The organism is Sphaerisporangium sp. NPDC004334 (assembly GCF_053602655.1).
This window is the reverse complement of record NZ_JBSGDZ010000001.1, coordinates 223,176-280,846: the sequence shown is the minus strand read 5'-3', so window position 1 is coordinate 280,846 and position 57,671 is coordinate 223,176. Positions and strand designations below refer to the sequence as shown.

Annotated in this window: 51 protein-coding genes and 1 pseudogene (2 of these 52 cut by a window edge); 33 read left to right on the top strand and 19 right to left on the bottom strand. The window is 67.1% G+C overall.

What is annotated here, in order from left to right; genetic code table 11:
• A protein-coding gene (locus ACWEN6_RS01195) for a family 43 glycosylhydrolase (RefSeq protein WP_452568366.1) crosses the window boundary here: on the bottom strand, positions 1–1,196 show its 5' portion. Its footprint begins 223 nt before the window's first position; the window shows 1,196 of its 1,419 coding nt (coding positions 1–1,196); the start codon lies at positions 1,194–1,196; the stop codon falls past the left edge of the window.
• A 943-nt stretch (positions 1,197–2,139) separates the two neighbouring features.
• Between ACWEN6_RS01195 and ACWEN6_RS01190 the strand changes: the two genes are divergently transcribed.
• Positions 2,140–2,415 (top strand): MmyB family transcriptional regulator, encoded by a 276-nt coding sequence (locus tag ACWEN6_RS01190; protein ID WP_452568365.1) that lies wholly within the window; start codon positions 2,140–2,142, stop codon positions 2,413–2,415.
• Between the two features lie 169 nt (positions 2,416–2,584).
• Here ACWEN6_RS01190 and ACWEN6_RS01185 read toward each other — a convergent pair whose 3' ends face one another.
• The 4 genes from ACWEN6_RS01185 to ACWEN6_RS01170 are packed head-to-tail and all read right to left on the bottom strand — an operon-like array spanning position 2,585 to position 5,428.
• Positions 2,585–2,806 (bottom strand): hypothetical protein, encoded by a 222-nt coding sequence (locus ACWEN6_RS01185; RefSeq protein ID WP_452568364.1) that lies wholly within the window; start codon positions 2,804–2,806, stop codon positions 2,585–2,587.
• 3 nt (positions 2,807–2,809) lie between these two features.
• A complete protein-coding gene (locus tag ACWEN6_RS01180; protein WP_452568363.1) occupies positions 2,810–4,300 on the bottom strand; it encodes a hypothetical protein in 1,491 nt (496 codons plus the stop codon).
• Between the two features lie 36 nt (positions 4,301–4,336).
• On the bottom strand, positions 4,337–5,086 hold the full coding sequence (locus ACWEN6_RS01175; RefSeq protein WP_452568362.1) for a hypothetical protein: 750 nt from the start codon (positions 5,084–5,086) through the stop codon (positions 4,337–4,339).
• 18 nt (positions 5,087–5,104) lie between these two features.
• The gene (locus ACWEN6_RS01170) at positions 5,105–5,428 is read right to left on the bottom strand and encodes a hypothetical protein (protein WP_452568361.1); all 324 of its coding nucleotides are present in this window, start codon (positions 5,426–5,428) and stop codon (positions 5,105–5,107) included.
• Positions 5,429–5,688: 260 nt separating this feature from the next.
• On the opposite strand from ACWEN6_RS01170, the gene ACWEN6_RS01165 reads away from it, so the two are divergent.
• The 5 genes from ACWEN6_RS01165 to ACWEN6_RS01145 all read left to right on the top strand — a co-directional run bounded on the left by ACWEN6_RS01165 (position 5,689) and on the right by ACWEN6_RS01145 (position 8,898).
• A complete protein-coding gene (locus tag ACWEN6_RS01165; protein ID WP_452568360.1) occupies positions 5,689–6,120 on the top strand; it encodes a helix-turn-helix domain-containing protein in 432 nt (143 codons plus the stop codon).
• 213 nt (positions 6,121–6,333) lie between these two features.
• Positions 6,334–6,804, top strand: coding sequence for a hypothetical protein (locus tag ACWEN6_RS01160; protein WP_452568359.1), 471 nt, complete (start codon positions 6,334–6,336; stop codon positions 6,802–6,804).
• A gap of 58 nt (positions 6,805–6,862) precedes the next feature.
• Positions 6,863–7,360, top strand: coding sequence for a DUF6545 domain-containing protein (locus tag ACWEN6_RS01155; protein WP_452568358.1), 498 nt, complete (start codon positions 6,863–6,865; stop codon positions 7,358–7,360).
• 606 nt (positions 7,361–7,966) lie between these two features.
• Positions 7,967–8,362, top strand: coding sequence for a C40 family peptidase (locus ACWEN6_RS01150; protein ID WP_452568357.1), 396 nt, complete (start codon positions 7,967–7,969; stop codon positions 8,360–8,362).
• 26 nt (positions 8,363–8,388) lie between these two features.
• Positions 8,389–8,898: a helix-turn-helix domain-containing protein gene (locus ACWEN6_RS01145; protein WP_452568356.1), complete on the top strand. Its 510-nt coding sequence runs from the start codon at positions 8,389–8,391 to the stop codon at positions 8,896–8,898.
• A gap of 380 nt (positions 8,899–9,278) precedes the next feature.
• Here the strand turns inward: ACWEN6_RS01145 and ACWEN6_RS01140 are convergent, their stop codons facing one another.
• A complete protein-coding gene (locus tag ACWEN6_RS01140; protein WP_452568355.1) occupies positions 9,279–10,646 on the bottom strand; it encodes a glycosyl hydrolase in 1,368 nt (455 codons plus the stop codon).
• Between the two features lie 337 nt (positions 10,647–10,983).
• Positions 10,984–13,194, bottom strand: a complete 2,211-nt coding sequence (locus ACWEN6_RS01135) for an alpha-galactosidase (RefSeq protein ID WP_452568354.1) — start codon at positions 13,192–13,194, stop codon at positions 10,984–10,986.
• Positions 13,195–13,360: 166 nt separating this feature from the next.
• Between ACWEN6_RS01135 and ACWEN6_RS01130 the strand changes: the two genes are divergently transcribed.
• From ACWEN6_RS01130 to ACWEN6_RS01100, 7 genes and pseudogenes are all read left to right on the top strand, one after another.
• Positions 13,361–14,485 carry an ROK family transcriptional regulator gene (locus ACWEN6_RS01130; RefSeq protein WP_452568353.1) on the top strand — a complete coding sequence of 375 codons (1,125 nt, stop codon included), beginning with the start codon at positions 13,361–13,363 and terminating at the stop codon, positions 14,483–14,485.
• A 48-nt stretch (positions 14,486–14,533) separates the two neighbouring features.
• Positions 14,534–15,454 carry a carbohydrate ABC transporter permease gene (locus ACWEN6_RS01125; protein ID WP_452568352.1) on the top strand — a complete coding sequence of 307 codons (921 nt, stop codon included), beginning with the start codon at positions 14,534–14,536 and terminating at the stop codon, positions 15,452–15,454.
• 11 nt (positions 15,455–15,465) lie between these two features.
• Entirely contained in the window at positions 15,466–16,413 is a 948-nt protein-coding gene (locus tag ACWEN6_RS01120) for a carbohydrate ABC transporter permease (RefSeq protein WP_452568351.1), read from the top strand.
• 32 nt (positions 16,414–16,445) lie between these two features.
• A complete protein-coding gene (locus ACWEN6_RS01115) occupies positions 16,446–17,783 on the top strand; it encodes an ABC transporter substrate-binding protein (protein WP_452568350.1) in 1,338 nt (445 codons plus the stop codon).
• 151 nt (positions 17,784–17,934) lie between these two features.
• The gene (locus tag ACWEN6_RS01110; protein ID WP_452568349.1) at positions 17,935–18,765 is read left to right on the top strand and encodes a substrate-binding domain-containing protein; all 831 of its coding nucleotides are present in this window, start codon (positions 17,935–17,937) and stop codon (positions 18,763–18,765) included.
• A 133-nt stretch (positions 18,766–18,898) separates the two neighbouring features.
• Positions 18,899–19,078, top strand: a pseudogene (locus ACWEN6_RS01105) (LacI family DNA-binding transcriptional regulator); the annotation flags it as partial.
• 36 nt (positions 19,079–19,114) lie between these two features.
• The gene (locus ACWEN6_RS01100; RefSeq protein WP_452568519.1) at positions 19,115–19,957 is read left to right on the top strand and encodes a substrate-binding domain-containing protein; all 843 of its coding nucleotides are present in this window, start codon (positions 19,115–19,117) and stop codon (positions 19,955–19,957) included.
• A 118-nt stretch (positions 19,958–20,075) separates the two neighbouring features.
• Here the strand turns inward: ACWEN6_RS01100 and ACWEN6_RS01095 are convergent, their stop codons facing one another.
• Together ACWEN6_RS01095 and ACWEN6_RS01090 are read right to left on the bottom strand one after the other, a co-directional pair.
• Positions 20,076–22,130 (bottom strand): alpha-galactosidase, encoded by a 2,055-nt coding sequence (locus ACWEN6_RS01095; protein WP_452568348.1) that lies wholly within the window; start codon positions 22,128–22,130, stop codon positions 20,076–20,078.
• 31 nt (positions 22,131–22,161) lie between these two features.
• Positions 22,162–24,609 (bottom strand): glycoside hydrolase family 2 protein, encoded by a 2,448-nt coding sequence (locus ACWEN6_RS01090; RefSeq protein ID WP_452568347.1) that lies wholly within the window; start codon positions 24,607–24,609, stop codon positions 22,162–22,164.
• Positions 24,610–25,156: 547 nt separating this feature from the next.
• Here ACWEN6_RS01090 and ACWEN6_RS01085 point away from each other — a divergent pair.
• From ACWEN6_RS01085 to ACWEN6_RS01060, 6 genes are all read left to right on the top strand, one after another.
• Positions 25,157–26,716: an ABC transporter substrate-binding protein gene (locus ACWEN6_RS01085; protein WP_452568346.1), complete on the top strand. Its 1,560-nt coding sequence runs from the start codon at positions 25,157–25,159 to the stop codon at positions 26,714–26,716.
• A 4-nt stretch (positions 26,717–26,720) separates the two neighbouring features.
• Entirely contained in the window at positions 26,721–27,716 is a 996-nt protein-coding gene (locus ACWEN6_RS01080) for an ABC transporter permease (protein WP_452568345.1), read from the top strand.
• Positions 27,713–29,476 (top strand): dipeptide/oligopeptide/nickel ABC transporter permease/ATP-binding protein, encoded by a 1,764-nt coding sequence (locus ACWEN6_RS01075; protein ID WP_452568344.1) that lies wholly within the window; start codon positions 27,713–27,715, stop codon positions 29,474–29,476. The genes ACWEN6_RS01080 and ACWEN6_RS01075 overlap by 4 nt, the downstream gene beginning before the upstream one ends.
• Positions 29,473–30,330 carry an ABC transporter ATP-binding protein gene (locus ACWEN6_RS01070; protein WP_452568343.1) on the top strand — a complete coding sequence of 286 codons (858 nt, stop codon included), beginning with the start codon at positions 29,473–29,475 and terminating at the stop codon, positions 30,328–30,330. Before ACWEN6_RS01075 ends, ACWEN6_RS01070 begins: the two co-directional genes overlap by 4 nt.
• 39 nt (positions 30,331–30,369) lie before the next feature.
• A complete protein-coding gene (locus ACWEN6_RS01065; protein WP_452568342.1) occupies positions 30,370–31,875 on the top strand; it encodes a cellulase family glycosylhydrolase in 1,506 nt (501 codons plus the stop codon).
• Positions 31,876–32,082: 207 nt separating this feature from the next.
• A complete protein-coding gene (locus ACWEN6_RS01060) occupies positions 32,083–34,110 on the top strand; it encodes a beta-galactosidase (RefSeq protein ID WP_452568341.1) in 2,028 nt (675 codons plus the stop codon).
• Positions 34,111–34,178: 68 nt separating this feature from the next.
• On the opposite strand, the gene ACWEN6_RS01055 is transcribed toward ACWEN6_RS01060, so the two are convergent.
• From ACWEN6_RS01055 to ACWEN6_RS01025, 7 genes are all read right to left on the bottom strand, one after another.
• Positions 34,179–35,396, bottom strand: a complete 1,218-nt coding sequence (locus ACWEN6_RS01055) for an ROK family protein (protein ID WP_452568340.1) — start codon at positions 35,394–35,396, stop codon at positions 34,179–34,181.
• Positions 35,397–35,494: 98 nt separating this feature from the next.
• Positions 35,495–35,650 (bottom strand): hypothetical protein, encoded by a 156-nt coding sequence (locus ACWEN6_RS01050; RefSeq protein ID WP_452568339.1) that lies wholly within the window; start codon positions 35,648–35,650, stop codon positions 35,495–35,497.
• A 77-nt stretch (positions 35,651–35,727) separates the two neighbouring features.
• Positions 35,728–35,880 carry an SAM-dependent methyltransferase gene (locus ACWEN6_RS01045; protein ID WP_452568338.1) on the bottom strand — a complete coding sequence of 51 codons (153 nt, stop codon included), beginning with the start codon at positions 35,878–35,880 and terminating at the stop codon, positions 35,728–35,730.
• Positions 35,881–36,141: 261 nt separating this feature from the next.
• A complete protein-coding gene (locus tag ACWEN6_RS01040) occupies positions 36,142–37,497 on the bottom strand; it encodes a poly(ethylene terephthalate) hydrolase family protein (protein ID WP_452568337.1) in 1,356 nt (451 codons plus the stop codon).
• Between the two features lie 141 nt (positions 37,498–37,638).
• Positions 37,639–39,081, bottom strand: a complete 1,443-nt coding sequence (locus ACWEN6_RS01035; RefSeq protein ID WP_452568336.1) for a glycosyl hydrolase — start codon at positions 39,079–39,081, stop codon at positions 37,639–37,641.
• 475 nt (positions 39,082–39,556) lie between these two features.
• Positions 39,557–41,020 carry a ricin-type beta-trefoil lectin domain protein gene (locus ACWEN6_RS01030; protein WP_452568335.1) on the bottom strand — a complete coding sequence of 488 codons (1,464 nt, stop codon included), beginning with the start codon at positions 41,018–41,020 and terminating at the stop codon, positions 39,557–39,559.
• A gap of 695 nt (positions 41,021–41,715) precedes the next feature.
• Positions 41,716–42,804, bottom strand: coding sequence for a ricin-type beta-trefoil lectin domain protein (locus ACWEN6_RS01025; RefSeq protein WP_452568334.1), 1,089 nt, complete (start codon positions 42,802–42,804; stop codon positions 41,716–41,718).
• 727 nt (positions 42,805–43,531) lie between these two features.
• Between ACWEN6_RS01025 and ACWEN6_RS01020 the strand changes: the two genes are divergently transcribed.
• From ACWEN6_RS01020 to ACWEN6_RS01010, 3 genes are all read left to right on the top strand, one after another.
• Positions 43,532–43,849, top strand: coding sequence for a cellulose binding domain-containing protein (locus ACWEN6_RS01020; protein WP_452568333.1), 318 nt, complete (start codon positions 43,532–43,534; stop codon positions 43,847–43,849).
• 1,236 nt (positions 43,850–45,085) lie between these two features.
• Complete coding sequence (locus tag ACWEN6_RS01015; protein WP_452568332.1) at positions 45,086–45,535, top strand: hypothetical protein; 450 nt, start codon at positions 45,086–45,088, stop codon at positions 45,533–45,535.
• A 267-nt stretch (positions 45,536–45,802) separates the two neighbouring features.
• Positions 45,803–47,938, top strand: coding sequence for a tyrosine-type recombinase/integrase (locus ACWEN6_RS01010; protein ID WP_452568331.1), 2,136 nt, complete (start codon positions 45,803–45,805; stop codon positions 47,936–47,938).
• Between the two features lie 826 nt (positions 47,939–48,764).
• Here ACWEN6_RS01010 and ACWEN6_RS01005 read toward each other — a convergent pair.
• Positions 48,765–49,355: a hypothetical protein gene (locus ACWEN6_RS01005; RefSeq protein WP_452568330.1), complete on the bottom strand. Its 591-nt coding sequence runs from the start codon at positions 49,353–49,355 to the stop codon at positions 48,765–48,767.
• Positions 49,356–49,547: 192 nt separating this feature from the next.
• Here ACWEN6_RS01005 and ACWEN6_RS01000 point away from each other — a divergent pair, with 192 nt between their 5' ends.
• Entirely contained in the window at positions 49,548–49,805 is a 258-nt protein-coding gene (locus ACWEN6_RS01000) for a hypothetical protein (protein ID WP_452568329.1), read from the top strand.
• Positions 49,806–50,532: 727 nt separating this feature from the next.
• Here the strand turns inward: ACWEN6_RS01000 and ACWEN6_RS00995 are convergent.
• Entirely contained in the window at positions 50,533–51,066 is a 534-nt protein-coding gene (locus ACWEN6_RS00995) for a flavoprotein (RefSeq protein ID WP_452568328.1), read from the bottom strand.
• A complete protein-coding gene (locus tag ACWEN6_RS00990; protein ID WP_452568327.1) occupies positions 51,063–52,526 on the bottom strand; it encodes a helix-turn-helix domain-containing protein in 1,464 nt (487 codons plus the stop codon). The genes ACWEN6_RS00995 and ACWEN6_RS00990 overlap by 4 nt, the downstream gene beginning before the upstream one ends.
• A gap of 341 nt (positions 52,527–52,867) precedes the next feature.
• Here ACWEN6_RS00990 and ACWEN6_RS00985 point away from each other — a divergent pair, with 341 nt between their 5' ends.
• From ACWEN6_RS00985 to ACWEN6_RS00940, 10 genes are all read left to right on the top strand, one after another.
• Positions 52,868–53,227, top strand: a complete 360-nt coding sequence (locus ACWEN6_RS00985) for a hypothetical protein (protein ID WP_452568326.1) — start codon at positions 52,868–52,870, stop codon at positions 53,225–53,227.
• On the top strand, positions 53,224–53,496 hold the full coding sequence (locus tag ACWEN6_RS00980) for a hypothetical protein (protein WP_452568325.1): 273 nt from the start codon (positions 53,224–53,226) through the stop codon (positions 53,494–53,496). Before ACWEN6_RS00985 ends, ACWEN6_RS00980 begins: the two co-directional genes overlap by 4 nt.
• 175 nt (positions 53,497–53,671) lie before the next feature.
• Entirely contained in the window at positions 53,672–54,403 is a 732-nt protein-coding gene (locus ACWEN6_RS00975; RefSeq protein WP_452568324.1) for a GntR family transcriptional regulator, read from the top strand.
• 120 nt (positions 54,404–54,523) lie between these two features.
• On the top strand, positions 54,524–54,943 hold the full coding sequence (locus ACWEN6_RS00970) for a plasmid replication, integration and excision activator (RefSeq protein WP_452568323.1): 420 nt from the start codon (positions 54,524–54,526) through the stop codon (positions 54,941–54,943).
• Positions 54,940–55,224 (top strand): hypothetical protein, encoded by a 285-nt coding sequence (locus tag ACWEN6_RS00965; RefSeq protein ID WP_452568322.1) that lies wholly within the window; start codon positions 54,940–54,942, stop codon positions 55,222–55,224. Before ACWEN6_RS00970 ends, ACWEN6_RS00965 begins: the two co-directional genes overlap by 4 nt.
• On the top strand, positions 55,221–55,379 hold the full coding sequence (locus tag ACWEN6_RS00960; protein WP_452568321.1) for a hypothetical protein: 159 nt from the start codon (positions 55,221–55,223) through the stop codon (positions 55,377–55,379). Before ACWEN6_RS00965 ends, ACWEN6_RS00960 begins: the two co-directional genes overlap by 4 nt.
• A complete protein-coding gene (locus ACWEN6_RS00955; RefSeq protein WP_452568320.1) occupies positions 55,376–55,540 on the top strand; it encodes a hypothetical protein in 165 nt (54 codons plus the stop codon). Before ACWEN6_RS00960 ends, ACWEN6_RS00955 begins: the two co-directional genes overlap by 4 nt.
• Positions 55,541–55,631: 91 nt before the next feature.
• Positions 55,632–57,053, top strand: a complete 1,422-nt coding sequence (locus ACWEN6_RS00950; RefSeq protein WP_452568319.1) for an FtsK/SpoIIIE domain-containing protein — start codon at positions 55,632–55,634, stop codon at positions 57,051–57,053.
• Positions 57,050–57,211, top strand: coding sequence for a hypothetical protein (locus tag ACWEN6_RS00945; protein ID WP_452568318.1), 162 nt, complete (start codon positions 57,050–57,052; stop codon positions 57,209–57,211). The genes ACWEN6_RS00950 and ACWEN6_RS00945 overlap by 4 nt, the downstream gene beginning before the upstream one ends.
• Positions 57,208–57,671: the 5' end (the start) of a replication initiator gene (locus ACWEN6_RS00940; RefSeq protein ID WP_452568317.1), read on the top strand. Its footprint extends 1,201 nt past the window's final position; only the first 464 of its 1,665 coding nucleotides appear in the window; it begins with the start codon at positions 57,208–57,210; its stop codon lies beyond the right edge, outside the window. Before ACWEN6_RS00945 ends, ACWEN6_RS00940 begins: the two co-directional genes overlap by 4 nt.

Below are 57,671 nucleotides of genomic sequence, written 5' to 3'. Positions count from 1 at the left end.
ACCGAGGTGGAGCGGCCGACCATGATGCGGTAGGTGCTGGCAGCGCCGCGGCAGCAGAGGTCGAAGGACACCATCTGGTAGTAGTAGCCGCCGTGCCGGTAGATGAAAGGCGCCTCGATCGCCCCGCCGCCGCGGCCGGCGGTGCTGAGGATGGAGTTGTCGGCCCGCCTGCCGGTGGCGGGGTCGAGCCGGATCATCTTGATGCCCGACCAGAAGGAGCCGAAGTCGAGCCACCAGCGGCCCTGCTCGTCGATGATCAGGTTGGGGTCGATGGCGTTGAAGTTATCTGAGCTGCGCGACTCGATCACCAGGCCCTGGTTGGTCCACGTTCCCGATGCTCCGGTGGGGCTGGTGGCCAGGAAGATCGCCGAGGTGTTGCGGCCGAAACCGGAGGCGGCGTAGTACATGTAGTACCGCCCGTTGACGTAGGTGATGTCCGGTGCCCACAGGTTGGCGCTGCCACCGGTGTAGGGGCGCGTCCAGGGAGCTCCGCCAGGGAACGCCGACCCGGCGTTTCGCCAGGTGACGCGGTCGGTGGAGGTCTTCAAGGCGATGTTGTCGCCGGTGTGGGCCAGCAGGTAGGTGCCGTCCGGCCTCTTGGTCACCTCGGGGTCGTGCACCCCGGTGTCACCAGCCACACGCCCGGGATTGGGATAGGAACCCGGCGGGGTCGTCGGCCCGGTGGAGGAAGGCGTGGGCGTGGGGCTGGGCGAGTTCGGCGGGCTAGGGCTCGCGCTCGGTGACCCGGGAGTGCCGGTGCACGCCACGCCGTTCAGGGAGAAGGAGGCCGGGTTCGGATTGGCACCGTTCCACGAGCCGTTGAACCCGAACGACGTGCTCCCTCCTGAGGGGATCGCGGCGTTGTGCCCCGCGTCGACGGCGGTCACGTTGCCGCCGGCCTGGGTCACGGTGGCGTTCCACGCCTGGGTCACCTGCTGACCGGCCCCGAACGACCAGGTCAGCCGCCAGCCATTGACCGCGTCGCCCAGGTTCTGGATCGTCACGCTGGCGCCGAAGCCGCCCTGCCGCTGGTTGGTGACGGTGTAGTCGACGCGGCAGGAAACCGCGGCCACGGCGGCGCGGCCTGCGGCGGCCAAGGGGTGCAGGAGTGCCAGCAACGCGATGAGGATCGTCGTGACGGTGATGATGGCCCGGTGGCGGCACGGGTGTGGCGGGGAGGTGGCGAGGACGTTCACGGACACTCCGTTCTGTGAGGGCTGACGTGCCGGTGTGTGGCATGAGCCTGGGCACAGACGTGTGTGGGTTGGGTCGCCCGGGCTCTGGTCGCAATTGAAGAGGCATTCGCCGAAGGGGTCGCACGATGGCATGGTCGCCGGTCATCGGCGGGTGGCCGGCGACTGTGGTGAACGTCATGCGTTTCGTTGAAAGGCGCAGGGATACCCTTGGGCCGACTTGACCGCCGGTCTCCGCATGCACATGTTGTTATCGCTAACAACTTATTCTGGCGTGTGTCGCTGTCGGCCTCCAGGGATGGGGGTGGTGCGAAGGCCATCACTATGAGCCCAGCGCGGACAGCGCGTCAAGATTGCGTGTTACCGATGGCTGGAAGGCCGGGAAGGCGCCCACTGCCCTGAGCAGCCGTTTCTGCGGTCAACCGGGTGCGGGGAGAATAGGAGTCCTTAGTTGCGCGTCAGGGGCGGTGGCGGCGGCCGGCGGGAAAGTTTCGATACTGAGCCGCAATTTTTTATGCTGAAGAGCGGTCCGCCCGACCGACTGGTCACCTGCGGTGCCGATCGGCAACGAAAGGTGGTCCGGACGACCTCGGGCTGGATCCGCACAATAGCGAGCGGGGGGCGACCGGTGGAACCTTTCGAAATTTCCCAGATACATTTTCGATAGGCGTGACAGCTGAAACTTTCAGCAAATCCCGATCGCGATCTCCGGAACACCTGTCATCGCACCGCCATCACCTGCCAATGGCGGACGGTCGTTGACACCCCGCTATGCAAGCCGATGCCTGGTGCTCGACGCAGTCGCCCAAGCCCTGCGCTGGAACCGGGACGAACGCACCTACCTGTTCGAGCTGGCCCACGCCGCCCGGCCCGCCCGCCGCGCGACCTCGCGCCGCAAAGACGTCCAGGTCCCGCTGCGGGTCCAGTGGCTGCTGGACTCATTACGATGTCGGCGGCGTTCGTACGCAACGGCCGCCAGGACATCGTCACCTACAATGCACTGGCCCATGCCCTGCTCGCGCCGGTCTTCGACAGCCTTGCCGCCCAGCACGGCCGCGCCAACATCGCCCGCTACGTCCTCCTCGACCCCGGCTCCCAGCAACTGGGACGAGGGCGCCGTCGTCAGCGCCGCTCTGCTGCGCGCCGAAGGCCGGATGCGAGCCCCACGACCGGGCCCTGCGCGACCTCGTCGGTGAGCTGTCCGCTCAGCACCGAGTTCTAGAGCCAGTAGGCCGTCCACGACGTGCGTATCCGCCACAACGGCAGCGAGCGGCTGCGGCATCCGCAGGTCGGCATGTGATGGTCAGCCAAATGCGGCGGATCTTCGGCGGATACTACGAAGACCTTTGAGGTCGTCAAAGCGCAGCACTGTGCCAGTTGGCCAGCTTGGATCAGCGGATGAACGCCAGCGTGACCAGCAGACCGGCGACCGGCCAGCACACCATGCCCGTACTGATATCGGAGACGGCCAACGGCCACGCGGCGGAAAGCACACCCGCGGCGAGCATCGCGGCACGCTGACCACTGACCCTGAAGATGAAGGCGACCTTCTCCTCCTGCCAGCCGAAATACGTCCGCGAGACCGGTGCACCGCTGCCGTTACCAGTGGACATGCCTCACCTCCCCTCAGGTTCCCGGATGTCGCCGGCAGAGTCCGGCTGCGGCTGCCGTGCCGGAGGGGCCTCCGCGGCGGCAAACTGATCCGGCAGAGCAGGCGCGACCTCGTCGGGCGGAGTCTGGCTTGCCGGTACTTCAGCGGACGATTCCGCTGCGGACGGCTGCTGCGCGGAGGGCTCGACGGACGATGAGTTCGCAACGACCCACCCCTCCCCCGCCACGCTCGGGTCAGGTACGGGAGCGGGGGCGCCGCCGGGGCTGCCGTTGCCGGGGTCGGAGGTCCCGCTGCCGTAGGGATGCCGATAGCGGCCGCGGCCGGCGTAGGGCGGTACTCCTGCCGCATAGGAGGCGGGTCTCCCACCCATTCCCGCATGTGCCGCCATCTGGTCCATGCCACCGCTGAGGCTGTTGATCGCCTTCTGAGCTGCCTGGACAGCAGACACGGCCAGCGCTGCGGGACCGGCCGCGGCAGCCGTACCCGCACCTGCGCCCGCTGACGCGCCATCGCCGGACCGCGCGAACGACGCCATCGTGCGGGCCTCGGACGCCTGGCTGAACTCGCCGGGTTCGACGCCGGTCGGTGCACCACTCTCCACAGCCGAGCTGGCCCTACCGGCGGCGAACCCCAGAAGAGCGCCCAGTCCCGTACTGCCACCGACCTCGACGCTGGCGAAGGAGAAGAACCGGGCGATGGCCGGCCAAGCGAAAACCGCCAGGATCAGCACGAGCATCCCGGCCAGCAGAGTCTGGATGTCCTTGCCTTTGCCGGTCATCCCGAATCCCAGGGCGAAGACCAGCGCGATCACCGGCTTGAGGATGATCAGTTGCCCGGTCGCCACCGCGAACCTGGTCCACCAGGACCTGGTGGCCTCCGACACCAGACCGGCCGCCGCGATCGGCGAGGTCGCCACCAAGACCGCGACGGCCGCGTTACGCAGCAGCAACTCGAACCACAGCACGAGCGTCAGCAGGATTCCGACGACGGCAAGGAGCAGAACGAGGGCGCCCGCTGCGGTTCCCGTGGTATCCAACTGGACCAGATGGGCGATTCTGGCGGTCAGGGCCTCGGTGTTGCCGAAGCTTCCCACGATGATGACGTTGGTCAGCTCGTCTGCGGCTTTGAGGGATGTCTCTGCGACGATCACTGTCAGCAGGAAGGCCAGCACTGCCTTGCCCACACCGATCAACCCTTGCACCAGAGCCGACCCGTCATATGTGATCGCTGTTCTGACGACTTGGCCCAGCAAGAGCAACACAGCGATCACTCCGGCGAGCCTGATAGAGATCAGATAGACGCCGCGGACGCCTGGAGAGAGCAGGTCGACCGGAGGGATCGCGACGAACGCTTCGCCGAAGCTCTCCAGCAGGGCGTTCGCCGCCAACACGAAGCTCTGGACGACCGCGGTGAAGGCGCTGTTGCCGAGGCTGGCGACGCCCCCGCCGATGAGGTCGCCGGCACAGCCGACCACATCTGGTAACCGGCAGTCCATGGAACCTCCTCTGTGACGATCGATACAGAAAGCGAGTTACTGCGAGGCCAGTGGCAGCCAGCCCATGGCAGCCACCTGCTCCGACCCGGGCGTGGCCTGAAGGCCTGAGTAGTCCGCTGCGAGCGTCGGTGCGGGGACCTTCCAGTCGCCGACGGTCCACTTCATCTGCAAGGGAAAGACCCCGATGCGGTTCTGAGGCTCCTGACCCGGCGTCGTCGTTTGGAGATAGCCGAGCAGCAGTACCGTCACCGAGTCAGTCCTGATCTGCTGTATCTGGTAAGCCACCGGCGTGAGCAGCACGGAAGCTCCGTCCGGAGCCGGTCCACTGGTAGGCAGCCCCAGTCGCTTGCGCGTGTTGATCGGGCCCTGGGACAGCTCGGCAACGGCGGTTTCCCATCCCGGATCGGCGATGACGGTGGCGATCTGCACCGCGCGCGCCGTGTCGAGGGTGGCGGCCATCTGGCCCCAGTACTGCACTGCGGCGGAGATCGCACCGAGCATCGTGTGCGGGTAACCCACCGAGACGTCGTGCACCATCCGCTTCCCCGTCAGGAGTCGCAAGGGCGACGGGTGCCCGCCGAAATCGACCGGCTTGCCGTTCTGGTCGATGCCGGCAACCGAGCCAGGCTCGGCACCGGCTGCGGGCACCCGATGGTCCGGGGGGTCACTTGGCGTCAGAGCCGTTTGTACGACCAGACCGACGACCACGAAGGTGACCAAGCCCACTACGACCACCCGCACGTAGAAGAAAACGGGACAGCGACGCCGCAAGAAGGTGTTGCTCATGAACTCTTCCGCGTCACGCTAGGAAGCTGCACCGAAGACCGTGTTGACCATGGGAATCGCGATCGCCGTGACGACCACACCCCCCAAGCTCCACACCAGGGCGCGCTTGCCCTTGTCGGCATGGTCAGGCCGGTTGGATAGAGCGCCGACGGCCATCAAGCCACCGGAGACCACGGCCGCGACCGCGCACGCGATCAGGGCTCCCCATTTGGCGTAGGCCAGCAGAAGCGTGACGCCGTTGCTGCCGGCGGTCGGATCTTGGGGGGCGGGATTGTCGATGTCCGCCGCCAGAGTCTGGACAGCGGTATGGACGCCGTCATACAGGGACAACAAAAAGGACATATCGGGCTCCTTGGGCGGACAGGGCCCGCTCGCCCGTCGGTACGCGTACGGGAGCGGCTCGATCGCAACGGAAGGGGCATCTGACCTGCGATGCTTGCTGAGCAAACACCTGGAACGGTTATAAGGTGCTTGACGAGCTTCTGTCAACCATGGCAAACATCTGATAGGAGCAGATGGACGGTTTGCCCCGCTGCAGCAAACACTGCATGATGGGTCGGATACCGATCTTGCGATGGTGAGCTGACGGAGGCTACGGCGACATGACCGACAGCGAACCCGGCATGCTCGCCCAGCGCCTCGACCATCTGTTCCGAACGGTCCACCCGAAGGGGCGCAAACCCTACACCCTGCGCGAGGCGGCCAAAGAGATCAACGACGAGGCGGGCAGGCGGGTCATCTCCGCCGCCTACCTGTCCCAGTTGCGCACGGGCGAGAAGACCAACCCTAGCCACGAGCGGCTGGCGGCCATCGCCCGCTTCTTCGGCGTCGACGTGACCTACTTCACCGACGACGAGGTGGCCGAGCGCACCGACAACCAGCTCGCAGTGATCAACGCGGTCCGCGACAACGGCGTGCGCCGGCTGGCCCTGCGAGCCTCGGGGCTCTCCCCCGAGACCCTCCAGGCCCTGCTGAGCATGGTCGAGCAAGCCAGGAAGATCGAAGGACTGCCGGACGACGATCCGACTGCCTGATCCCCCATCCGCAACCGCGCACCGTGAAGATCTATTTAACTCGGAAACCTCGCTGGGCACGGCATTTCCGCAGCAAGCAAGCGCTTACCAGGTGCGAACCCCCCTCGATCTCCTTTACTCTCCCATTACTCGGAGAGTGTGGATTGCCCGCAATCGTGCCGTGGAGTCCAATCCCGTCGGCCACCCTCTCCACCGAGCCGGGGGAAGTTCGGGGTGAACGTGCGAAAGAGCTTTCGGGTCCTGTGCGGGGAACGCCTGCGCGAGCTGACGGTTCCACACCCTTTCGAGATCAACACGTTCTGCGCGTCGGTGTCCCTGGCGCGCGGCAAACCCCTGATCCTGACAGCGGCCCCGATGACCCCCACTGCGGACTCCTGCCCCTACGGCCTGTGGGTCGGCTTCGACCACGCCGATCACATCTACTACGAGCAGAACACCAGCCCTCTGCACCAGGCCGCGATCATCCTGCACGAGGTCTCGCACATGCTGCTCGGTCACCCCTCCGACGTGGCCGACCTTGCCGAAATGCTCCCCGACGTCGATCCGGCGAAGGTCCGCCACTGGTTGAGCCGGCACACCGGCCTCATCACCCCCACCGCCCAGGAGCTCCAGGCCGAGCTGTTCTCCACATTGATCTTGGAGCGAGCCACCAGCACCCGTTCCCGTTCTCGCTGGGCTGGCTGACCGTGGCGCACCGGCCCTCGACCGACTCACGGTGTGTCTCGCCGAAGACTCCACCTCATTGATCAACGTCATCCTTCGCGCCCAACGGGACTACCGGAGCCTCAACGCCCTGCGCCCACTGTGGCGACACCTCACCGGCGCCGTCCCCCAGGTCATCCTCTTCATCCCGCCCAGCCGACTCACCGATCTGGCCTGGTTGGCCGACCTCCGCGTCCGCCTACTGCGCCGCATCATCGAGATACACGACGCCCGACTGGCGCTGCGCGGCTATGTCACCGACGAGGACTACCAGTGGATCCGCGACACACTGACCGATCGAGGCCTTTCGGGAGAACGGCTCGACGCGGCCATCGCAGCCGTCTGGCTCACCGCCGCGGTCACCGCCAAGCATCACGGCATGGCCTTTGCGACTCCGACCGCGAGACCAGCTCATGGGGGCGGCGACTTGCCAAGCGAGGTCCGATGGCTTCGCCTCATCGAACACACACGCCGGTCCCGGACAGCCGAGATCGTCCTGCACGAGCTCAACGACCGGATAGCGAAACGGCGGGGATGAGCGCTCAAGAAGCACACGCGACAGCTTCCGGCCCCGTTCGTAGCCGCGACCTTGCCAGAGCAGTCAGAGCAGCCGCCACACCACCAGGCTGAAGCCGTCCGACCGACCGCAACCCCAAGCCGGCAAACATAACCTCCGCAGTCAGACGTTTGTTGTTCGCCATGGTTGACGTCACGTCGGGGACATCGGTACCGTTCCTTCCACCTGTTTGCCATGGCAAACAGCGCCAGCTCGCCTGGCTCGACTCCCGGAATGCGCAAGGGACTTCCATATGCCCGCCATCCCTTCTGTTCCGTGTGCCCGGATCCGCTCGTGAGCGGCAGGGTCATCATCGCCGCGGTCGTGTTCGTCAGCGCACCGCTCACGCTGGTTCTAGGCATCGCACTCGGCTCGGCCTCCGGCACAGCAACGAACTCGCCACTCTTTGGCGTTGAGCTCTCATGTCAGGACACCATCCGCTCCCCTACGGAGATGCCGACCAGCGGAATGCTCGACACCTCCCGCACGCCGGGCCCTCTCATCACAGAGACGCCCACCTGTCCCCCACCGATCCCATCCGGGGATCTCGGCAGAGCGATCTTGGCGCACGCGCAGAGGTGGGTCGGGATGGCCTACCAGTACGGCGGTGGCGACCAGGACGGCCCGACGGTGGGGACGAACTCCAACGGCAGCGGCGAGCCGGGCTTCGACTGCTCCGGCCTGACCGTCTGGGCGGTGTACCAAGCGACCAACGGCAAGGTGCTCCTTCCCCGCACCGCCGCCACGCAGTTCCACGACCGCCGATGGCAACACGTGCCCTACGACCAACTCCAGGTCGGCGACCTGGTCTTCTGGCCAGGAAGCTCAGGAACCCGCGACGCACCATCACACGTGGGCATCTACGCCGGCGAGCAGCGCTTCTTCAACGCGCCGTTCACCGGAGCCAAGCTCCGCTTCGACTCCATGGCCCCAGGCACCAACCGCTACCAGACCTTCATCGCAGGCGCGCGCATCAGCAGCTAAGATATACCCACGTATACGTATCCTCGTTGATCAATACCACGGTCTACGCCGAGCGCACCCGGCGCCGCGTCACCGACCGCACACCCGAGGGAGTGGGACCACCGATGAGCGCCACGCCTTCTGACCCCGGCCCTCTGGCCCGTCGTCTGGAGCACCTGTTCCAGACGGTCCACCCCAAGGGCGGCAAGCTCTACACCAACGTCGAGGTCGCTGACGCGATCAACGCCGCCGCCGGCGAGAAGGTCATCTCACAGGCCTACGTATGGCAGCTGCGCAAGGGGATCAAGGACAACCCCACCAAACGCCACCTCGCCGCCCTCGCAGCCTTTTTCGGCGTCTCGGTCCTGTACTTCTTCGACGACGAAGAGGATAATTCCACCGCCCCCGCCACCAAAGTGGACCTGGCACTGAGGGACGACGCCGTCAAAGAGGTCGCCCTGCGCGCCGCCGGCTTGTCCGACGAGACCTTGAAAACCATCCAAGACATGATCGACCGCGCCCGAACACTCGAAGGCCTCCCCGCCGTAGAACAATGAAGTCACGCAAACCGCCTTGTGGGGGCACCACCTGGCGGACCAGCTCGATCGCCCGGCGAGTGGCCTGCAACTCGGTCTCCAACTCGGCGATACGCCGCTTGGCCACGACCAGCTCGACTTTCTCCGTGCTGGTCAACCCCGGCTCCGAGCCGCGGTCGTTGCGATCCTGCCGCCGCCTGGTGTAAATCGTCTGAGTGCTGATGTCCACGTCGCGGGCCAGGTCGGTGACCTGACGTCCAGCCGCGACGTTCCGTCCCGCCGTCTCACGGAAGCGCCAGGCGCGCCGTGGCGCGCCTGGCGGAAACGGGCTCAGCAAGTCACAGCGCTTGGCATCGCCGCCGGGTCGTGGACGGCGGGTGCCGGGTCGCGCGGAGCGATCGTCACCTCAGGTTCGGCACCTCGTCGCGGGTAACGACGTAGCCGCTGTTGTAGACCGTCCTGAGGAAGTTGGTGTCCTGGCCGGTGATCCAGTTGCTGTTCCAGGTGTTGAACAGCACCCAGCGGGTGCCGGTGGACTGGAGCTGGGCCGGGTCGGGGATGGCGCCGTTCTCGTGCAGGGCGATCGGGATGGTGGAGCCCACGATGTTCCTGGTGGTGTTGAACATCGACGTCAGCGGCCCGTGGTCGTTCACGTAGGTGTCCGCGCCGCCCACGTCGACGTACGCCCTGCCGGGGTAGAACGAGGCGTCCGGGGAGCCGTTGTACGGCATGAGCCATACCAGGTTGTGCACGCCCTTGGTCTTGGTGAAATAGTCGAACTGGAACTTGTACAGGCGCTGGTACTGCGCGCCGCCTTCCTTGCTCCACCAGAACCACGTACCGCCGGCTTCGTGGTACGGCGCCCACAGCACGGCGACCTTCTGGGACTGCAGTTGGAGCAGCGCGGCGGCGGCCTCGTTGAGCTCACCGATGTAGGAGTTGTACTCGGCTGTGCCGGGAGTCAGGGTTCTCGTGATGGACGCCGTGCCGCCGTAGTTGCACCGACTGGTCGCGGGGGCGCCCACATGCCACCGGAACAGCGGGATGCCTCCGGCGTTCCACCAGGCGGCGGCCCGGTTGATGGAGTTCGGACGGTCGCACATGTCCATCCCGCGGATCGCCGGGACCTTGCCCGTGTTGTTGTAGATGAAGTTGAACTCGTTCTCGCTGCCGTTCGTCTCCTGCTGTCCCGAGATGATGTGGTTGCCGTACTGGCTGTACAGGTAGCAGAGCAGTCCGCGGGCCTGGGCGGTGGCCTGGGGGTCGACGGGCGAGGCGTTGCAGGTCGGGCCGCCGGTCGGGGTGGGCGTGGGGTTCGGGTTACCGCCCCCCTGCGTCCATCGCTGGTTGGCCTGACCGTTGCAGTTCCACAGGTTCACGGCGGTGCCGTTCGCCGTGCCTTGGTTGTCGACGTCGAGGCACAGCCCGGACTGGACGCCGGTGACGCTGCCGTCGGAATTGAGGCGCCACTTCTGGTTGGCGCCGCCGTTGCAGTCCCAGATCTCCACCTTGGTGCCCGGGCTGGTCTGGCCGTTGTAGGCGTCCACGCAACGGGCGCCGTTGAAGACGCGCAGCTCACCCGCGGAGGTGAACTCGAACGCCTGGTTGGCCTGCCCGTTGCAGTCCCAGATCTGCAGGAGGGCGCCGTTGCTGTTGCTGTTGCCGGTGACGTCCAGGCAGCGGTTCGAGCCGACGCCGACCAGAGGCGCCGGCGCCGCCATGGCCGGAGACGTCAGGACGGCGAGCACTGCGGCGACCAGGGCCGCCACGAGTGAAACGGTGACGGCCAGGCGTGACGCACGCCGCCGTCTGGCGGGATCGACAGGTGGGGGGGTCATGAGACTCCTCGGTGAAGAGCTGGACTCGCGGTGATCACGGCGATGCCTGGATTGTGACGTTACAATTCTCCCCGCAGCAATTGCCCGGCCATCGGCCAAGGGAGTCGCCTTCCAGAACCTTCAGCTCAGCCGCTTGATGAGAAGGAACCGCAAGCCAGGTATGGGTGAAAATTTCACCTGAGACCGAAAGAGAGCCGAAAGGCCGGCACGGGACGACCCACCACCGCTCCGGGCTCGTCTGCGGGGCGGCGGTGGTCGCCGTCTACGGTCAGCGGAGGCGGGGCTGCCTGCGAAGGACGACCATGTCGCTGCGGTAGTCGGCACCGATCGGTTCCCAGGCCGCCGACCGCAGGCCGACGGCCATGAGGACCGACCCGTGCCAAAGGGAGCCTCGCTGCAGAAGACCCGGGCCGTTGCCGGTGCCGCCCGCGTCCACCACCTCGTAGAGCGCATCCGGGTCCAGCCCGGCCAGGCGCAACCATCGGGGGCCGCGCTTGACGTTGCCGTACGGGTTGTAGATCAGTACGACCACCTCGTCGTCCAGGATGTACTGGACCGCGGAGCGTTCCTGGCCGGGTGTGCCGGCCAGCCGGTACTGCCTGCCCTGCTGGATCACCCGGCGAACCGACTTGTACGCATCGATGAGCTCGGCGGCTTCGTCCAGGTCCTGCTGCGACCATGTGGTGAGGTCGCCGCCGATGCCGAGGACCCCCGACATGGCCACGTGGAACCTGTATCGCAGCGGCGTGGCCCGGCCGGTGTTCGGGTTGGGGGAGTCGGTGACCCACGCGGACATCGTGCCGGCCGGATAGACCTGGGAGAACCCGTGATGGACGATCTGCCGGTCCCGGGCGTCGGTGTTGTCGGAGGGCCAGACCTCGTCGGTGTGGCGCATGATCCCGAAGTCGACACGCCCACCACCGCCGGAGCAGGACTCGATCCGCAGATGGGGATGGCGCTCCCTCAGCAGTCCCATCACCCGGTAGACGTTGCGCGTGTGCTCGATCCACAACCGGTCCTGCGCCGGACCCGCCTCCGGCCACCCCGCCTGCGTGAAGGGCCGGTTCATGTCCCACTTGAGGTAGTCGAGACCCAACTCGCCGACCAGGCGGTCGAGCCAGTCCAGGGCCCAGGCCCTGACGTCCGGACGGGCGAAGTTCAAGACCAGCTGGCTGCGCTTCTCGTCGCGGCGCCGGTTGTCCATGCGCAGGATCCACTCCGGATGAGCGCGGTAGAGCTCGCTGTTGGCGTTGACCATCTCGGGCTCGACCCACAGGCCGGCCTTCATGCCGACTCCCCGGATACCGTCGAAGACCCCGCGCAGGCCGTCTGGGAAACGTTCCGGGTGAGGCCACCAGTCGCCGAGCGAGCGGGTGTCGTCGTCGCGGCTGCCGAACCAGCCGTCGTCGACGACGAACAGCTCCACACCGAGCGCGGCGGCGATCTTCGCAAGTGACAGCTGGCCGGCCTCGGAGACGGCGAAGGTGGTGGCCTCCCAGGAGTTGTAGAGGACCGGCCGCAGCTCCTGTGGTACGGGCAGGATGTGCCGGCGCGCGTAATCATGCCAGGCCCGGCTGGCCGCGCCGAACCCGCCTCCGGTGTACAGGCCCAGGACCGGAGGCGTGGTGATCTCATCGCCCGGGTCGAGCCTCCAGCGCACGCCCTCGTGCCCGAATCCCGCGGACACCGCCGCGCCTCCTTCGGGACGGTGGGCGACGGTGAGTCGCCAACTGCCACTCCAGGCGAGCGCCACCCCCCAGACCTGGCCATGCTCCTCGGTCGCTTCACCAGGGTCGATCATGATCCAGGGGCTCGCCTGATGGCTTGTCGTGCCCTGCCGACTGGTGAAGGTGAGTTCCCCGATCGGCAGCGGCGCGCGTTGCAGCTGGAACTCCTCGGCCCAGGCGCCGAAGACGCCGCTGTAACGGTAGCCGGCCGAGTCGGGCACGAACCAGTTGCCGGAGTCGATTCGGGTGATATCGATGGGCGCGTCGCCCGGTTCTCCCTGGTGTCGTACGGTCGTCCAGCGTTCGATGACGTCGCTGTCGTGGAGGACGCGCACGGACAGCACCAGTTCGAACGGAAAATAGCGGTCTTCCAGCGCTATGTCCAGCCGCTCTCCCGTGGCCTCGGTGGCGACGGACACCCCGGCCAGCCGCAACTCCAGCGACCGCACCTGCCCGAAGGCCACCTGGGCGGACGGCACACCCCACCGGCAGCCGCCGTCGACCGGCAGCAGCTCCTCGATCTCGACGGGACGGGAGAAGCTGGTGATGTGCCTGCTGGCACCCCCGGGGTTCGCCGGCCCCCCGCTCATGCCCGCCACCCGTCGCGCCGCCTCCAGCGAGAGCGCGGGACCCCAGTACCGCTGGAGCGGTGCCGCCTCTCCCGTCTCAGGGTCGACCTCCACGCTGATCACGTACATGGAGTTGGGCGTGGTCAGCGCCCACCACCCTCCGTCGTCATCGAGTCTGTCCACCGGCACTGCCCACGCACCTCGCCTAATTTGTCTACCACTTCAACTAAAAGCACGGTAGTAGATCGATTGATACGTTGGAAGAGGACAATGTGCGCAGATTTACTTGACACGGTGCACAAAAGCGGCGAACCATTGCCTCGTGCTCTCACACCCCGCAGGACAGCCCGTGCGCATCACCGACGCCACGCGCGCGGTGTTCGTCGAGCTGCTGGTCCACGGCCCTATGTCGCGGGCGGAGGTGGCCCGGCGGCTTGACCTGTCTCCGTCCGCGCTGACGAAGGTGGCCAAGCCGTTGCTGGACGCGGGCTACCTGATGGAGCAGTCGAGCGACGGTCAAAGGGGGGTCGGCCGGCCCTCCCAGCCGCTCCAGGTGGACGCGTCCCGGCTGTCGTTCATCGGGATCAAGCTGACCGCCGACGAGTTGTTCGCCGTGCGCGCCGACATGTCCGCCGTCATCCAGGACCAGTTCTCAACGCCCCTGGCGGGTCACGGTGTCGACACCATCGTGGAGCAGATCGTCGAGGTCGTGCGGCGTCTCACCGGAGCCCACCGGGAGGTCGCGGGGGTCGGCATCAGTTTGGCCGGAACCGCGACGCCGGGCGACCCAGTGGTGGGCACATCCCCTTTCCTCGGCTGGAACCAGGTCCCGCTGGCCCAGCTCGTGGAGGAGGCCGTCGGTATCCCCACCGTCATCGACAACGACGTGCGCGCCCTCACCGCGGCTCAGCAGTGGTTCGGCGAGGGCGTGGGACGCTCCTCGTTCGCCCTGCTCACCGTAGGCGCCGGAATCGGCTGCGGGCTCGTCCTCGGAGGCCGGGTCGTCACCGGCAGGTCCGGCGCGACCGGCATGATCGGTCACCTGGCGATAGACGACCGGGGCCCGCTGTGCGAGCGCGGACACCGTGGCTGCGCCCGCGCCTACGCCACCTCCACGGCGATCCGCCGAACGATGGCCATCACACTCGACCGGCCCGATCTCACCTTGGACGACTGCCTCGAACTCGCCCGGCGGGGACAGCCGGTGGCCCGCCGGGTCCTCGATGACGCCGGCCGGGCCCTGGGACAGGTGATCGCCACGGTGGCCAACATCATCGGCCCGGAACTGGTGATCCTGTCCGGCGAGGCCGTCCATATGTATCCCCTTTGCGCCGATGCCCTGCACGCGGCGCTCACCGAGCACACCCACTGGACGTCCACCCCCGTACCGGTGACCGTCAAGCCCTTCACCTTCGCCGAGTGGGCCCGCGGGGCGGCGGTTTCCGCTCTGCAGCACCTGCTTCTGCACAGCTGACCCCCCGCGAGCGGCCCGTACTCGGCAAGGGGAACAAGGAGGACCCGGTTGAGCATCCCCCATCCCTCCGTGCGCCCGGCCGACCCGACAGGTCGGCCACGGCGCCGCGGCGACCTCGTGCCTGCCGTCGCGTTCGTTCTCCCGGCGGCGATCGGGTTCGCGCTCTTCTACCTATGGCCGGCGATCCGTGGCCTCTATCTGGGCTTCACCTCCTACAACGTCTTCACACCGCCACGGTTCGTCGGGCTGGACAACTACGAACGACTGCTCGGCGACCATCTGTTCTGGAACGCCATGAAGGTCACCGCCGAGTACGTCGTCATCAACATCGGCGTCCAGACCGTGGCGGCCCTGCTGCTCGCGGTGCTCCTGCACCGGCTCACCAGGTCCCTCGTCGTTCGAGGGGTGATCCTGTTGCCGTTCCTGGTCGCCAACGTGATCGTCGCGCTGGTCTGGTTCTGGATGCTCGACTTCCAGATCGGCGTGGTCAACCAGGCGCTCGACTGGCTGGGACTGGAGCGCGTCGCCTTCTTCGGCGAACCGGACCTGGCCATCCCGACCATCGCCCTGGTCAACACCTGGCGGCACCTCGGCTACACGGCGCTGCTCATCTTCGCCGGGCTTCAGATGATCCCGCCCACGGTCTATGAGGCCGGCGCGATCGACGGCGCGTCGGAACGGCAGATGTTCGTCCGCATCACTCTTCCCCTGCTGCGTCCCATCATGGCGCTCGTCCTGGTGCTGACCGTGATCGGATCCTTCCAGATCTTCGACACCGTCGCCGTGACGACGTCCGGCGGGCCGATCAACGCCACGAGGGTCATCTACTACTACATCTTCGACATGGCGTTCAACCGCTTCTCTTTCGGTTACGCCGCCGCCCTGTCCTCGGTGCTGTTCGTGCTGCTGGTCGGGATCGCCTACATCCAGCTCCGGCTTACCCGCGCCGGTGAGACCGACCTTGCTTGAGAGGAGGCGCAATGCTCGACCTCGCAGACACACGCGCCGCAGAGGACTCCCCTTCCCCGAAGACCGGCGCCCGATTCTCACCGCCGAAGATGCGCTGGGGACGGGCCGCCGCCTGGGCGGTCCTGATCCTGGTCATGCTCGTGACCCTGTTCCCGTTCTACTGGATGCTGCGCACATCGTTGTCCAACACCAGAGCGTTGGCGGCCGGGTCGGCGAACCTGCTTCCCGTCGACTTCACTCTCGGGGCGTACAAGCGAGTGCTGGGTCTGTCGGCCCCTGCGGAGGCGATCGCCGAGGGCGGGACGGGCGCGACCCTGAACTTCTGGCTCTATCTGCGCAACTCCGTGGTCGTCGCGACGACCCTCACGATCGGTCAGGTCTTCTTCAGCAGCATGGCCGCCTACGCGTTCGCGCGGATGCGCTGGCCGGGGAGAGACGCGGTGTTCCTGGTCTTCCTCAGTGCGCTCATGGTCCCGCCGATCTTCACCACGTTGCCGAACTTCGTCCTCATGAAGGATCTCGGGCTGCTCAACACCTACCTGGGAATCGTCCTGCCCGGGCTGCTGATGACACCGTTCGCGGTGTTCTTCCTCCGGCAGTTCTTCCTGGGCATCAACCGCGAACTGGATGAGGCGGCACGCCTTGACGGCGCCGGGCACGTACAGATCTTCCTGCGGGTCATACTGCCGGTGGCCAAGATGCCGATCACCACGCTGGCCGTCCTGGTCTACATCGGTGCGTGGAACGACTACTTCTGGCCCCTGCTGGTCGGCAAGGACGAGGGCGTGCGGGTCCTGACGGTGGCGCTCGGCATCTTCCGCTCCCAGACGCCGCAGGGCAGCCCGGACTGGGCGGGCCTGATGGCCGCGACACTCATCGCCGCCCTTCCCGTCATCGCGATCTTCACGATTCTCGGCCGCCGGGTCATCGACTCGCTCGGCTACACCGGCGTCAAGTGACGTCTCCACCCCCCACTATGAAGAGGTCTGTTATGAAGGGACGCATCTCCGTTCTCGCCATCACGGCGCTCCTGCTGGCCGGATGCGGTCAGTCCGGCGGCGACTCCGGCTCCGGTCCCGTTACCGTCAACTACTGGATGTGGGACGCCAACCAGCAGCCGCAGTACCAGGCCTGCGCCGACGCCTTCCACAAAGCCAATCCCAAGTACACCGTCAAGATCAGCCAGTACGGGTGGGACGACTACTGGAGCACGCTCACCGCGAGCTTCGTGTCCGGAACCGCCCCGGACGTCTTCATCAGCCACTTGTCCAACTACCCGCAGTTCGCCGCTCAAGGGCAACTGCTGCCGATCGACGACTTCGTGGCCCGCGACAAGATCGACTTTTCGATCTACCAGAAAGGCCTCGCCGATCTCTGGGTCACCAAGGACGGCAAGCGCTACGGACTGCCCAAGGACTTCGACACCGTCGCCCTGCTCTACAACAAGAACAAGCTCCAGGATGCGGGGGTCGAACCGGGAGAGCTGGAGAACCTCCGGTGGAACCCCCGGGACGGCGGCACCTACGAGAAGCTCATCGCCCATCTGACCGTGGACGCCAACGGCAAGAGGGGCGACGAGCCGGGGTTCGACAAGAAGCACGTCGCGACGTACGGATTGGGCCTGAACGCCTCAGGGGCGGGATTCGGCCAGACCGAGTGGAGCATGTACGCGATGAGCGACGGCTGGAACTACGCCGACCAGAACCCCTGGCCGACGAGGTTCAACTACGCCGACCCCAAGTTCAAGGAGACCATCAAGTGGTTCACCTCCTTGATCGATAAGGGATACGTGCCCTCACTCGCGATCGCCACCTCCGGCGTCGCCCAGATGGACGCCTACGGCGCCGGCAAGTACGCGATGGTGACCGAGGGAAGCTGGAACACCAAGGCGTACTGGGCGCTCAAGGGAGTCGAGTCGGGTATCGCCCCGGTGCCCATCGGCCCCATCGGCAAGCGAGCGAGCCTGTTCAACGGCCTGGCGGACAACATCTCCGCGACGACCAAGGACCCCGGGGCGGCGTGGGCGTGGGTGAAGTTCCTGGCCTCACCCGCCTGCCAGACCGACATCGTCGCCGATCACGGTGTCATCTTCCCCGCCATCAAGGACGCCACAACGCGGGCGGAGAAGGCCTTCGCCAAGCAGGGGATCGACGTCCATCCCTTCACCATGCACGTCGAACAGGGCACCACGCATCTCGCCCCCATCGCCGACCACTGGGCCGACATCTCCGCGATCATGACGGAGACGATGGACTCCATCTTCTCCTTCAAGGCTTCCGTCGACTCCCTCGACCAGGCCAACGAGAAGGTGAACGCGCTGTTGCGCTAGCACCGACAGCGACCTTGCGTGTTCCCGTCCAGGGCGCGCCGACCACCGTGGCCGCGGGCCGGCTTACCGCGAAATGGAATCCGAACCTATGAAACAGCTGAGATTCGCTGACGACAGGTCGGCCCGACGGCAACACGGGGTATCCGGCTGCGTGGTCGCCGCGATCGTCACCGATATCGCCAGCCCCTTCTACGCCGAGGTCAATCGGGTCACCGAGGACCGTCTGGCCGAAGTCCACTGCATGATGCTGATGTGCGGCATCGGTCTCAAGGCCGACCGGGAGACCCAGATGCTGACATGGCTGCAGGAACAGGGGGTTCGCGGCATCCTCATCTCCCCCGTCCGCGACGACCTGACCCGGCTGCAGGAGATCAGCCGACGTGGCACTCCCGTGGTCCTGCTCGACCGTCTGCCGGGTCAGGCGGACCTGTGCGCGGTCAGCGTCGATCACCGAGCGGGAGGCATCCTGGCCGGGGAGCATCTCCTGCGGCTGGGCCATCGGCGGATCGCGTTCCTCGGCCCCTCTCCGGTCACGGTGACGGCGGTGAAGGAGCGCCGCCAGGGTCTGCGCGAAGCCGTGCGGGCCGCGGGACTGGACCCCGAACGCGACCTCGTCGACATCAGGGTGCCCGCTCCCAACCTCGTCGAGGCCGCCGACGCCGCGATGAACACGATCGTGACGATGAAGGATCCGGTGACGGCGATCGCCTGCATGAACGACATGACGGCCCTCGGGGTGTTACGGGGGCTCGACCGCCACGGCGTTCACGTGCCTGAGGAGATATCGGTCATCGGCTACGACGACATCACCTTCGCCTCCCATCTCACTCCGGCCCTCACCACAATCCACCAGCCCACGCATCAACTGGGACGCGCGGCGGCAGAGCTCCTGCTCGACGAGGCCAAGCCGGGGCATCAGCACAGAACGGCTCGCTTTCGGCCACAACTGATGGTCCGCGCATCGACCGCGAAGGCCGGATGACAGGTCGCCTTCAGGCCGTCGTGACCCGGAGGATCGACGCCCCGCACCCGCCGCGCGAGGGGCGGGGTGGTGTGGCGAGAGGACGGCATGCGATCAGACGGCCGCCCTGGCCGTCCGCCGGCACTCGGTCTGGATGCCGACGGCTATTGTGGGACGTGTGGCGAAAGGTGCTGCGTCTTCTGGGCGAGGTATGCGTGCGGTCGCGCAGGAGGCAGGCGTTTCGGTGACCACGGTCGCCAATGTCCTCAACAGACCCGAAATCGTGGCCCCCTCAACTCGTATGCGAGTGGAGGAGGCCATGAAACGGGTCGGTTTCGTTCGCAATGGTTCCGCCCGCCAACTTCGCGGGGTGCCCAGCCGTCTGGTCGGCGTGATCGTCGTGGACATCGCCAACCCGTTCTACGCCGAGATCAACCGCGGGACCGAGGACCGCCTGGCCGAAGACGACTGCATGATGCTGTTGTGCGCCAGCGGCCTGGAGCAGGACAAGGAGAGCCGGACACTGACGTGGCTGCAGGAGCAGGGCGTTCGTGGCATCGTCATCTCCCCCGTGCACGACGACGTGACCCGGCTGGCGGAGATCAGCGAGCGCGGCACTCCCGTCGTCCTGTTCGACCATCCTCCTCGCCAGGCCGACCTGTGCGCCGTCACCGTCGATCACCATACGGGGGGCCTCCTGGCCGGCGAGCATCTCCTGGGGCTGGGCCACCGGCGGATCGCCTTCCTCGGCAGCTCCCCCATCATGGTCAGAGCGGTGAGAGAACGCCGCGAGGGTGTGCGCGAGGCCATGCAGAACGCGGGGCTGGACCCCGAACGGAACCTCATCGACCTCAATGTGCACCCGCCCAACCTCGTGGAGGCCGCCGACGCGGCGATGAACATGCTCCTGGCGATGCGGGACCCGGCGACCGCGATCGTCTGCATGAACGACATGGCGGCCCTGGGTGTCCTGCAGGGGCTGGATCGCCAGGGCGTTCGCGTACCCGACGAGATATCGGTCGTCGGGTACGACGACATCGCCTTCGCCTCGCGTCTCACCCCGGCTCTCACCACGATTCGCCAGCCCAGCTACCTCCTCGGATGCACCGCGGCGGAGCTACTGCTCGAGGAGGCCGAGCCGGGGCATCTTCACAGGACGGTCTGCTTCCAGCCGCACCTGATCGTCCGCGCGTCGACCGCGCAGGCCAGGTGAAGCGGGGGCGTGCCGCGCCACCCTCCCGGCGTCCATCGGCAGGGACGGCATCTGTCCGCTCGCCCACGACACCACACGGTGACCTTCCTGCTCGGACCTCCTCGCCCGCCCTCGCGGCTCAGACGCGGAGGCAGAGGAACAGGAAGGCGGTGCCTGGTCTGTCGGCGAACCGCGGGGCGGGCAGGCCGACGGCGGCGAGGGCGCGACCGGTGAGGCGCGTCTCACCAGACGCCCAGTCGGGGTGACGGTCGGCCGGTCCGGACACCTGGCCGGGGATGGCCTCGACGACGTACTCCGCGCCGGGGTCGAGGCCAGGCAGCCGCATCGGTGCCGTCCGTTCTCCGACGCTGGTCTCCAACTGCACGTAGGCGTACACGGCCCGGCTCCGGTCGAGGGCGACGACGCCGTGGACCCACGCGGCGGGGTCGGGGTGGTCGGCCCTCACCGCCTCACCGGTGTGCAACAGCGGGCGCAGTTCCTTGTACAGGGCGATCCACTCGGCCAGCGCCGCCCGCTCGGCAGGGGGCCATGCGGTGATGTCGGCTTCGATACCGGCATGTCCGAACAAAGCGGTGGCTGCTCGGAAACCGAGCGTGGCGACGCGCCCCGTGAGGTGGGACGCGGAGGAGCCGACGTGCGAGCCGATCAACTCGTACGGCAGCAGCAGGCTGGTCCAGCGCTGGATGTGCTGCCGTTCGACGGGGTCGAGATTGTCCGAACCCCAGACGCGATCGGTGCGTTCCAGGATGCCGAGGTCGGCTCGGCCGCCGCCGGAGGAGCACGACTCGATCTCCAGGATGGGGAACCGGACGCGCAGATCGTCCAGCAGCCGGTAGACGGCCTCGGTCTGCGCATGACTGCCGGGCACGCCTTCGTGCACGGGCTCGGCCAGGTCACGGTTGTGATCCCACTTGATGTAGTCGATTCCGTACTCGACCACCAGGCCGCTGATCCGTTCCAGCAGGTAGGCGTACACTTCGGGGCGCGCCAGGTCGAGAGTGTGCTGGCCGCGCCGGGGCAGCGGCCGACGCTGCGAGTCGGCCAGCAGCCAGTCCGGGTGGGCACGGACCAGGTCGGAGTCGGGGTTGGCCATCTCGGGCTCGAGCCACAGCCCGAACTGCATGCCGTGCTCGCGCACCCGCTGGACCAGTTTGTGCAGGCCGTTCGGCCAGACGGTCTCGTCCACATACCAGTCACCGAGCCCCGCGTCGTCGCTCCTGCGGTGGCGGAACCAGCCGTCGTCGACGACGAACCGTTCGGCACCCACCTCCGCCGCGGTGTCGGCGAGCGCGAGCAGGCGGTCCTCGCGGTGGTCGAAGTAGACCGCCTCCCAGGTGTTCATCGTCACCGGACGCGCCGACCTCGGATGAGTCGCCCGGGCGCGCACCATGGCGTGGAACCGGCGGCTCAGGCCGTCTAGACCGGCGTCGGAGGTGACGAAGTACACCCACGGCGTGCTGTACGACTCCCCCTGGCCGAGTCGTACCTCACCGGGTTCGAGCAGCTCGCCGGCGACCAGCACGCCATCCCCCTCTGGGAGCCGCTCGACGTACTGGACATGGTTGCCGCTCCAGGCGACGTGCACCGCCCACACTTCGCCGGTCCGGAACCCGAACCCCGGAGTGCCGACGACGAGCGGGCCGGCGTCGAACCACGTCCGACCGCGGCGGTTCTCTCGTGACCAGGCGCCTTGCCGCAGCGGCGCCCGCTGCGGGGACCGCTCCCTGGCCCAGCGGCCGGCGAAGTCCAGCACCTCCCCGGCCTGTGCGGGCAGCGGCATCAGGCAGGCCAGGCGGTCCAGCGCGTACGGCGAGGTGGCGGTGTTGACGAGCGTGTGCCGCATCCGTAGCACACCCTGGGGCGTCAACTCGATCTCGGTGGCCAGGTCCAGCCCACCATCGGGGTCGGTGGCAAGGGCCTCGACACGGTTTCCGTTCACGGTGGCGGCCTCGGCCAGGGTGAACCGGGGAGGCCGCCAACCGCCGTCGTGTTTCCCGGACAGGATCGGTCGGCCGAACCAGCCGTCGCCTTGGCTCGGCACCACATCCTGACCGGGCACCGGCGGAAGCCAGGTGAGCGGTCCCGGGCAGGCACCCCAGTACAACACGCGCGCCAGGTGCGGGCCGCCGAGGTCGAGGACGACGCCGACGTCGCCCGCGAACAAAACGATCATTAAAGCTCCAGGCCAGTGGTAGTGCCGGCGCTCACGGCCCCGTCGTCGTCAGCACGTTGGCGCTGCACAGCACGCCGGGAGCGGCGAGGGAGGAGGGGTCGTCGAGCACAGCGGAGGTTCGTACGTGGAATGTGTGTGATCGTCCGGCCGGCAGTGAGACCAGCATGTCGTCCACCACCGCGTCGGAGGCGACCTTGTCGGCCAGCAGTGCGATATCGCGCGTGAAGGACACGGCCCGCACCTCGACCCGATAGCCGCCGGGCGTCCTTTCGACGGTCGTGGTGAGCGATGCGGGCTCGTACGCCACGTCTCGATCCTCCGCGAACAGGTGACAGACACCGACGGCGCCGACGGCCATCACCAGCACCTCTCGCTTGGCGTCGGCCGGTTCGAGCAGGTCTTCGGGCAGTTCGACCGACGCCACCGACCGCGGTGGCACGGCGAGGGCCAGATCGGCGGTGGCCAGCACGTTCCCGGCGAACGTTTGCCGGCTCGCGACCACCGTCCCCGTCCAGGTCTCGTCCTGGTCGTTGACGGCGATCAGAACGGTCCGGCCGTCCCTTGGCTGGACGGTGAGCAGCCGGGGTGCGAAGGCGTGCGCAAGGGCGTAGTAGAGGGGCTTGGGCCGTTCGTCGCCGTCCACGGCCGCCCAGGATGTGACCGGCCAGCAGTCGTTGAGCTGCCACACCAGTGCCCCGGCCGTGCGCGGCCACCAGGAGCGGAAGTGCTCGATGCCGAACGCGACGGCCCGAGCCTGGTTGAGCTGTGCCGCCCAGTGCCAGTCCTCGAAGGAGGTTGGGACGGACAGGTGCGGCTCCATCCCCCGGTCGAGCTTGAGATTCCCGTTCTCGGCCTTTTGATGGAGCAGGAATCCCGGGGCGGTCGGCGTCATCGGCTCGTCGTGGATCCACCGGGTCAGGGTGCGCCAGGTGGGCGGCCCCTGGAAGCCGAATTCGGCGCAGAAGCGCGGGATGCGGTCGCGGTAGTGCGTGTAGTCGACCGCGTTCCAGACGGCCCATTCGTGCCTGGTGCCGTGGTCGTCGCCATTCGGCGGCAGGCCGTCGGGGCTGTAAGGGCTGCCGGGCGAGTAGGGCCTGGTGGGATCGAGTTCGGCCACGATTCCCGGCAGCAGATCGGTGTAGTAACCGAGCCCCCATGTGCGCCCCTGCAGCGTGTCGCGCCAGCCGGGCCACTCCGCGAAGGCTTCCTGATTCTCGTTGTTGCCGTTCCACAGCGCCAGCGAGGGATGGGAGACCAGGCGGGTGACGTTTTCGCGCGCCTCGGCCTCGACCTCGCTCCGCAGCGGCTCCTCCTCGGCGTAGAAGGCGCAGGCGAAGGGGAAGTCCTGCCACACGAGCACGCCTCGCTCGTCGCAGACGTCGTAGAAGTCGTCGCTCTCGTAGATGCCGCCGCCCCAGACGCGCAGCATGTTCATGTTCGCGGCCACGGCCTGATCGACCCTGCGGGTGATCCGCTCACGGTCGACGCGGGTGAGGAAGTGGTCGTCGGGAATCCAGTTGGCGCCCTTGGCGAAGACGGGCCTGCCGTTGACGACGAAGGTGAACCCGCTGCCGATGTGGTCGGGCTCGGTCTCAAGAGCGATCGTGCGGAAGCCGACGCGGCGCCGCACGACGTCCACCGGCCGGTCTTCATGGAGGAGCGTGACCGTCAGGTCGTACAACGGCTGGTCACCGTAGCCGACCGGCCACCACAACCGCACCTGTGGTGCCAGGACGGTGACCGTGGCCGCGCCACCGGACACGGGAACCTGCTCGCAGTGGTCTCCCACGTTGACCGCGATGCCGTAGTCGCCGTCGCGGGCATGGTCGAGTTCCACATGTACCTCGACGCGGCCGGTGCCATCCGGGTCCACGGTCACCAGGGGGCGTACGTGGGAGAGCCGGGCAGTGCTCCAGCGCTCCAGCCGTACCGGCTTCCAGATGCCGGCGGTCTGCAGGTCGGGACCCCAGTCCCAGCCGAATGAGCAGGCCATCTTCCGGATGGCGTTGTAGGGGTGCGGGTATGCGCGCTTGCGCGGACCCAGGGTCTCTTCCATCTGCTCGGCATGGTTCAGGGCGGAGGAGATCGTCACCACGAGTTCGTTCGCCCCGTCCCGCAGGATCTCGCCCACGTCGAAGCGATGTCCGCGGTGCATGTTGGCGGTGTGGCCGAGAAGCGTGCCGTTGAGGCCGACCGTCGCGACCGTGTCGATGCCGTCGAATACCAGGTCCACCCGCTCCCCAGGCCGCACGGCCCGCGCCTGGAAGGTCGTCGTGTACGTCCAGTCGGCGCGGTGCATCCATGCCAGTTCGGCTTCGTTGCGGTCCAGGTACGGGTCTGGGATGAGGCCCGCCGCCATGAGGTCGAGGTGCGAGCCGCCTGGCACCCGCGCCGGGATGTCGCGACCGGCGACGGCATCCGGGATGGCCACTCCGGCCGCCCGCAGGTGCCACTCTTCCTGCAACGTCTCGCGGATCATTCGCCCTCTTCTCCCCGGCGCCCAGCACAACGATCTCAGACCTCTTTCTTAGGTAAGTTACTGAAGTTAGTCAAGAGTCTCCTGGGAGAGGAGTGCCGCCGGACACGGCGACGCCCGCGAGAAGCGGGGCCGGGAAGCCGCGCGGCGGGTTCGGCGTCGAGCCTCTCCGGCAGGCGAGTAGCCCGGCTCAGGGGCACCGGTTCCGTCCGCTGGATCACTTGGCGGACGACGGAGTCGGCTCGCCCGCCACGGTGGGCGGGCGAGCTCGGTGCGACCCGCAAGGAGCCGCGCATCGGGCCTACCGGCCGCTCTGAAAGTTCCACGACCATTGACTTACTTAAGTCGCTGAATTAACAATGCTCAACATCGTTTGAGAGGACCATCTGCTATGTCCATGAAGACCTCATACGCGTTCACCCGAGTAGCCGCTGGACTCGCCACCGTCATAGTCGTCGCCGGTTGCTCCTCCTCCGGAGGTGCACCGGGACAGGCGGCCGGAGCGTCGTCCGGAGCCGGGGGCCCGGCGGGATCCTCCAAGCCTCTGGTCGTGTACACCGGCGGATCAGGTGACATCCAGCCCATCTTCAACCCCTACCTGCCTGGGGCCCTCGGCGGCGGGGGCACGTTCTTCGAGCCGTTGTTCTTCTACAACATCGTCCGCAGCGAGGCGCCCCAGCCACGGCTCGGCGAGAGCTTCTCCTGGAACGACGACGGCACGAAGCTGTCGATCACGCTGCGCAGCGGCGTCAAGTGGTCCGACGGCCAACCGTTCAGCGCCAAGGACGTCGTGTTCACCCTGAACATGATCATGAAGTACAAGGCCCTGAACGGCACGGGCTACCGAGGCAAGGCGACCGCCACCGACGACACCCACGTGGTGATCAAGTTCGACGACCCGTCCTTCCTTGACGGCCCGCAGATACTCGGCCGGATCTGGATCGTGCCCGAGCACAAGTGGAAGGACATCCCCGACCCCACCAAGGAGCAGCTACGAGAGCCCGTCGGCACCGGCCCCTATCTGGTCGACGATCTCAAGCCCCAGGCGTTGACGGTGAAGGCGAATGCCGGCTACTGGGGCGGCGAACCCGCCGTGAAGAAGATCCGTTTCCCCTCGCTGTCGGGCAACCAGTCCGGCGCCACCGCCCTCAAGGCGGGCCAGATCGACTGGCAGACCGGACCGGTGCCGGACATCGCGAACGTGGAGCAGAGCTACCCCGGGTACAAGCTGATCATCACCCCGCTGAACCAGATGGTGATGGACACCTGCGCCAACGCCGACCTGGGATGCAAGGGCCCGCAGACCGACCCCGCCGTCCGCCAGGCGATGTACTACGCCGTCAACCGGACCCAGTTGAACGCGCTGGCCTTCGAGAACACCAGCGCCGAGATCTCACCGAGCATGGCGCTGCTGCAGCGGGACCAGGCGGCCATCTCCGGCCGGCTGCAGAACAAGGTCGCGCCGATGCAGCCGGATGTGGCGAGGGCGCAACAGATCCTCGAGAGTGCGGGCTACGCGAAGGGCGCCGACGGGATCTACGCCAAGGACGGCAAGCCCGTCAAGCTGACGCTCAAGACGGTCGCCGGATGGACGGACTACATCACCGCGGCCGACACGCTGAGTCAGCAGCTGGCGAAGGCCGGCATCAAGGTCACCGCGCAACAGCTGTCGTACAACGAATGGACCGCCGCGCGAGGGCGCGGCGACTTCCAGCTGATGCTCGACTCACTGGGCCAGGGCCCGGCCGCCGACCCGTTCTACGTCTACAGCTACTCCTACAGCACCGACAGCACCGACAAGGTCGGCGAGACGTCCGGCTCGAACTACAGCCGCTTCTCCGATCCTGACGTGGACAAGGCCATCGCCGAGCTCAAGAAGATCAACATCTCGGACACCGCGGCCCGGCAGCCGTACTTCGACACGATCCAGACCCGCATCGAGCAGTCGATGCCCTATGTCCCCCTGCTCACCCAGGGCACGATCAACATCTACAACGCCAGGAAGTTCACCGGCTGGCCGGCCAAGGAGGACCTGTACGCGTTCCCGGCGGCCTGGCAGGCCCCGGACGCCTCGGAGATCTATCTCCGGCTCAAGCCCGCGGGCAAGTGAGCCGATGCGGTACTACCTCCGCAAGTTCGGTTTCTACCTGGCCGCCTTGTGGGCGGCGGTCACACTGAACTTCTTCATCCCCCGGATGATGCCGGGCGACCCGGTGAGCATCCTGATGGCGAAGCTGCAGCAGCGGGGCGGCTCGGTGAGCCCCGAGGCCCGCAGGGCCTACGAACTGTTGCTCGGCACCGACACCGGTGAGCCGTTGCTCAAGCAGTATCTGTCCTATCTCGGCAACATGCTGCACGGCGACTTCGGAATCTCGGTCAGCGCCTACCCGGTGCCCGTCTCGCAGGTCATCGCGACCTCCCTGCCCTGGACGGTCGTGCTGGTGGGCATCGCGACGGTGCTGTCGGTCCTGGTCGGCGTCGGGCTGGGAATGGTGGTGGGGTGGCGGCGGGGCACCTGGCTCGACTCGCTGGTGCCCGCGACCACGGTGCTGGCGGCGGTGCCGTACTTCTGGCTGGCGCTCGTCCTGGTCGCCGTTCTCGGGTCCGCGCTGGGCTGGTTCCCGCTCATCGGCGGCTACGACGTCGACTTCACCCCCGGGTGGAATCTGGACTTCCTCGCTTCGGCCGTCTACCACGGCGTCCTGCCCGCACTGACGATCGTGATCTCTTCGGTGGGCGGCTGGCTGCTGGGAATGCGCAACATGATGGTGTCCACGTTGTCGGAGGACTATGTGCTCACCGCCACCGCGAAGGGGCTGCCGAACAGGCGCGTGATGATCTGGTACGCCGCCCGCAACGCGGCGCTGCCGTCGATCGCCGGGTTCGCCATCTCCCTCGGGTTCGTGGTGGCCGGTTCCATCGTCACCGAACAGGTGTTCTCCTACCCCGGCATCGGCTCGAAGCTGCTGGAGGCCGTGCAGAACAACGACTTCGCGCTGATGCAGGGCATCTTCCTGGTCACCACCGTGGCGGTGCTCGGAGCCAACCTCGTGGTCGACCTGCTCTACAGCGTCATCGACCCCCGAACCCGCGCGGGAGCGAACGCATGACCGATCTCGGTCCCGATTCCCCGGCGCCCCGGCGCGCCGTGCTGCCCCGGTTGTCGCCCAAACTGGTCACCGGGCTCGCCCTGATCACCGCGATCACCCTTTTCGGAGTCGCCGGCCCGCTCTTCGTCGGAGAGCCGGACGCGATCAACGACATCGGATTGACGTCGCCCGGCGGAGGTCACGTCCTCGGCACCACGCAGATGGGCCAGGACGTGCTGGCCCAGATCGCATACGCGACCAGGGGATCGCTCTACATCGGCGTGCTCGTCGGCGTGATGGCCACGGTCCTGTCCGCGCTGTTCGGCATCGTGGGCGGCTATGTCGGCGGCGTGGTGGACGAGGCGTTCTCGCTGTTCTCCAACGTGATGCTGGTGATCCCCGGCCTCCCGTTGGTCATCGTCATCTCCGCGTTCGTACCGCCCGAGCAGCGGGGGGCGTGGACCATCGCGGTGGTGCTCGCGATCACCGGCTGGGCCGGGTCGGCCCGGGTGCTTCGTGCGCAGACGCTGACGCTGCGCAACCGGGAGTACGTCCTGGCCGCCCGCGTGGCGGGAGAGCCGATGTGGCGGATCATCAGCGTCGAGATCCTGCCCAATCTCCTGCCGCTGCTGGCCTCCCAGTTCGTGTTCTCGATGATCGCGGCGATCCTTTCGGAGGCGGGCCTGTCGTTCCTCGGGCTCGGCGCCTCCAATTCCTCCACCCTCGGCACGATGCTCTACTACGCCCAGAACGGCTTCGCGCTGCAACGCGGCGCGTGGTGGTGGTTCGTGCCGCCGGGCCTGATCATCGCACTGTTCGGGTGCGGCCTCGCACTGATCAACTTCAGCATCGACGAGATCATCGATCCCAAGCTCCGCGCCGTACCGCGCCGGATCCGGCACCGGCGGCGCGACCCGGCTCCGGTGGAACGATCATCACAGGACACCGTGGTGAGCGTGCGGAACCTTTCGGTGACCTACGGGAACACGGTGCGGGCGGTCAAGGACGTGTCGCTGGACGTACGGCGGGGGGAAATCTTGGGCCTGGCGGGTGAGTCGGGCAGCGGGAAGACGACGCTCGCATACGCGATCAACCGCCTGCACCGGCCGCCGGCGGAGGTCACCGCCGGGTCGGTCACCTTTCACGACCGAGACGGCGGGGACGTGGACGTGCTCGCCCTGCCGCCCGGCGAGCTGCGGGCCTTCCGGTGGTCGCAGCTGTCGGTGGTGTTCCAGGGAGCGATGAACTCGCTGAACCCCGTCATGACGATCGGTGCGCAACTGGAGGACGTACTCACCACCCACCGCCCCCAACTGTCGCGGAGCGATCGCCGGGCGCGCTGTGCCAGGGCGCTGGAGCTGGTGAGTGTGGACCCGGCACGGCTGCGCTCCTACCCCCACGAGCTGTCCGGAGGCATGCGACAGCGCGTCATGATCGCGATGGCCATGCTGCTCGACCCGCAGGTCATGATCATGGACGAGCCGACCAGCGCCCTGGACGTGGTGGTGCAGCGAGGCATCCTCCGCGAGATCCTGCGCCTGCGCGACGAACTGGGGTTCGCGATCGTGCTCATCACCCACGACCTGCCCCTCCTGCTGGAGGTGAGCGACCGCATCGCCGTGATGCTCGACGGGGAGATCGTCGAGTGCGCGGCGACCGAGGAAATACTCGCCGGACCCCGCCATCCCTACACCCGGCGCCTGCTCGAATCGTTTCCCAGCCTCACGGGTGAGCGCGGCGCGTTCGTCCGCTCCGGTGAGGCCACCGGAGGTGCACGGTGACCACGCTCGACGTGAAGGATCTCGTCAAGGATTTCCGCATCCGAGGTGGCCTGCGCGGGCGGCGGCTGCGGGCCGTGGACCACGTCTCGTTCACGCTCACCCCCGGCCGTACGGTCGCCCTGGTGGGAGAATCGGGTTCGGGCAAGTCCACGATCGCCAGGATCATCGCCCGGCTGGAACGGCCCACCGCCGGAAAGGTCGTCATCAAGGACGATGACGGCGGCCGGGTCCCTGACCGGGACTATCGCGACCACGTCCAGATGGTCTTCCAGGACCCGTTCTCCTCGCTGAACCCCTTCCACACCATCGAGCACCATCTGATCCGCCCGCTGCTGCTGCACGGGCAGGCCCGTACCGGTGCCGATGCCCGCAAGAAGGCCGCCGACCTGCTGGAACGGGTCAACCTGCCCGCACGCGACATCGCCCACCGCCGCCCACACGAGCTGTCCGGCGGCCAGCGGCAGCGAGTCGCCATCGCTCGCGCGCTCGCGCCGGGGGCGAAGGTGATCGTGGCCGACGAGCCGGTGTCCATGCTGGACGTCTCCATCCGGCTGGGCGTGCTGAACCTGCTGGCGCGCCTGCAACGCGAGGAGAACCTGGCCGTCCTCTACATCACCCACGATCTGGCCACCGCACGGCACTTCTCCGACGACCTCCTCGTGCTCTACCGGGGCCGGGTCGTGGAGCGCGGCCCGGCGGACGAGGTCATCCTCCACCCGCGGCACCCCTACACCCGGCTCCTGGCCGCCGCCTCGCCCGACCCAAAGGCGCGTGGCCGTTCTTTCGACATCGATGCGGCGGCTGTCGTGGCCGCCGGCGAGGCCCCCGCCTACGACCATCGGATCCAGTCGTGAGGCGGTAGATCTCCGGATCCACAAGGTAGGAGGAGATCCATGAAACATCGCGTCGCGTTAGCGGCGGCGGCGGCCGTCGGCCTTGCGGCCATGGGCGCCGCGCTCATGAGCCCGCCGGCGTCCGCCGCCGGCAGTGGCTGCTCTGTGAAGTACAAGGTCGTCGGCGAGTGGCAGGGCGGCTTCCAGGGGGACGTCTCGATCACCAATCTGGGCGATCGGCTGACCGGGTGGACGCTGGAGTTCGACTTCCCCGACTCCGCACAGCGCGTGAACAACGGCTGGAGCGCCGACTGGTCGCAGTCCGGCGCGCACGTCACCGCCAAGAGCCTCGGCTGGAACTCTGACGTGGCCGGCGGCGCCTCGGTGTCGGTCGGCTTCATCGGCAAGTGGAGCGGCGGCAACCCCGTTCCCACCGTCTTCAAGGTCAACGGCATCGCTTGCGATGGCCAGTCCCCGAGCCCCAGCCCGAGTCAGTCGCCCAGTCCGAGCCCCAGCCCGTCGCCCAGCACCAGCCCTGATCCCGTCGGCCCGGCACCGCAGTTGCACGTCTCCGGTAACAAGATCATCACCGCTGGCGGCAAGCCGTACCGGCTGCTGGGCGTCGACCGCTCCAGTGGAGAGTACGCCTGCGTCCAGGGCAAGGGGACCTGGGACTCCGGCCCGGTAGACCAGGCTTCGGTCGATGCGATGAAGAGCTGGAACATCCACGCCGTCCGCGTCCCGCTCAACGAGGAGTGCTGGCTCGGCACCAACGGCTCCCCCAGCGGCGCCGCCTACCAGCAGGACGTCAAGGACTATGTGAACCTGCTGGTCGCCAACGGCATCACGCCGATCGTCGACCTGCACTGGAACTGGGGGCAGTTCACCGGCGTCTCCTGGGCGTGCACGGACACCACGGCGACCTGCCAGAAGCCGATGCCCGACGCCAGGTACGCCCCACAGTTCTGGACCGGCGTCGCCAATGCCTTCAAGGGCAACGACGCGGTGGTCTTCGACCTGTTCAACGAGCCGTGGCCGGAGTACGGCACTGGTGACACCACCTCGGGCTGGAAGTGCCTGCGCGACGGCGGGAACTGCCCGGGCTTCACCTACGAGGTCGCGGGGATGCAGAGCCTGGTCGACGCCGTCCGGGCGACGGGAGCGACCAACATCGTCATGGTCGGCGGCCTCGCCTGGAGCAACGACCTGAGCCAGTGGCTGCAGTACAAGCCGAACGATCCGACCGGCAATCTGGTCGCCTCGTGGCACTCCTACAGCTTCAACTACTGCTCTAACGAAGCCTGCTGGGACGCTCAGATCGCCCCGCTCGCCGCGAAGGTCCCCGTGGTGACCGGTGAGTTCGGCGCGGACGACTGCGGCTACGACTACATGGACCGGCTCACCAAGTGGGCCGACAAGAACGGCGTGTCATACCTGGCCTGGACCTGGAGTCCCTGGGGCTGCAGCCAGGGCGGGGTGCTCGTCAAGGACTGGAACGGCACACCCGAGCCCGGCATCGGCGCGGGCTACAAGGCGCACCTGCTCACCCAGAACCCGTACGCGTGACCACCTGTCCCTACCGCGGGTGATCGTGCCGGGCCCGGCCATCGGACCGTGATGGCCGGGCCCGGCTGGCGAACGACGTCGCAGAGCCTGCGCACAGCCGCTCGAACGCCCTGGCCTCGCCCGTTCTCATCACGAACCGCGTGATCTCCACCGACCCCGTCACGATCTCTCGTCACCGAAGCACAACGACTCGCCAAGGAGCGTCACATGGTCAACCCTCGCATGCGCGCCTTCAGGAGCCGTCTCGGCGGCCTGGCCTACGGAGGCGACTACAACCCGGAGCAGTGGGACCGCGCCACCTGGCGAGAGGACGTCCGGCTCATGCGTGAAGCCGGGGTGAACCTGGTCTCACTGGGGATCTTCGCCTGGGTCTCGATCGAACCGGAGCCCGGGAAGTACCAGTTCGAATGGCTCGACGAAGTCATGGACCTCCTGCACGAGGGCGGCGTCAGCGTCAACCTGGCCACCCCCACCGCGGCGCCGCCCGCCTGGCTCACCCGGCTGCACCCGGAGGTGATTCCCATCATGGAGGACGGCCGGCCTCTCGGCTTGGGCAGCCGCCAGCATTTCGACCACTCCTCCCCCATCTACCGTCAGTACGCGGCGAACATCGTCACCCGGCTCGCCGAGCGCTACTCCTTCCATCCGGCGCTGGCGATGTGGCACGTCAACAACGAGTACGGCCCCACCTCCTACAGTGAGGCCGTCGCCGAGGGCTTCCGCCGCTGGCTCGAGCACAAGTACCACGATCTCGACACCCTGAACGACGCCTGGACCACCCGCTTCTGGGGCCAGGTCTACACCGACTGGGAGCAGATCGAGGTGTCCAACGTCATGGGCGTCTGGATGAACCCCGCTCGCCGCCTCGACTTCCGGCGTTTCACCTCCGACGCCCTGCTCGAGTGCTACATCGCCGAGCGCGACATTCTCCGCTCCTTCCGCGACGACCTCCCCATCATGACCAACCTGATGCCGTGCTATCCGCACGCCGACTACTGGAAGTGGGCACCTGAGCAAGACGTCGCCACCCTCGACATCTACCCCGACCCCGGCGACCCCGATGCGCACATATCGTCCGCCTTCCACTTCGACATGTTCCGCTCGCTCAAAGACGGCCAGCCGTGGATGGTCATGGAACAGGCCTCGAGCGCCATCAACTCCCGGCACCTCAACCTGGTCAAGGAGCCTGGCCGGATGCGGCTCGGCTCGCTGCAGGCACTGGCACGCGGTTCCGACTCGGTGATGTTCTTCCAATGGCGGGCCGCCCGGGGCGGGCAGGAGCGGTTCCACTCCGCGATGGTTCCCCACTCCGGGCCGGACTCGCGGACCTTCCGAGAAGTCGCCGACCTCGGCCGCGAGCTGAAACTCCTCTCCCCGGTGGCGGGCATGACCACGCGACGCGCGGACGTCGCGATTCTCTTCGACTGGGACGGCCGGTGGGGGCTGGAGGACACCGGGCGACTGCCCCGTAACGACTTCGACTACAGCGACGTCGTCCTGCGTCACCACCGGCCGCTATGGGAGCACCACCACACGCTCGACGTCGTCTCTTCCAAGAGCGACCTGACGTCGTACAAGGTCCTGATCGTCCCCAACGCGTACCTGATCGACGACGAGGGCGTCGCGGCCGTCACCGAGTTCGCCCATACCGGCGGTACGGTCGTCATGTCCTTCTTCTCCGGCGTCGTAGACGAGTGCGACCGTGTCCGCCCCAACGGGTATCCGGGGGCCTTCCGCCATCTGATCGGGGCGAAGATCGACGAATACTGGCCGGCGCGTGCCGGCGAGCGGTTCGCGGTCCGGTTCGCCGACGGACGGACCGCCACCGCGAGCTGGTGGCGTGAGGACATCCGTCTCGAAACCGGCACCGCGCTGGCGACATACGCCGACGGGCTGCTGGCAGGGCGCGCCGCAGTCGTCACGAACTCCCACGGCTCCGGACGGGTCGTCTACCTCGCGACCCTCCTGGAGGACGCCGCCTTCGACGCCGTCGTCCTGGACGCCGTTCGAAGCGCCGGAGTGACCGATCCCTTCCCTGGCGTCCCCGCACACGTCGAGTGCACGGTACGGGAGGACGAGCGGAACGAGCACCTCTTCCTGCTCAACCACAGCCCTGACGCGCCTGTCACCGTTTCCCTGGACCGCCCGGGAACCGACCTTCTCACCGGCGCCCCGGCCGTCGGGGAGATCACCTTGGTACCCCTCGGCGCAGCGGTGATCCAAAGGACACGGTGAACCACCTTTTGTCCCCTCACGCCCCGAAGGAGCCGGCATGGGAGGGCCGGTGAGCGACGCCGCCGATGTCAGGCCCCTGCATCAAGCTGCAGGGAGGCCAGCTCGCTTTGCAGGACGAGCACGGCACCGCCGATCGCGGCCGCGTCCGATCCGCTGACCGAGGTGACCACCCGCACCGGATGCGCCCGCCGGGCGAAGGTGCGCCGTTGTACCTCTTCTTCGATCACTGACTGGTAAATGGGTCCGGCCGTGGCGAAACTGGGGCCGGCGAGCACGATCAGATCAAGGTCGAACAGGCTCGTCATGGTGACGGCGGCGGTGCCAAGGTGGCGGGCGGAGCGCTCGATGAGGGCCCGTGCCGTCGGGTCTCCGGCGATGGCGGCGGTCGCGATTCGCGCGAAGCCGGTCAGGATGTCGGTGGCGGCCGGGCTGAGCCCCAATCGCCGGCCGAGGCTCGGCTCTTCCATCGCCTGGCTGATCACGGCGGCGGGCTCCGCGTAGTTCGCGAGGCAGCCGTAGTTGCCGCATGCGCAGGGGGCTCCGTTGATGTCGATGGTGATGTGGCCGACCTCGACGCCGTTGGAGGAGATGCCGCGGTACACCTCGCCGTCGACGACCACACCCCCGCCGAGTCCGCTGGCCATGTAGAGGCACCCGAAGGTGTCCTGCTCCACCGCGCCCAGCCAGTGCTCTCCGATCGCCGCGGCCGCCGCGTCGTTGTCGAGCAGCACTGGCTGTCCCAGGATCTCCGACAGGCGCGGCGCGACCGGGTATCCGAACCATTCCGCGGTCGGCTGGTGAGTGAGCAGCACTCCTGCTTCCCGCTCTTGAGGTCCGTAGGTCGCCAGCCCCACTCCGAGCACCTTGCCTCGGTCGACTCCGGCGGTGTCGAGCAGGGCGTCCACTCGCGACGCCATCAGAGAGAGGGCTTGCTCGGGAGGCAGCAACGCCGTACCGGGAAAGGAGGTCCTCGCCACCTGCCGACCCATCAGATCGACGATGACGATGACGCAGATGTTGCGTTCGAACAAGATGCCCACGGCGTACCGCGCATGCGGATTGAGCTGCAACAGCGTCGGAGGCTTACCGCCGGTCGACGCGCCGCGCCCCACCTCGAGGACCAGCCCCAAATCCATGAGCTCACGGACGACCTGGGTGATGGTCGCCGCTGTGACTCCGGTACTGGCGGCGAGCTCGACCCGGCTGATGGTGCGCGCCCTCCGGATGCTGTTGAGCACGATGCCGCGGGTTTTCGGCCTCCCGGCCCCGATGGGGCTGGTCGCCATTAGGCCTCCTGAAGCCACCGGCCGACCACAGCTTTCGAGGTTGGCGGGGACGTGTCTCATGTGATTCGGCGATAACGGTTCATTGATCGATCAATAAACTATCCTCCCATCGTTCTGCGTGGTTTGTTGTGTCCGGCCGCGCCGCCGACGGTGGTGACCGCCCTGCATCGATGTCCGGTGGCCGGCGCCTGCTCGGGGTCGAACGTGCGGGTGGCGATGAGGGCCTGCCCGGCGCGCTCTTCACGGCGGGCCACATAATGCATCGTCATCGTCGGGCCGGCATACGATCGGGCTTTTCCACGTGCGCCACCCGCGCGTCGGGATCGACCTCCTACGCGACCTCGTAGGTGGTGCCCTGGGCCCGAATGCCCCCGCCGATGTCGGGGAATTGCGAGACGCCCTTACTCAGCGCGAGATGGCGCATCGCCCGGCGGAGGAAGGCACGACCGGCGCCCACACCCTCACGAGTGCCGAGAAGCACCATCGGGCGCGTGCCGTACGCTGCGCCCCGTATCGATCCGCGTCGCTCAAGCGAAGGGGCCGTCACGTCAAGGGCCGCCCGTCCTCGCCCGCGAACGGCGGGCGGTCCCTGGACGAGCGGCCCTCGATGCTCGAACAGCCGCGATCGGCCCCCTTACGGCCTGCCGCGGTATGAGCTCCCGCACGTTCCGTCAGGAGCCTCCTGCCACCTCCGCCGCCTCGCATCGGCGCTTCGTGCGGATGCGAGGCGGCGTGAGGTCGTCGTCTACGGGCTGGTGCAGGTGAGTGCGGGGGCCGAGGGTGTGCCGGTGCCGATGAAGCCGAACGTGGTCGAGGTGGAGGGCTGGAGGGATCCGTTGTACGAGGCGTTGCTCACCGATACGGCCGAGCCGCTGGTGCTCAGCGTGCCGTTCCACACCTGGCTGATGCTCTGGCCGCTGCTGAGGGTCCACCTGACCGTCCACCCGCTGATCGCCGAGGCGCCCGCGGTCACGGTGACCTCGCCTTGGAAACCCCCCGACCACGAGTTCACCGTACGGTAGCTCGAAAGGCAGGGCCCACCGGGGGACGGGGACGGCGACGGGGACGGGGACGGGGACGGCGATGGCGATGGGGATGGGGACGGCGATGGGGATGGGGACGGGGACGGCGACGGGCTGGGGGAGTTCGTCGGCCCACCCGGCGGGACGAGCGGGCAGGTGTTGCGGTAGGTCCTGACGCCGGTGGGGTCCTTCAACGACGGGCACAGGAACTGGGTGTAGCGGGTGTCGTTGTCGACGAAGGTCTTCAGCCAGGGGATGAGGATCCGCATCTCGAGCGTGTTCGGCTGGGTCGGGAAGCCGTGGCCGGCGCCGCTGAACTCCAGGTACGCGCCCTCCGTCGAGGTCCGCAGAGTGTCGTACAGGCCGGCGACGGAGGACGGGGTGACCGTCCCGTCGTACTGCCCGGAGATGAGCATCGTCGGCACCCGGTCGTTGGACAGATTCCCCGACGGCATGAACGGCATCAACCCGACCGCGGCCTTCAGCGACGGACGCTGGACCGCCGCGCCGAGGGCCCCGCCGCCGCCCATGGAGTGACCGATCACCGACAGCCGGCCGGCGTCGACCCGGTTGCGTACCGGGCTTCGCTGCGTCAGGTAGTCCAGCGCGGCGAGCAACTGGGTCGCCCGGGCGGTGTCCCAGTCATTGGGGCTGTTGGTTTCAACGCCGATCACGACGAAGCCGAAGGAGGCCAGCCAATGCCCCATCCATGCCTCTTCGACCGCGAACCGGGCGGTGTAGCCGGGCATGATCCCCACCGCGCCGAACGTCCCCTGACTGGTGTCCGTCGGGTAGTAGATGACCCCGCCGTTGAAGCCGTTGCCCGAAGGCACGCCGATCTCCGCGGTGGCGAAGGTTCCCCTGGTGGCCGAGACACTGGCCGGCGTCGGGTCCGGACCCCGCTGGTAGGGGTTGTCCGCGGCCAGCGCCGGGCGGGTCGCGACCCCGGCCGCGAGCATTCCGAGGACGACCATGACCGCGGCCGCTGCCTGCCACCATAAGCGGCCCGAGGAGCCGGGCTCCGACCCGCTGGTCCCGGAGCCGGGCGCTCGGGGGGACGTGTCTTCATCTTGGGACATGGGTGTACCTCCTCAGGTGTCAGGCGAGGGTGGTGAGCCACCTTTTCCTGGTGTCGGCCGGCACGCGATTCGTCAGCCGGGCCGCGCGGGCCCTCATGCCCGAGCGTGGCCGGCGGCCGAGCCGCCGGCCGGCCCGTTGGTTCATCTCAGGTTGGGGACCTCGTCGCGGGTCACCACGTACGAGCTGTTGTAGACCTTCTGGAGCAGCGAGATCGGGTTGGTGCCCGCGTTGGTAATCCAGTCGGTGTGCCAGGTGTTGAACAGCACCCAGCGGGTGGCGGTCGACTGAAGCTGGTCGGGGTCGGGGATGGGCCCGTTCTCGTGCAGCGCGATGGGGATGCTCGAGCCGACGATGTTCCGCGTGGAGTTGAACAGCGACGTCACCGGCCCGTGGTCACCGGCGTAGGTGTCGGCCCCGGCGATGTCCACGTAGGCCTTGCCCGGATAGAAGGAGGACTGGGGCTGGCCGTTGTAGGGGAGCAGCCAAACCAGGTTGTGCAGGCCCTTCGTCCTGGTCAGGTAGTCGAAGGTGAAGCGCCACAGTCGCACGTACTGGCCGCCGCCCTCCTTGCTCCACCAGAACCAGGTGCCGCCGGCCTCGTGGAAGGGCCGCCAGATCACCGCGCCACCTCCGGCCTGGACCTTGGCCAGCTCCGTGGCCGCTCCGTCCAGACGCTGGATGAAGCGGTTGTAGTCGGCCGTACCGGGCGTCAGTGCCGCGTTGATGTTGGCGTTCATCTGGGAACCGGAGTACCCGTCGCTCCCCTGGGCGGGGGAGCCCATGTGGTAGCCGACCATCGGAATCCCGCCGGAGTTCCACCAGCTCAGGGCCCGGCTCCCGAAGTCGGGCGAGTCGCCGCGGTCCATGCCCCGGATGGCCGGGTATTTGCCGGTGTTGTTGCGGATGTAGTTCATCTCGTAGTCGGGGCCGCCGACCCAGGTGGACTCCTGCTGACCGGAGATGATGTGGTTGCCGTACTGGCTGTAGAGGTAGCACAGCAGCTTACGGGCCTGCGCGGTGGCCTGGGGGTCGACCGGGGCGACGTTGCAGGTGCCGCCGGACGGAGAGGGCGTCGGGCTGGTCCCGCCGGTGGTCCAGCGCTGGTTGAGCTGCCCCGTGCAGTTCCACAGGATCACCGGCGTCCCGTTGGCGGTTCCGGCCCCGTTGACGTCCAGGCACAGCCCGGACTGCACTCCGGTGATGGAGCCGTCGGCGTTCTGGCGCCATTTCTGGTTGGCGCCGCCGTTGCAGTCCCAGATCTCCACCTTGGTGCCCGGGCTGGTCTGGCCGTTGTAGGCGTCCACGCAACGGGCGCCGTTGAAGACGCGCAGCTCACCCGCGGAGGTGAACTCGAACGCCTGGTTGGCCTGCCCGTTGCAGTCCCAGATCTGCAGGAGGGCGCCGTTGCTGTTGCTGTTGCCGGTGACGTCCAGGCAGCGTCCAGAAGCCGCCCCGACCAGCCCCGCCGCCGCCGACGCCGGCGCGGCCATCAGGGCGGCGACGGTGGTGAGCAGGGCGGCGGCGACGGAGGCTGCGAGCGTGGGGCGCAACAGCCGGACAAGAACGGATCTTCGCGAGGGCATGAAATCTCCTGTCTGGTGACGGGCGAGAAGGCCTGAGGGAGAAAAGGCGACGCGGAGCGACATATGGGCACCAAGACGACGTCTATTCTCAGCACCCCCCTTAACGGGGTGAATCGAAATTGTGACGTTAAAACCACTCGGCCGCCCAGAGGACTGCCGACGCCGGGACGGCAGGTGATCCAGGAAATCCGTCGTATCCGCAGGTGGATCGACGATCGGCCGGGCACCGCCTACGGTCGGGCTGATGAAAGTTTCGGTAGGCAGGTCCGCGGTTGGTCCTTTCCCGGCCGCGGAGGGGAACGCCCCACGCCGGCCCGACGCATTGTGCGCGTCGGACCGGCGTGGACCGCCAGGGTAAAGGTTCCCGGTGGTGCGGACCGGCCCGGCACGGAACCGGTGCCGCGGACCAGGCACCCGGCCTGCCGGCTTCGGGCGCTGTTTCGCGCCTCGTCTCAGTCGCGGGCCGTGCCGCCGGTCAGCGTCGCGCCCACTTCTGGTTGCCGCCGCCGGTGCAACCGTAGATGGTCACCGCGGTCCCGTTCGCCGTGCCCGCGCCGCTCACATCCAGGCAGAGCCCGGACTCGCGGCCGACGACCGTTCCGTCCGCGTTCAGGTTCCACTGCTGGTTGGCGCCGCCGTTGCAGTCCCAGATCTCCACCTGGGTGCCGGCGGTGGCGGAGTGGTTGGGCACGTCAAGGCACTTATTGCCGTAGACCTGGAGGGCACCGTTGGACCGGTACGTCCACTGCTGGTTGGCGCCGTTGTTGCAGTCCCAGATGGCCAGCAGCGTGCCGTTGGTGGTGGACGCGTTCGGCACGTCGAGGCAGCGGTTGGAGCCGACGCCGCGCAGCACACCCGTCGTGCCGCCACCTTGGTCGCCGCCAGGGTTCGTGCCGGTTCCCCAGCCCCACTGGAGCCGGTCGAGCCCGGACTGGTTGGTGACGGTCAGGGACAGATTCGTTCCGCTGCCGTTGAGGGAGGTGATCGCGCAGGACGCGTTGAAGCAGGGGCCGGGGCCCTGCGTCTGGTTGGCCTGCTTGACTCCCGTCCACAGGAGCGAGCCCATCCCGAGGGAGCGGACAGTGTCGGTGAGCGCGTAGAAGTAGGAGAGGTTGTTGTTGCCGTCGCGGGGGCCGTTGTAGTTGACGCCGGTGTTCATGGGCACGCCGAATTCCGTCAGGACGGCGCGGTCCGCGTACCCGCACAGCCGGGCCTTGAAGCTGGCGACCCAGTCCGCCTCGGTGGGGTGGGTCTCCCCGCCCAGGGTGTACATGTGAATCGACAGCAGGGTGCCGTTCAGCCGCGAGTCGGCACCCACCGCGCACAGGTCGATGTCAGACCACAGGCCGGGGATCACCATTCGGCCCCGAGGGATGCCGGGGTAGTGTGCCAGCCAGTCGGCGGCGAGATTGGTCAGCTCCGAAGCGCTGTACCCCCAGGGCTCGTTGAGCAGGTCGAAGTAGAAGCGGCTGTTGCCGCCGTACTTGTTGATGACGACGTCCCACATTCGGTAGAAGGCGCTCATGTCGCTGATCCGTCCGCTGCCCGGCGCGGTCCAGGGAGCGATCATCACGTTCATGCCAAGCGCGTTGGCGGCGTCATACGCCGCGACCAGGCTGTTCCACCAGGACGACGAGGTGGTCTGCGGGTTGATCCCGAACCGGACGGTATTCGCGCCCAGGCTCTGGAATCCCTTGAGGATCGCGGTGGCCTTGGTGTAGGTGGTCGAGTAGCCGTCCGAGGAGGACAGGCCGACCGGGACATTGGGATCGGTGAGGAAGTTGTCGCGGGGGTCGGCCCAGTTCATGCCGCGGAACTGGTTGGTCGCGGCATGCGCCTGCGAGGCGGTTCCCGCGTGGACGCCGAGATAACCGAGCAGCAGGGCGAGGGTCAGGCCGACCGAGGCGAAGCTCCTCAGCCGGGGTCGAGCGATTCTCATCTCTCCTCCATGGCAGGTGGTGATGGGGAACGAGATCCGGGGGCGGGAGGACATGCGACACCTATGGCGGTCCGTCGATCCCGGCGTGCCATGAGCATCGGACGGCAGCCGGTCGCGACCTGCGAGAAAGGCAAGTCCAGGGTCTTCTGCCGGGCGCCATGCCGCCTCCGATCGATCACTGCGTCATGGCCGAACAAATCTCAACAACTTCGCGCAGAATAGACGTTGTAACGTAGCAATCGTCAAGCGCACCAGGGGATGCGGATGCGTACCGCGGAGACTTCCTGCACCGGATTCACACGAATCCACATGGTCAAGGTCCCTGGGAACGGACATCCGCTCCCCCGGCATCATCTGTCCGCAGCGCGAGGATGGTGAAACTTTCAGTCCGTCCGCAAAGCCCCATGCGACAGATGACCTCGCCGTCACTCGCTCTACGGTCTCGGACGATGGCAGGTCATCGGCCTGTCGTTGTTCGCAGCCCACGATGGCGCATCAGGTCGATTAGTTCGATTTTGATCGAATGTGGGGACTTTCGGGGTCGCTCCGGTTCCACGATCGATCGCGGTGCGCGACTTGGAACTCGGAGGACCCCTCACCATGCCTCCAGTTCTGGTTCGCCCGTCGACAGTGGGGTGGCCCGGCACGTCCCCGGGGTGCCGGGCCGACCGTCGAACCCTTCGGCGCAGGGTGTTCTATCGGCGGTTCCACCGCTGGTTGGCCTGCCCGTTGCAGGACCACAGTTCGATCAGGGTGCCGTTGGCAGTGCCCTGGCCCGTGGCGTCAAGACACAGCCCGGACTGGTCCCCCTTGATGGTGCCGTCGGACCCCAACGTCCACCGTTGGTTGGGCTGCCCGTTGCAGTCCCAGACTTGTACGGCCGTTCCGGCCGTCGTCCCCTGCCCCGCCGCATCCAGGCACTTATTGCCGTACACCCGCAACTCTTTGGAACCCGTCGACGTCCACTGCTGGTTCGCCTGCCCCGTGCAGTCCCACAAGTCCACCGGGGTACCCGCGTTCTGACTGGCGCCGTACACATCCAAGCACCGCCCCGACTGCGCACCCACCAAGGCGAACGCCCCGGTGGGACCGGTGGAGCCGCCGAGCGCGGCCGTGACGGCGGGGTACCAGCGGCTCTCCAGCTTCTGGATACCGGATGTGTCGTTGGGGTGCACCCCGTCGACAGTGTCCGTGGCGGTGTTGAAGCCCGACCACTGGTCCACCACGGTGATCGGCGACTGAGCGGTGCTGTTCGCCTGCGCCCATCCGGGGATGGCGTTGTCCAGATTGATCGCGCCTTGCGCACAGTCGTTGCAGCCGCTCGGATTCATCGGCGGAATCTTGGCGATGATGAGCTTGGTGTTGGGGTTGCCGGCGCGCATCTGGCCCAGCAGCTTGGAGTAGGCGGATGTGATCGTGGACGGGGGGAGGTGGCCCCACACGTCGTTGGTCCCGAGCATCATCAACACGATGTCGGGATGGGTCGCCGACAGCCATCCGGGCAGGTTGTTGTTGTTGGCGATCCCGGTAGCCGAGTAGCCGCCGTGCCCTTCATTGTCGACGTCGAAAGAACCCGAGCAGTACGGGTTGTGCAAGGTTCCGACGAAGTCGATGTTGGCGTAGCCGGTCTGCTGCAAGTGCTGCCACAACAGGGCGCGCCAGCATCCGTTGGAGCCCGTGATGGAGTCGCCGAGCAACATGATTCGGACCGGCGCGAAGGCCATGGCGGGACTGCTGACGAGTTGCGAGCCCGCCGCGACCAGTATGGCCAGCGCAAAGAGCACAAGCCGACGCAACAGGGGGTGGTGTGGTGGTGTGCGCATGGTTCTCCCTGACGGCATGGACGTTGAACGTACGGTGGGGGGTGGTCTGAGCCGGGCGACGCCAGGAGCGCCGACCCGCTCCCGGACCACTTCTCATTGAGGACCTCGTCGCGGATGACCACGTGACCAGCCTCCAGAGGTCATGGAGAATTGTTACGTTAAAATGACCGGTTGTACCTAGTCCATCCGTTGTTCGACTGCTGGTCCGATCGGCGTGAGCCGATGAAACGGGGAGGTCACGGCTGGGCCGGCGGGCCACAGTGAGCAGCGAGACGCATGAAACGTACATCACCTTCAAGACGCAGCTCTGGCGAGAGGTCGCCGAGCGTCGCTCGGCCAGGCCCGGCCAAGGGCGGGCAGTACGGAGGTCCGCTGCGGATCCTGCCAGAGATCGTCCCGACGAACCGCTACATCCGTTGACCAGCGGTCGCCGGCCACGAGTGTGTGCCCACACCATGACCGGTGACGGAGAGGATCGATGATGCCCTTACAATCCCGGCTCGCCCATATGATCGCCGTGCTCGGCGCCGGTGCGGCGATAGAAGAGCGCCTATGGATGGAGCGCGGTGTCGGCGAAAGCTGCGACCGCGGATTGCCGGGTCGATTACGCGGTCAACACAGAATGGCTGGGGGATTCGTAGCGAACGTCACCGTCACGAACCTCGGCGACCCGGTCTCGTAGTGGACCTTGACGTGGAATGTCCCCTCCGGGCAGACGGTCACCCAGGCGTGGAACCCCGACATCACCCAAAGCGGAGCGAACGTCACCGCGAAGAATGTCAGCCACAATGGTGCGATCGAGACCGGCGAGAGCGTGGCGTTCGGCTCCAACGGAGCCTGGACCGGCGGCAACCCGGTGCCAGGCGGCTCGCGTTTGACGGCCGCACCTGCACCGGCTCTGCCACAGCGAGCCCGACCCCACCGCATCACCGACCCCGACGCCATCGCAGACCCCCACGGCCAGCCCGACCCCCACCCCGTCCCCCGACCCCGACCCCGACCGTGACGCCCTCGCTGCCGCCTGGACGCCCGCCGGAGTGCACCGGCGCTTCGCCGATCCGATGCCACTTCGCGGTCTCGCCCGGCAACCACACGGTGATCGCCTGGATCGGCGACCGCGACTCGGCCGGCACGATCACCAAGTAGGTCTTCACGATCAACCTGCGACAGCCGGAAGGCCAGCCGACCGGGCAGGGCGGCACAGGGTCCCCGGGTCTGAACGTCACCTTCGCCGGTTCCGCACCGAAGCTGTCCGGCCTGACCGTCCAGCTGGCGACCAGCCCGCTCGCGGTCTACCTGGCCGGCGACTCCACGGTCTGCGACCAGCCGATCGCCCCGTACACCGGCTGGGGACAGATCTTGCCCGCGTACGTATTCGACGGCGCGGTCGTCGCCAACTACGCGGACTCAGGTGAAAGCTCCGGCAGCTTCCTGAGCAACGCGGCGCTGTTCCCCACGCTACCTGCGCTGACACCGCGATCCGGCCTGGCGCGACAACGGTGAGCGCGGGGCCGTGCGGCGCCGCCGACCAGTGCCGCCAGATAGCCGAGTGGTGTCGATCGTCGCCCGTGTGGAGATTCTGTCGCAATAGCGGCAGATCCGGTCGATGATCTGGACATGCCCCCACGCCCGTGAGGGGCGAGCTGGCTGTAACAGCTCACCCCTTCGTCGTGCCGGCCTCCGCAGCCCCATAGGTGCTCCGACGTTGATGCTGCGTTGAAGCCGATCATCATGCAGATGGGGATGAGGTTCGTTCGTCTCGTTGGGAGCTCTCATTGACCAGTTCATATATATGAGTATAATTTACGGAACAGCAAGAATATGAGTATACGTGCGGAGTCGTGACAACGACGGGCGGTGAGCCCGTCTGCCCGCTGTCGAGGATGTCCAGTAGGCCGTCGGCGTGCGGCTTCGCCGTAGGCAGGATCCCCATCGAAGGAAAGAGCTGGTGTCAGCATGAACGCATCCCCCATCGACCATTCGACGTTTCACTCTCGTGGCCGCCGGCAGGGGGTCACGTACAAGATCTGGATCTGCGGCTGGATCAGCCGTCATGAGGGTCGACGCGGGCCAGTGCACCGAGTGTGCTGGACCGTGGCCAGCCACCGGAGGGTCCGGCTGTTTCACTCTCTCGCGCCGGCCAGGGACTTCCGGGAACAGCTCAGAGCGGCGGTGATGACGGGCCAGCCTTTCGACCTGAGGAGCGGCTTGCCATTGGCCCTTGCTCCTCAGAGTTGTGCCGGTGGCCAGGTGCGTCGATCCCGTCGGCGACGCCACGGCGGAGGCGCGCATGAGTGACCTCTCCTTCGACGCCATCCGGGATCAGTTGGTCGAGTGCAGCGACGGTGAGGCGCTGCTGGCCGACGGTCTGGAGGACGCGCTGATCGGCATGGCGGAGGGCTGGTTCGGCAACTCTCATCGGGTGGTTGCCCTGTACGACCTGTCCATCTGTGTCCGGGTCCTCATGAGCTGGGGCATGGATGAGGAAGAAGCCGAGGAGTACATCGGCTACAACGTCACCGGCGCCTACGTCGGTCCGTCCACTCCTGTCTTCGCGGTGATCCTGCGGTATCCGGTGATCGTTTCGGGCGACGAAGGTCCCGCCATGAACCAGGTTTGGGAAGCCGTCGCTCTGTCGGATGTCCGCCGAGACGGTCATTCCCATCCAGCCGGCCTGGACCTGCGCCGGTGAGCCCGGTTCCCTTGCCCGGCTTGTGAGGGTGCGACGCCCTTGCCGTGCCCGCAACCGGCTCTCGCTGCGCTCGTCCCGGTATGGCCAGAGATCTTGTCCTCCTTCGTCGGACAACATCTTGGCCGTGCCAAGACCGCCGGCTTGCGTTCCCGGCCGCGTGCGTCGCGGGGGTCTCGAGCCGGGCAGGGACCGGACCTCGTGTCCCCCGGCCGCCGCGAGAGACAGTGGCGGCCGTTCGGCCCGGCTCGAAGAGCCTGTGGAGAGCGCATGAACGAAGTGGCCGTCAATCCCAAGACAGCGGATGTCCCGGTCGCCGATGTCGACATCCCAGCCGCACCCACCGCGGATGCCGAGGGCCCGCGAGGCGGAGAAACCGTCTATACCGAGCGGCCGATGATCCCGGTCGAACTGCTGGTGGCCCACCCCGGCAACGTCCGCCAGGGCCGGCAGGCCAGTGAGGAGTTCTGCCGGTCGGTCGCCGCAGCGGGGATCATCACCCCGCTGGAGATCACCGTCGAGTCGGACGGCGGATACCGGGTGGTGGACGGCAACGTCCGCCTGGACGCCGCCCTGAAGGTCGGCCTGCCCGCCGTGCCGTACTTCTTCTCCATCGACACCGCCGACGACGAGGGCCTGCAGTACCTGCACATGCTGATCACCAGCAGATTCCGCACGAGCCTGTCGGTGCACGAGGAGGCGCAAGCACTGTTCTCGGCGGCGCAGGCCGGGATGACACGGACCCAGATCCGCAGGGTGACCGGCCTGTCCTCCCGCGAGGTCAAAGCCGGGGTACGGGCCGGCGGTCTGGGCGGCGCGGCCAAACAGCTGGCTGCGGGGATGGATTACGAGTGGACGCTGGAGGAACTGGCGCTGCTCAAGCCGTTCGAGGACGACCCCGAGGCGCTGGAAGCGATCCACCGCAGGTGGTACGGCCCGCTCAAGTACACCGTGCAACGCCTGCTGGACGAACGGGAGGCCAAGGCCCGCCGCGCCAAGATGATCGACGATCTGGAGCAGTCCGGGATCACGATCACCGCCGACCTGCCCGACGGCGCCATGCCGTTGCGTGTATCGCGTCACCGACGCCATGCGGATGCTCAGCCTGAGCCGCAGCGTGATCTACGAGCTGATCAGGGCCGGGCGCCTCCGCTCGGTCACCCAGGGCCGCACCCGGCTCATCTCCTCCTCAGCCATCACCGACTACATCGTGCTCCTGGAACAGGAGGCGCAGAACTCATGACCACGCGACGCAGCCGAGGAGATGGCGGCCTGCGCTGGGACGAGGCGCGGCAACGCTGGATCGCGACCATGACCCTCGGCTACACCGCCGCCGGGAAACGCATCGTGAAGAAGGCCACCGGCAAGACCAAGACCGAAGCCAAGAACAAGCTGAAGGAGATCATCAGAGACCATGAGGACGGCCAGCCCGTCCTCCCGCCGAACTACACCGTGAAAGACGCGGTGACGTACTGGCTGGAGAACGGCCTCCACGGACGAGACACATCGACGGTCAAGATGTACCAGATCTACGCCCGCAACCATATGACACCCCACCTCGGCGCCCGCAAGCTCCGCGAACTGTCCGTGGAGGACGTCGATCGGTGGTTGCAAGGCAAGGCCGGCGAACTCTCCACCCGATCGCTCAAGCTGATCCACAACATCCTCAACCGCTCGGTGAAGAACGCCATGCGCCGCGACAAGGTCAAGCGCAACGTCGTGGAACTGTGCGAGATACCCGAAGGACGAGCAGGCCGGCCCTCCAAAGCACTGACCCTCAGCCAGGCCGAAGCCGTCCTCAAAGCGGCCGACGCCGCCCCGTCACGCATCCGCGCCTACATCGTGGTCTCGCTGCTGTCCGGAGCGCGAACCGAAGAGGTGCGTGCCATCGCATGGAGCCACGTCGTCGCCTACGACCAGCAGGCTAAGGCATGGCTACCAGTCGGCGAGGCCGGCTGGGAGCACACCGACTTCGCCATGTACGTCTGGCGCTCGGTACGCAAGAAGGGCGACACCAAGACACCACGGTCTCGCCGCAGCCTCGCCTTGCCCAGACGCTGCGTGGAGGCGCTGAAGATCCTGCACCAAGACCAGGGCGGCACACGTGAACTGGTCTTCTCGACCAGTAGCGGCTCCCCCGTGACCGCCCATAACATGCGCCGCGACTTTCGGAAGGTGCTTGACAAAGCCGGACTCGACGGAAATGACTGGGCCCCCAGGGAGCTACGGCACAGCTTCGTGTCCCTGCTGTCGGACCACGACATCCCCATCGAGGACATCTCCCGGCTGGTGGGACACTCCAACACCGTCGTCACCGAAACGGTCTACCGCCACCAGATCAGCCCCGTCATCCAGGAGGGGGCACGGGCGATGGACGGCATCTTCCCGATGCCCGAAAACCCGTAGTCTCCCAGCCTGTCTCCCACGCCCCGTTCCTAACATCAGGAACGGGGCGTTTTCGCAGGTAGCCCTTCGATGGAAAGCAGCCATCCTCGCCTGGAAGGAGCCCTGATCCCTCGGCACGGCCATGAGCTGCGGGAGAGCACAACTCTCGGGTAGATCACCCGACCGTCTCACCGCATGGCTAATGGCACGCGAATGGCACGCTGATCATAACGCGGGCCTGACTGGCCCGGATCAGGTGATGGCATGTCCGGATGCGAAAGCACCCGGAGCGCAGCTGACACGCTCATCCGCGTGGACGGGCCGCGTCCCGGCACCCGCCAGCCGACCGGAGACGTTCTGTTGACCGCACTGCACCGACGCCATCATCGACAGTGTCTTGGCGCACCAGTCCACGCCGGTCATCCAGGAGGACACGGCGGCCAGGGTCGGCATCTTCCCGATGCCCGAAATACTTAGTCACCCAGTTAGTCACCCACGCCCCGTTTTCTAGATCGGAGACGGGGCGTTTTGGCTGGTGGGCGCTACTGGGTTCGAACCAGTGACCCCTCGCTTGTAAGGAGCCATGAGCACCTCGACGGGTCTTCGACCAGCGGCGCGACCGTACGACCAACCACCATAAACCGTGCTCGGCGCGAGCTAATGGCACGCTAATGGCACGGTGATCATGGTCAGGACCTGCTCGTTGATCAGACCGGATGGCACGGAATGGCACGCGCTGAGGCACGCGGATGGCACACAGATCGTTTTTGGATGCACAACCCGGTGCGAACCCGCACAACTCCCCCACCTGATCACCCGTCTGCCACGTACACATTTAGAACTGCAACTAGGGAGCGGAGACAACAGGTGGCATGATCTCGATGATCCGTGCCGTTCCGGCGGGCGGTCGCATCTCGTGCATGGTGATCACATCACCCGACTTGAGATCGTGCCAGTGATCGGGGGTCAGCGGAAGCAGCCTCACCGCCCTGCATCCACCCGGCTCCAGGGGGTCGCGGCCTTCGATCCAAAGGGAAGCGATACTGAGCAGAGGGTCACCCTCGGGCGTCCGGCGGCCGATGTCCCACATGGGTCGGAGCAATCCGCCGGGAGGTATCGACGTTCTCCTACCCCCGTCTTCGCTGCGGGCGAGACAGAGTTCCGCTCGGAGGGCGCCGGCACGGGCCTCACTACCCCGCCATTGGTACCAGGCAACATCGGACTCAAGCCACATCAGTCGGGCGGCATCGGCCAGCAGATCCCAGAACTCGGGCGCCTGGGGGTGTGCGTCACCGAGATCCCCAAGCAGGAGGAGGGCCATCTCCCATTCACCGTACTCCAGGGACTCCAGCACATCAGCCACGCTGACACCAGCCTCGGTCCGGATATCGGTGGGACAGAACTGGGCGGCCTTCAAAAGCGAGACGTCCTGGTCCACAGCCTGATTCTGACAGGCTCTCGAGCTCTGAAACTACGGATTAAAAGGAGACGATTCGATCATGCTCTGAGGCTCTGACCTGATGGCCCGGCGTCCGTGGTTGTTCGCTGAGTTCCGCCGTCGCCCGCCCTCTTGGCTGTAGCTGTGGCTGTACAGCCATCGCTCTGATCCCAGGCAACATATGATCATTAGATGTACCTCGACACTGTCATCCCCGCCATCTTCATCGGGCTTTTCGCCTGCTTCCTTGTCTTCTTCGTCCTGACTCTGATCAAGACGCTGAGGCAACGCCGTGTGCTGAAGTACACGGACCCATTGAGAGCGATGGACATCCTCGGCCGCGTACGCCAGCTCAAAGTTCGAGGTCAGGAGGAGGCAGCCGTGCTTCTTGTCCAAAACGAACTCGCGATGCCTGCAGATAAGGCCCGCTCTTGGGTGAAGTCGATTTGAACGAAACCGTAGCTCCTGTACGGTCGAATCACTGTATGACATCCTGCTTGCAAAACGGCCTGATCACCTGGGCAAACGCCTCTGACCTCGGCAACATGCCCGCGCTGGGTCCCTGTGACTCCCCCTTGATCCCCGCCCTTAATGGCACGCTAATGGCACGTGATCGAGGCCACCACCTGGCCGTACGCGTTACCCACCTCAGCCCTGGCATCCGGTGGGCCGGGCTGAGGAACGAGGCCCGGACCTTCGATCGCCCTCAACCCCGTGCGGTGATGAACCACAGCGCGATCGTCGACCTGTATGAGTGCGACGGCTTGCCAATGGCTCAGCCACCTACGAGCCCGTTACATGATCGTGGCTATCGCTGCGGCGCTGCAACCGGTTAGGTTCGGCTCAAACCGGAAGGGGGCGCATAGGTGTTCCTCGTGGGCTGGCCCGAGGTTGTTCTGATTCTGGCGTTGGTGGTTGTCCCCATCGTCGCTGTCGTCTTGGTGGTGCGTGCCCTGCTGCGTCGATAGGCCGGCGGCGGCGCGCCCCTGGGCGGCGGGTGCGACTTGGTACGGCGGGCGCTGCGTACGGCGGGCGGCCCGTGTTCCCGCCGCCGTTCGGGACCGGCGCCCACGCCGCACGCCCGGACGGCGGGCGGGCGGCGGGCCGTGCGGCGGCGCGGAGCGCCGTCGCCTTGATACCCATAAGAACTATTCGGCAAGATCCGCGCTTCGTGCGTTCAAATCCGGGATACGGGAATAGCCGACAAGGCGAGATGCCACGGGTAGGTGTCGGTGTGGTCGGCTCCGGAGCTGGGTGCGTGGGGTTCGAATTGTCCGGGGCCGAGCAGGACGTGGATGCCTTCGGCGCGTAAGCGGTCGATGCTGCGGCGGAAGGGGGCTCGGCTGGCAAGGGCGGTGTTGACGAAGGGGAGGATGACGACGGGGATGCCGAGGCTGGGGGCTTCGGAGAGGATGCCGAGGGCGTAGGTGTCGGCGATGCCTTGGGCGAACTTGTTGATGGTGTTGTAGGTGGCGGGGGCCACGATGATGGCGTCTGCTCGGGGTGACCTCGGCTCCCCCGGCTTGCGGTATTGGCTGCGTACAGGGCGGCCAGTCTGCTTTTCCAAGGCTGGCACGTCGATGAAGTCGAGTGCGGGCGGAGTTGCGATGATCTGGACGGTCCATCCGTCGTCTTGGGCCAGGGTGACGAGCTTGCCGACGTCTCCGGCTGGGCCGGCGGCGCACACGATTATGTAGAGAACCTTGCTCACGCCGAGACTCCGAGAGATTCGGCGTATTCGCGGGCGTCGCGCCTTACGGTGATGGGTGCGGTCGCGAGCAGGTCGCGGAGCAGGCGGTGAGTGGCGGGGCGGGCGGTGATCTCCTCGGGCGCGATTTCGCCGGCGGCACGGAGTACGTATAGGGCCTGGTCGTGCTTGTTCCAGATGCGGAACGCGCGGGCGGTGTCGAGCAAGAGGGTGGCTTTCCGTTCGTTGATCGGTAAGGCGTTGATGTCGACTTGGCGGGCGAAGTCGATGGCGGTGCCGGCGTCGCCCATGGTGAGGGCGATGTTGACCCGGTGGCATAGAACGTTGTTGGGGCCAAAGGCGGTCCACATGTGGTTACCGTCGTGGCCGAGTCTGCGGCCAGCCTGGTCGGCTTCATCGAGCAGTTCGGCGGCGGTATGCCGGTTGCCGGTCTTGGCGGCGGCGACGGCTCCGGACAAGAGCAGAGACCCGTAGATCGAAAGGTCGTTGTCGTTCGGGCGAGTGAGGTCGGTATGCATGCGCTGCGCGGCGGCACTGGCGGTGTCGATGGCTGCGCGGTGGTGTTTGCCATCCATGAGGGCACGGGTGATGATCCGTGCGCTAGAGCCGATCATCAACGGGTTCTCGGAGGCGTGAGCCGCTTGGGTGCTGCGGTCGGCTGCTAGCCAGGCGAGCCCCTTGTCGTCTTGCTTGAGCAGGATGGACGCGGCGACGTGGTGAGCTTCGGCCGACAGGACGTGGGCGCGATGCCGAGCGTCGCCAGTCGCGCTTGTACAGGCGATGCGTACAGATCGCAGCAGGCCAGGAAGCATCGCGGTCACCTCGGCATAGTGGCATGCCTGATAGGTGTTCTTGGCCTGGGCAACGCCGCGGGCGAGTCCGGTGATGTCGATCGGCTCGTCTGTCGCGGCCGGGTAGTCGACCAGGGCGGCGGCAAGGTCTTCGATTCCGTCTGTTGGCCGACTGGTCGGAGCGGGCTGGAGTACGGCGCTGAATAGAGCGGCGCCTGTCAGTCCGACGAAGTCGCGGCGTCTCATGGTGTCCTCGTCCTCCCCTGAGCGGACGAGATTCACAGTAGGTGGCCCCATCTGCGGGGAGTCGACCGCTGGCGAGGTGACCGCCCAGGGCGGGAGCAAAGTGGTATCCCGGGACGGGATAGCCGTGGGGCTGCTGCGCGGGGCGAGCCCTAGAGCGATACGGGCGGGGTCGGGCATGGCCAGTCCATCAGCGACGCGTTCGAAAACCTCAAGGGCCGTGACCTGCGCGGACCCGTTCATGATGGCGCTGACTTTGCCCTGGCTGAGGATCACCGCGATACCGATTCGGGTTTGACTCATACCGCCGTATTGACGGACCAGGCGGAACACGTGGCCGATATCCCGAGCGCATAGCGCGTCGAATACGTCCTGGCGCTGCCAGAACGCCATAGATAGGCCGATGGGCTCGCTCGCCTGTGCCCGCATGCGCTGGTCCCCCAGGTCGTCACGGATGGCCGACCTACAACAGGTAGGGGACCTTGGGTTATCCCGTCAAGGGATAACGAGCCGGGATGGGTTGTCGATCTGGCTTTTACGACTCTGGACACATGCGTTTAGAGGGCGAACCGAACCAGACGGGATGCGTGGCATGCCGAGGGAAAGGCTGGCGCTTCGTCAGGGCGCTTCGGGTCAATGCGGAGGCCCGGCTGGCAGGTGAGCCGGTGGCTCTGCGCCGGGTGGCGTGCTTCGAGTGTCCAGTGGTGGAGGGCGAAGCGGCCTGACCTTTTGGGGTCGTGTGCTTGCTGGTCTGGGTGAAGGGAGCCGGCATGGTGGTTGCGTCTGACCTGGTGACTCAGGACGTTGCGGCGTTGTATGGGACGGTGCTCGCTGCGTTCAATGACGAGCTGAAGAGGCACGGCGTCGCCGGGCGCGTGGTCCGGGTGATACGGCTGCGCTTGCGACCTCAGGACTACGCCGTACCGCGCTACGTCTCCCCTGAGCTGGAGGTGCGCGGGGCAGATCGCCAACTTCGGGCAACGGTGACGATCGTGCCGAGCAGCAAGGATTTGGCGTATTGCGTGCGTCCAGTCGATGACGACCTGCGTTTCCTCTTTCCCGTGAAGGAGGCGGCCGAGGCGCTGGGGTTCCTGGTGGGCCGGGCGCGGGATTGGCAGGCGCCGCGATGACCGCCGTCATCACCCTGGGTCAACTCCAGCAGCGTCACGGCAGGACGTGGCAGATCCTCGATTTTCACGGTGGGTGGGTCGCCTACCGGCATCACTCCTGGTCTGAGCGCGCGGCGGTGTTCGGCATCGCCAATGTGGTGGGGGCCGATACGCTCGCCGATCTCGCGGCTCGGCTGGATGAGCAGGACAGGGCGGAAGCCCGACGTAAGGGACTGGCTGTCCCAGCGCCGCGTACTCCCCCCGACGTTGGGCCGGTTCGGGCTGGTTGACCCTGTCCTGGGCGAGCCTCCACGACTTCCTGATCGTGGGGGCTCGTCCGCATGCGCTGATCCTTTCGCCGAGTTGTCGGGGCGTGCGCGTTACCGCTGGTAGGGCCTACGCATAGGTTGGCTGTCCTGCTAACGTGCTTGATTAGGCAGGCAGGCTGAATGCGAGGGTTCCGGGATGTCGTTCGAGTACACACCCCCCAAGTACGCGCAATTGATCGCCGAGATAGAACGGCGGATCGAGTCCGGGGAGTATCCGCCGGGTTCCCCGTTGCCCAGTGAGCATCAGCTCATGGCCGAGTTCGGGATGGCACGTCCGACGGTGGTCAAGGCGCTTGGGGTGCTGCGGGATAACGGGTGGATCATTTCCGAGCAGGGTAAGGGCCGCTTCGTGCGTGGCCGGCCTGCCTTGGCCGCGGGGCAGCATCCGCGTACCGGCCAGGAGCTGCTGGACCGCAAGGAGATCCCGAGTACGACGCGGCTGGTCTCGGCTGGGCTGGTTGAGGCTCCTCGGCGGATCGCTGCCTATCTCGGTCTGGATGACGGCGCCTCGGTGGTGCTGCGCAGGACGGTAGTCCATCAGGGGGATGAGCCCTCGGAGATCGTGTCGGTGTGGCTGCGGCCGGAGCTGGCCGAGGGGACGGCGCTTGCCGCGTCTGCTGAGCTGCCTCAAGGGGTCGGCCGGCTGGTGGAGTCGGCGGCCGGGGTGGGGCTGGATCACATCGTTGAGCATCTGACCGCGCGTAACCCGACCAAGGAGGAACGTGGCCTGCTCGGCGTCGCGGCATCGGCTGCGCTGCTGGATCTGTACGCAGTGGCCTGTGATGCGACCGGTAAGGCGCATGTGGTGCTTCAGACCGTGCTGCCGGGGGACCGTCACGAGCTGGAAGACGCCTATCCGATCCGGTAGCCGAAGTTTCCCGAAGAAGCCCGCTTGGTTTGCTTGACTAGCCAAGCGGGCTTCGCGTTTACTGTTATCACCAAGCTTGGTCAGTCAAGCTGGCTGAGTGGATGACAGGAGAGACGCGATATGGCGCTACAGGGGCCCATCCCGATCAACTTCGAGCAGGTCTTCCCGCACGGCTGCTACATCGTGGGGGAGGTCGAGCCGGTCAAGGACTTCGAAGCCTCCACCGGCGGCAAGTTCGTCCAGGGGCGTGACAAGAACACCGGTGAGCTGGTCTGGCAGGTGGCGGTGATGGACGCCGACCCGACCGTCAAGGCCGCACAGAAGACGGTGGCGGTCAAGATCCTCGCTCCGGTGCAGCCGGTTCCCCCGGTGTCCATGGCGGGCCTGCCGTTCACTCCGGTGGAGTTCGATGGCATGACCGTCACCCCCTACGTCCACCAAGCGACTGGGCGGCTGGCCTACTCCATCCGGGCTCGGGAGATGCACGCTCCCCGGCCCATCGGCAAGCCGGCCCCGGCCGCGAACAAGGACGCCGCATGACCTCGCGCCGGTCGGGGGTCTCCTGGACGCAGACCTTCCTGCACGTCCAGGGCCGAGGGGCGGTCACCTGCCACACCTACCCCGACCGCACACCGATCTTGGAGCTGTCGGCCGGGGTAGGTGTGGTCAAGCTCGTCCTTCCGTCCACGCGCGTCGATGACGCACTGCGGGTCTTCGCCCGGGAGCTGGCCGAACAGGCGGCCATCTTCGCCCGCGAGGTCGAGCGCATGCACCACCACCAGACCACCCACAACACGACGCGAGAGGAGAACGTGGCATGAGCGGCTACAGCTACACCACCATCAGCATGCACCCCGGCCAGTCCCCCCGGGTGGGAGTGAGCATCCACCCCGACGAACACGCCAGGGTCACCTACTACCCGGCGGGCGACAGTGCCACGCGTTCCTGGCCGTCGACTACGGCGACGCCTGGGTGAACATCGGCACGACCTCCGACACCACCGTCACCGACACGCACGTGAAGTTCGCCCGCGACCTGTTCGACGCGGCGGCGCGCTTCCTGGCCGACTGCGAACGCCTGCGCGACCAGCACGCCCGGCAGGCCACCGACCAGACGACGCCCGACAAGGCCGCCTGATCGATTCGGGTGGGGCCGCTGGAAGCGCCAACTTCCGGCGGCCCCCGATCTCTCCCGCTCCACGCGATGTCACGAAAGAGGTGTTCAGTTTATGCTGCGTAAACTCCCCGGGGACTACACCCGGGAGATCGTCTCCACCGTCCCCAACGCATTGGTCTTCCGCCCGACCGTCGTCAACACCCCTGCCATCGTCACTCTGGTCGCGATCGTGAGCCGCGCGATGGCGGGACTCGTGCGCATAGTGTGGCGGCACCCCATCGCCTGCCTGGCCGTCGCCACCCCGCCCACCCTGGCCGTGCTCTACGGCTGGCTCGTCGCGGTGCTGGTCGTCGTGTCGACGGTGACGACATTGCTGGGCTGGTGGCTAAGCCATCCCGCCTCGTTCACCCGGTGGGCGGGGCTGCGGCTGCGGGCCTGGTGGCGGTGGATGTGGACCTACCGGCGGCACTGGCAACCGGTCATGGTCATCGCCGGCCTGGCCGCGCACATCGGCGGGCGTGAGTACCTGCCGCGTCTGCTCAAGGTGACCCGTACCCCGACCGCCGACGTCGTCTGTGTACGCATGCTGTCGGGCCAGTCGGTGACCGAGTGGCAAGACCGGGCCGACAACCTCGCCCACGGGTTCGCCGGCGTGCAGTGCCGGATCAAGCTCGACCGGCCCGGCCGGATCAGCCTGGTCCTCCCCCACCGTGACCTGCTCGCCGCGCCGATCCCCGGGCTGCCCATCCCGCGCGATGCGCAGGTCTCGGCGGTGGCGATCGGCCTGCACGAAGACGGCTCCTGCTACCGGCTCAAGCTGCATGGCACACACGTGCTGGTGGCCGGCGCTACCGGGGCGGGTAAAGGGTCGTGGCTGTGGTCGGCGATCCGCGGCTTACTGCCCGCGCGCCGGGCCGGGCTGGTGGAGATCTGGGCGCTGGACCCCAAGCTGATGGAGCTGTCCTACGGCCGTGCGCTGTTCGATCACTACGCCGCTGCCCCTGAGGCATGCGCGGAACTGCTGGAGATGGCCGTGAAGGTCATGCAGGAACGCGCGGGTCGCTTCGCCGGCGTCCAGCGCAACCACATCCCCACCGTGCATGACCCCTTCGTCCTGGTCGTGGTGGATGAGGTGGCGTTCCTGACGGCCTACCAGACCGACCGCAAGCTCAAGGAGCGCATTACCGCTGCTCTGGCCACGTTAACCACTCAGGGCCGTGCGGTCGGTGTCGGGGTACTGGCGGCGTTGCAGGACCCGCGCAAGGAAGTGCTCAACATCCGCAACCTGTTCCCCGACAAGATCGCCCTACGGCTGGACGAGCCGAGTCAGGTCGATCTCGTGCTGGGCGACGGTGCACGCGACCGGGGCGCGCTGGCCGATCACATCTCCTCAAGTCCGCTGGTGGGCGCCGGAGTGGGTTACGTGCGGCTGGAAGCCTCCCCCGAATCGGTCCGCGTCCGGGCCGCCTACGTCTCCGATGTCGACATCCGCGCCATGGTCGCCGACTTCGCCGTGGTGGGTGAGGGCCGATGACGACGAGCCTCGTTCACCTCCTCGACGGCTTGCGCTGCGAGATCTGCCGATGTCTCGACGTGCTGTGGCTGGACCCGGTGCGGGGCCTGGTGGAGTGCCGCGAGTGCGGCCAGACCGCCATCACACTCCCGGCCGAGGACGGCGGTGATGCCCTGTGACCGACTCCGCCGATCGATCCATCCCCCGGGCCGTCCGCGCGACGATGCCGCGGGCCCTGGACGTCATCAAGGAGGTTGCCAAGCAACACGGCGTGTGCGTCCAGCCCATCCCGCTCAAGCGCACCGATGTCCAGACCGGGAAGATCGAAGTCATCAACGTGCCCTGCGGCGCCACGCTGGCGAGCAAGTGTGAGCCGTGCGCCAACCGGGCCGTCCAGCTCCGCAAGGCCCAGTGTCGCGAGGGTTGGCATCTGGAGGCCGAACCAGTCGCCGAACCTGCCGCACCCACCGACCGTCAGCTCTGGCTCATGGAAGAACGCGCCGATGCGCATGTGCTTCGGGAGCTGGCTGAAGAGAGCGGCGGGGACGTGGCGGTCTGGGACGAGGTCATCACCACCCTGGAAGACGAGCTGACCACCTCGGGCGTGCGTGGCAGCGTCATCCCTGGGGAGGGCAAGCC

Bases quoted from the DNA above. Each gene is read 5' to 3' on its own strand.
- ACWEN6_RS00945 (WP_452568318.1), top strand. From the start codon at position 57,050: ATGACGACGAGCCTCGTTCACCTCCTCGACGGCTTGCGCTGCGAGATC.
- ACWEN6_RS00985 (WP_452568326.1), top strand. From the start codon at position 52,868: ATGGTGGTTGCGTCTGACCTGGTGACTCAGGACGTTGCGGCGTTGTAT.
- ACWEN6_RS00980 (WP_452568325.1), top strand. From the start codon at position 53,224: ATGACCGCCGTCATCACCCTGGGTCAACTCCAGCAGCGTCACGGCAGG.
- ACWEN6_RS00990 (WP_452568327.1), bottom strand. From the start codon at position 52,526: ATGCGGGCACAGGCGAGCGAGCCCATCGGCCTATCTATGGCGTTCTGG.
- ACWEN6_RS01045 (WP_452568338.1), bottom strand. From the start codon at position 35,880: ATGGTGCTTCTCGGCACTCGTGAGGGTGTGGGCGCCGGTCGTGCCTTC.
- ACWEN6_RS01165 (WP_452568360.1), top strand. From the start codon at position 5,689: ATGACCGACAGCGAACCCGGCATGCTCGCCCAGCGCCTCGACCATCTG.
- ACWEN6_RS01065 (WP_452568342.1), top strand. From the start codon at position 30,370: ATGAAACATCGCGTCGCGTTAGCGGCGGCGGCGGCCGTCGGCCTTGCG.
- ACWEN6_RS01000 (WP_452568329.1), top strand. From the start codon at position 49,548: ATGTACCTCGACACTGTCATCCCCGCCATCTTCATCGGGCTTTTCGCC.
- ACWEN6_RS00970 (WP_452568323.1), top strand. From the start codon at position 54,524: ATGGCGCTACAGGGGCCCATCCCGATCAACTTCGAGCAGGTCTTCCCG.
- ACWEN6_RS01035 (WP_452568336.1), bottom strand. From the start codon at position 39,081: ATGCCCTCGCGAAGATCCGTTCTTGTCCGGCTGTTGCGCCCCACGCTC.
- ACWEN6_RS01185 (WP_452568364.1), bottom strand. From the start codon at position 2,806: ATGTCCACTGGTAACGGCAGCGGTGCACCGGTCTCGCGGACGTATTTC.
- ACWEN6_RS01095 (WP_452568348.1), bottom strand. From the start codon at position 22,130: ATGATCGTTTTGTTCGCGGGCGACGTCGGCGTCGTCCTCGACCTCGGC.
- ACWEN6_RS00965 (WP_452568322.1), top strand. From the start codon at position 54,940: ATGACCTCGCGCCGGTCGGGGGTCTCCTGGACGCAGACCTTCCTGCAC.
- ACWEN6_RS01190 (WP_452568365.1), top strand. From the start codon at position 2,140: ATGTCGGCGGCGTTCGTACGCAACGGCCGCCAGGACATCGTCACCTAC.
- ACWEN6_RS01115 (WP_452568350.1), top strand. From the start codon at position 16,446: ATGAAGGGACGCATCTCCGTTCTCGCCATCACGGCGCTCCTGCTGGCC.
- ACWEN6_RS01090 (WP_452568347.1), bottom strand. From the start codon at position 24,609: ATGATCCGCGAGACGTTGCAGGAAGAGTGGCACCTGCGGGCGGCCGGA.
- ACWEN6_RS00975 (WP_452568324.1), top strand. From the start codon at position 53,672: ATGTCGTTCGAGTACACACCCCCCAAGTACGCGCAATTGATCGCCGAG.
- ACWEN6_RS01060 (WP_452568341.1), top strand. From the start codon at position 32,083: ATGGTCAACCCTCGCATGCGCGCCTTCAGGAGCCGTCTCGGCGGCCTG.
- ACWEN6_RS01030 (WP_452568335.1), bottom strand. From the start codon at position 41,020: ATGAGAATCGCTCGACCCCGGCTGAGGAGCTTCGCCTCGGTCGGCCTG.
- ACWEN6_RS01080 (WP_452568345.1), top strand. From the start codon at position 26,721: ATGCGGTACTACCTCCGCAAGTTCGGTTTCTACCTGGCCGCCTTGTGG.
- ACWEN6_RS01040 (WP_452568337.1), bottom strand. From the start codon at position 37,497: ATGTCCCAAGATGAAGACACGTCCCCCCGAGCGCCCGGCTCCGGGACC.
- ACWEN6_RS01120 (WP_452568351.1), top strand. From the start codon at position 15,466: ATGCTCGACCTCGCAGACACACGCGCCGCAGAGGACTCCCCTTCCCCG.
- ACWEN6_RS00960 (WP_452568321.1), top strand. From the start codon at position 55,221: ATGAGCGGCTACAGCTACACCACCATCAGCATGCACCCCGGCCAGTCC.
- ACWEN6_RS01175 (WP_452568362.1), bottom strand. From the start codon at position 5,086: ATGAGCAACACCTTCTTGCGGCGTCGCTGTCCCGTTTTCTTCTACGTG.
- ACWEN6_RS01075 (WP_452568344.1), top strand. From the start codon at position 27,713: ATGACCGATCTCGGTCCCGATTCCCCGGCGCCCCGGCGCGCCGTGCTG.
- ACWEN6_RS01055 (WP_452568340.1), bottom strand. From the start codon at position 35,396: ATGGCGACCAGCCCCATCGGGGCCGGGAGGCCGAAAACCCGCGGCATC.
- ACWEN6_RS01010 (WP_452568331.1), top strand. From the start codon at position 45,803: ATGAACGAAGTGGCCGTCAATCCCAAGACAGCGGATGTCCCGGTCGCC.
- ACWEN6_RS01170 (WP_452568361.1), bottom strand. From the start codon at position 5,428: ATGTCCTTTTTGTTGTCCCTGTATGACGGCGTCCATACCGCTGTCCAG.
- ACWEN6_RS01180 (WP_452568363.1), bottom strand. From the start codon at position 4,300: ATGGACTGCCGGTTACCAGATGTGGTCGGCTGTGCCGGCGACCTCATC.
- ACWEN6_RS01150 (WP_452568357.1), top strand. From the start codon at position 7,967: ATGGCCTACCAGTACGGCGGTGGCGACCAGGACGGCCCGACGGTGGGG.
- ACWEN6_RS00950 (WP_452568319.1), top strand. From the start codon at position 55,632: ATGCTGCGTAAACTCCCCGGGGACTACACCCGGGAGATCGTCTCCACC.